This is a genomic window from Chryseobacterium sp. NG-CE01, from assembly GCF_055695505.1.
On sequence record NZ_CM146369.1, the window covers coordinates 2415143 to 2472813 of the forward strand.

Here is a 57671-nt window from a genome sequence, read left to right on the forward strand (position 1 = left end):
ACAAAGCTCGATCAAGTGTTTTCTTTTGGGATTTATCACCTTTAACACCTTATTGACTTCATCGAAATGTTTCTGATCGGATTCCTGACGAAGTAGATGTTCTTTGTCGTGCAGAGGATCATATCCGATGAGATAATCCTGATAGTTTTCAAAACTTTCAAGTGATGCCGTTAATTGTGCGAATTTATTTTTCGGAGAAGTGAAATAAGATATGCAGTCTCTTTTCAGAACGAACCGTAAAAAGCCAAGAATATGATTAGGAGTTTCAATGGAATCACGGTGAAGCCAGAGTTTAAGAAATGTATCCTGCACTAAGGTTTCTACAACAAAATCATCATCAAGCATTTGTTTTCCGATCCAGAAAAGGAGTCTTTTGTACCGTAAATGGATATATTCTAATGACGTGGGATTACCTTTTTTCAGCAGTTCATATAACTGATGATCACTGAGCATTCGGGGTAAGGAGTTTGTTCTTTTCATAAGCAGTGTATTTGAGCTGATTATTGCTTGAAGAACTGCTTCGATTACTAAGATGAATTCTCTACATCATTGAAAATACTCATTCACTACATCATTTTGCCAAAAGAAAGGCGTGGAACTCAACTTACAGACTAGAGGCACTGGTATACCCGTGTACGATAAGAGAGCCCACGCCGCGGTCGTGAGCTAATTTACTTATCTTCCCGTACACATAAAAATTACCAGTTTTCTAGTCGAGAATCTAAGCAATAGCTTCGATTATTTTTGAAGTATTGCAAAGTTACCTTTATTGTAACTTATTTGGCAAATATAAAACATTTTTCTTAATGTAGGCTAATTAAACTACAAAAATTTATTTAAATCTCATCAATTTGTCTATTCAAAGTTAACTGCAATGAATAAATTAGAATTTAGAATAGCATTTGGTAAGAGAGTGGAGATGTTTAGGAAAAAGCTGAATTTAAGTTATAGAGAGTTGGCTCAAAAATGTGATGTGGATCATAGTAATATTAGTAAAATAGAAAAAGGTGAAGTAGATCTTAGAATCTCAACTGTTCAAGAATTAGCCAAAGGTCTAGATGTGCATCCACAAGAATTGTTTGATTTTAAATTAAAGTAATGTTCACGATTAAAAAAAAGTAGGTATTAATTGTAAAGAATCATCTATTAAGTGTTCTGAACTTAAATAAATTGCTATATTTTTATAAATTCTAAACCAGAATTTTATAAAATTATATTTGTTTGGTTTTTAACAGGTTAAAATGACTCAAAAAGATATTAAACAGCTTGAAGTAGAGCTTTGGGAAGCCGCAGATGAATTAAGAGCTAATTCAAAGTTGACTGCTGCTGAATATAAAGATCCTTTGTTAGGATTAATTTTATTGCGTTTTGCTGAAAATAAATATTTAGAAGCAAAAGATAAACTACAAGAAATACTACCTGTAAATCCTCGTACCGGAAAACGCCGTGACGCTACGAAAGATGATTATGTTGCTCTTGGAGCAATGTTCTTACCGGAAAAAGCACAGTATACTCATCTTGCCAATTTGCCGGAAAGCGAAGATTTGGCAGAAGCGGTAAATTCCGCGATGAAACTTATTGAAAATGAGTATGAAGAGCTGGCAGGTATTCTTCCCAAAAACTATCAGGAACTTACACCTGAAGACGATTCTGATAATAATTTACTGGCCAATTTGATCCGTATTTTTAACAGTGACTCAGTTCAAAAAGCTAAAGGTGATGTCTTTGGAAGAGTATATGAATATTTCCTGATGAAGCTTTCAATGATGGGAGCCGGTGCACAAGAAGGAGGGGAATTCTTCACACCTCCCTCATTGGTGCAACTAATAGTTAATTTTATTCAACCGGATCACGGGATTATTCACGATCCTGCTTGTGGTTCGGGAGGTATGTTTGTACAAACCGCGCATTTTATAAAAGATCATCAGAACAAAAAAGTAAACGAAGCTATTCAAGTTTTCGGTACCGAATATAAAAGCAATACCACACGTTTGGCCAAAATGAACTTAGCGATCCACGGAATCACTGGTAGTATAGCTAATAATAATTCTTTTTACAGCGATCCACACGAACTCTATGGAAAATGTGATTTCCTGATGGCAAATCCGCCTTTTAATGTGGATAAAGTAGATGCTAAGAATAAATTTTTAGCAGAAGATAAACGTTTACCATTTGGCGCACCATTAACAGGTAAGGGAACGATTGGAAATGCCAATTATCTTTGGATTCAGTATTTTATGTCATATCTGAACCCAACTGGAAGGGCTGGTTTTGTAATGGCGTCTTCAGCAACTGATGCTGGAAATGCTGAAAAACGAATCCGTGAAGAATTGGTAAAAACAGGAAATGTAGACTGTATCGTTTCTATAGGAAACAACTTTTTTTATACCCGTTCGCTGCCTTGCCATTTATGGTTTTTTGATAAAGGCAAACGAAAAGAGAATAAAGATAAAATACTGATGATCGATGCCCGTAACGTTTATCGAAAGGTAAGCAGTACGATTAATGACTTTTCTCCTGAACAGTTGGAAGGATTAACAGCTATAATGGCATTATACCGAGATGAAGTTCCTGAAGTAGCAACAGACAATTCTTGGTTTAATGAGCATTTCCCTGAAGGAATATATCGTGATGTAGAAGGTTTGTGCAAAGTTGTGAATTTAGAAGAAGTATCTGAACAAGATTATAGCCTTACACCGGGACGATATGTCGGCATAAACATCGACATTAATATGGATTTTGATTACAAAACCCGAATGAAGGAATTGCATAACGAATTAGCAGAACTGAATACGGAAGCCAACCAATTGATGAACAAAATTCAAGCTTTTAAGTTATGAACGAGGGTTGGAAAGAAGTTGAATTAGAGGAGTTAGGGACTATTGGCAGAGGAAAATCAAGACATCGACCTAGGAATGCAGATTTTCTATATGGTGATAAATATCCATTTGTCCAAACGGCTGATGTTAAAGCAGCAGAATACAAAATCACTTCTTATTCTCAGATGTATTCTGAAGAAGGTCTAGCACAAAGTAAGCTTTGGCCAAAAGATACTTTGTGTATTACTATTGCTGCTAATATTGCTGATTCATCAATATTAGGAATTGATGCTTGCTTTCCAGATAGCGTTGTTGGATTTATTGCAAACCCTTTAAAATCAGATGTTCGATTTGTAAAATATCTTTTTGATTTATTACAAAAACGTATTCAAAAAATATCTCAAGGCGCAGCTCAAGATAATTTAAGTATTGAAAAAATTAGAACTTTAAGATTTAATGTTCCAACAGTTGACATCCAAAAAAAAATCGCCAACATTCTATCAGGATATGATGATTTGATAGAGAATAACCTAAAGCGTATAAAAATTTTAGAAGAACTGGCACAACAAACCTACGAGGAATGGTTTGTGCGAATGCGTTTTCCGGGTTATGAAACTACGGTTTTTGATGAGAATGGTTTGCCGCAGGGTTGGGAGAAAGTGAAGTTGGGTGATTTGGGAGATATTGTTACTGGAAAGACACCTTCTACATTCAACGAAGAATTTTACAATGGAAACATTCCATTCATTAAAACTCCAGATATGAATGGACAGATTTATGTTCTGGAAACTAATCAAAACTTAACAGAGTTAGGAGCGAATACTCAAAAAAATAAATTTCTACCAAAAAATTCTTTAGTAGTTAGTTGTATTGGTTCAGCAGGTGTGTATGCTTTGGTGAGCAAAAATTCACAATTTAATCAACAAATCAATGCAATTAAATTTTCAAAGGAAACTTTTACTTATTACACATATTGTTTTTCAAGAAGTTTAAAAGAAGTTTTGGAAGCATTAGGAAGCAATGGTGCAACTATGACCAATGTAAATAAAGGAAAATTCGAACAAATTGAAATTATAATTCCTGAAGAAAAATTATTATTAGATTTTCATAATTTGGTAAAACCTTGTTTTGAATCAATTCTAAATCTTCAATATCAAAACCAACGCTTACGCGAGGCACGCGATATTTTGTTGCCGAGGTTGATGATGGGGATGATTGATGTTTCGGGAAGCACAGTACAAGTGGGAATTGTAGAAACAAAACCAACTGATGCTAAAGTAATTCCTTTAGCAAAACCTAAAAAAGAAGCCTCTAAAGAATTTAAAGAAGCTGTTTTAATTGCTTGTTTAACAGATAGATTTGGAAGTGGAAAATTTCCTTTAGGAAGAAAAAGATATACCAAGCTTTCTTATCTTTTTCACAGATATTCTGACAACAAAATTCAGGATTATCTGAGAAAAGCTGCAGGACCCTACAACCCAAAAACAAAATACGGCGGTCCTGAAAAGATTGCTCTAAACAGCAAATACATACAGAACTGGAAAGGAGATAAGGGTACGACAGGATTTGTAGTTGACGAAAAGATAGATGATGCTAAAAAGTACTTTTCTAACTATTGGCAAATTGCAGATTTGGATTGGCTATGTACAGAGTTTAAATTCAAGTCAAATGATGAATTGGAGCTTTTGGCAACGGTTGATAATAGTTTGATAGAGCTTTCTAAAAAGAATATTGAGTTTACTTCAACCAATGTTTTGGACATTATAAAATCTGAAAAAGAATGGGAGGCGAAGTTGGAGCGAACGATTTTCAGTGATGCGAATGTAGAGAGGTCAATTAGATTTTTAACTGAAACCTTACAATATGAGAAATAATTAAAAAATAAAAACTAATAACTTATGAAAATAATAAAAACAGAGTTCGACGCAACACTACTATGTGGAATCGATCACATTACAGGATTGGACGGACTGACAATAGAGTCAAGAGGTGGGACAAAGAAATCAAAAAATTATAGAAACCCAGAACATAGTTTATTGTTAGCCTATGTTTTAAAAAAAATCCAGAATGCCAATGTTTCTGATTTAGAAATTTATGTAGCATCTAATTCATCAAATTATAAAAATATTGATGACAGAAAAGTTTTATATGATGGTGATTTCAAAATTAATCTAAACTCCATTACTGATTTCGAATCTTTCTTAAAAAGTATAAAAAAGTCCGTAAAGCAATCGGGACAAAAGAAAGGTTCAAGAGGAGGAAACAGCACAAAGAGAATTACTCTGTATTCAAAAACCGAAAATTTGAAAGATGTGTTTACATCTGATGTAGAGGTTCAGTTAAATAAACAAACCGAATCGGAACTTGAATATACCTATCAAAGAATTAAAAAACGCCTTCGTCAATCCAAATTTAGAAAAGAACTTTTAGAAGCTTATGATAATACTTGTGCAGTTACCGGAAGTAAAGTTATTGAATTATTAGAAGCTGCTCATATTCAACCGTACAAGGGTGTTCATACAAGTGTGGTAAACAATGGAATTTTAGTAAGATCAGATATTCACGATTTGTTTGATTTAGAGAAAAATGGAAAACGACTAATCAATATTTCTGCTGATTATAAGATTGAGGTGCATTTTTCATTGGAAGGTTCTGAGTATTGGGAGTATAATGGAAAGGATATTAGGTTGCCTATAAGTGCAAATAATTATCCTAAATTTTTATAGATGAATTATTGGGTTCTTTCACCGAATGTTGAGCAGGATGCTTCTGTTGAAAAACAATGGAAGGATGCTATTTTGAGATATAAAATAGCTGTTATGGGTTGGGGTATTGATAATTCTTTAGGAGCACGTTTTGTAAACGAAGTTAAAATTGGTGATATAATATTAATTGCTCAAGGAGCAAATTCAAATAAAAGATTGTTTTTATCGGGGATAGTAAAAAGTTTACCAGCGAAAGGACATTTACCTGATATGCCTAATGAGAAATACTTTTGTTATCTTGAATTAACAAGTGATAACACTGAATTAAATCAGATAGGATTAAATTTTCAAGATGCTGCATTTGGTGATGCATCAAGAATACCAGCTTTGTATATTTTAAAACCTTGGGAAAATCCCGCTGATAAAAAAATTTGTGACCAATTACTATTAATCACGCAGAAAAAAAGATTAGAACTAATTATGAAAAACATTATACTCTCTGACATTGAAAAAAAACAGTTAAATCAGCTCTTTAATACTTTTGCTCAGAAATATGATGATAAAAATAAAGTAACGTTAGATAATAATGCTTCTTTAATTATAAATGAGTTTCAAACTTATACTGATAAGATTAAAACTAATGCTTTTACCCTTGATGATTATACTAACCGACAGGCTAATGATACAGGATTGCCTGGTTCTTATTTATGTAATTTTTTAGAAAGAAGATCAAGAGAATTGTTCGGTTCTTCTAAACCTGCAGGTTCGGCTTTGACTTTTGGTATCAAAGCTGACAAAAATGACAACTCATTTACAATCGATAGAAAAGATCCTGATAATTTTAATAAAAACAATAGAGGAGAAGCCGAGTCAGAATTTGAAAAGTATAAAACGTTTTTCAGAAATGTGGTAAATGAATCAGAAATTTTCCAACAAATGAAGTTGATAGAAGATTGTGATTTTATTTCAGCAAAACAGATTTTGAGAAAGTTTTTGGTTCTATCTCATCCCTTTCAGTTTATCTATGCATACAATGATAGGTTGGATGATCTATACCAATATTTCTTTGGTGATGATCAAAGTCTATCTAAAATAGAAAAGAGTTTTCATATCAATTTTGCAGTCAAGCAAATATTAAATGTAAATCAGGACAGCTACGCTAATCAAATAATTGTTTCTCGTTTTCTTTGGAAATTAGCAAGTTCTCAATCACTTTTTTCCAAGAGTAATCCAAATGTTATTTTATACGGTCCCCCTGGGACAGGTAAAACCTATAGAATTAAACAAGACTTGGAATTCTTAACTAAAGGTGATTCTTCACGAGTAAAATATGTTGTTTTCCACCCATCTTATGGTTATGAGGATTTTATAGAAGGAATAAAGCCTTATGGCGTAACAGAAGATGGTAATTTGAAGTTTGAGTTAATTAACGGCTCGTTTAAAGAATTTTGCAAACTGGCAAAAAGCAGACCTAACGAAGAATTTTATTTTGTGGTTGATGAAATTAACAGGGCAAATTTATCCGCTGTTTTTGGAGAAACTCTAGTTAGTTTAGAAAGTTCATACCGAGATATAGTATCAAATAATTTTAATGATCGACATTTATTCAGTACGCAATACTCTTCTTATCAAGAGCATTTGGACGAAAAGAAAAAGGTAGAGTTAGCTTATGAAATTTCAGAAACTGGAAGCGTTCTTTTTGGTGTTCCAGACAATCTATATTTCATTGGAATGATGAATAATGTGGACAAAAATATAGATAGTTTTGACCTTGCTTTACGTCGTAGATTTAAATGGATTTATTTTGGTTGCGATTATGATGTTATAGAAAATGTAAAAAGTAACAAAGGAGAATTATTTACAAATAGATTAGATTATGTTGATGTTTGTAAGAATTTAAATGAATTTATTTCCGACTCGAAATATTTAGGATTAGGAAAGTCCTTCGAATTTGGACACTCTTTATATATGAAAATTTCAACAATTGAAAAGCAAAAACGCATTCAACAAAAAAGTATGGATCAGCTTTTCAGAGAGTTTTTATTACCGACTTTAAATGAATATTTGAGAGCTTATTACGATGAGTCAGAAATAGAAAAGAAGTCAGAGGAAGCTCAAAATTATTTTAAGTTGTAATGTGATGCATATAACTTTGCCAGTAAATTACAACTACGGAAACAATAAGATTGGATGGAATGATTTGGAACTCAAAAATTTCATAAAATCCAATGACAGTTCTTTTAATAAACAGATGATCAAAGATTGCTTTGATAATTTTGAAGAAGTATATCTTAATGATAATCGCTTTAGTGATCTTAATGTAATTTCACTGCGTAAATCAAATAATGTTGATAAAGACCTAGATGCTTTTGTAATTAAATTTTATAAGAAAAAAATTGGTGAAGAAATAATTTACTATATAGAAACTGGTCAATACGCTGGATATATTAATTACAAAGGATTTGTAATTAATATATCGCTAAGTGAGCGGTACAATGTTTCTGTATTGAATCATTTGCTTACTTATGCTAATAACATTTCTTTGGATTCAGAAGCCATTCTGACAAGTTATAAAACACGAACGAATGAACTTGAATATCTTCTATGTTTTATGTTTTTACAAAAACTAGAGAAAGCATCAATATTAGGACTCCCAAAAAGATTTCAAAATGTTAATGAGCGACTGAATACTGTTCGAGGTAAAGTCGAATTTAAGTCATTCATGAAAAGAGACATTCCTTTTCAAGGAAAAGTTTCCGTTCATTACCGTGATAGAAGTGATATACAAGAAATTATTGATGTTTTGTTTTATACTTTATATATCATCAAAAATAAGTACTCATCAAATTCTTTATTTAAAGTAAGAAATGTTTATAATGAACTACTTTCTAAGTATAGCAAAATTAAGCCAAAAAGTGATACAATATTTAAAGCTAAAAGCCATCCTGTTTTAGCAAATCCTCTATTTGTTCAGTTTAAAAAAGTCTTAGAATTAGCGGAAGTAATCATTAAGAGTTTTAGTCCTGATTTTAATCAAGAAAGTAAAAAACAAATATCTGGAAATCTCTATAACACATCAGAATTGTTTGAACTATATATTGAAAAGATTTTAAAATCTAGTCTTACAGGTTGGAATTTAGATGCTCAAAAAGAAATATCTATTTATAGAAATCATTTTTTTAGTCGTAAAATGATTCCAGATTTAATTCTGCATAATGTGAAACAAGATAAATATGCTATTTTAGATGCAAAGTTCAAAACAATGAATTATAATTGTTTGGACGTTGATAGAGAAGATATTTTTCAACTGCATACATATAGCTATTATTATCACTATAAAAATGTATTGTCTGGATTAGTTTATCCACTACAAAAAGAGTTTGATGTTTCAGGAAAACATATATCAAATACTTTAGATCAATATTCAAACAGATTTGGAATCTTTGGGGTTGAATTAAATAAGAATTCAAATATAAAATCCATAAAAGAATCTGAGTCAAAATTCATAAATCAGATAAATGAATTGCTAAATCAAGAATCAGAAAAACTTTAAACTATGTCTTACGAATACTCAGAAGATGCATTGATAGAAAACGCTACCGAAGAAGTTTTAAGAGAACTTGGTTGGGAAGTTACTACAGCTTGGAAGAATGAAAGTTTTGGAACAGAAGGATTATTAGGTCGTGAGAATAAAGGAGAAGTAATCTTAGAACGATATGTTTTAGAGGCTTTACAGCAGTTAAATCCAGACCTTCCGGAATTAGCATATACAAGAGCTTTAGAAAAAATTGTTCAAAAAGAAGCAGATAAAACTATTGCTCAACAAAATAAAGCTAAGTATCAATTATTAAAAAATGGTGTTGAGGTTTCGTTTACAAATGAGGATGGCAAAACCCAAAAGAAAACTTTAAGAATATTTAATTACAAAGATTATCTAAACAATCATTTTCTGGCTGTTCGACAATTCGAAGTGAGTGGTGAGTTACATAATCGTCGTCCTGATGTGATTGGTTTTGTAAATGGTATTCCATTGGTATTCTTCGAACTTAAATCTCATGCCGTTGATCTACGCTCTGCTTATGAAGATAATTTCAAGGATTATAAAGATACAATCCCTCATTTATTTTATCACAATGCCTTTGTAATTTTAAGCAACGGTACAGATGCTAAAGTGGGTACTGTAACCAGTCCGTATAAATACTTTCTTGACTGGAAACGTATAACAGAAGATGCTGAAGGAATTGTAAGTTTAGATACAATGCTTAGAGGAACCTGCGCTCCTAAAAACCTAATGGATATTTTCGAGAACTTTTTACTCTTCGATGAAAGCAATGGAAATATTGTAAAGCTAATGGCAAAGAACCATCAGTTTATTGGGGTAAACAGAGTGTTGGAAAATGTTCAGAATATTAATGATCTCGAAGGGAAATTAGGAGTGTACTGGCATACTCAAGGTTCGGGTAAAACATATTCTATGGTCTTTCTTTGTGAGAAAATACATCGAAAGTTTGGAGGTTCTTACACATTTTTGATTGTTGTAGATCGTACAGAACTGGAAAATCAGGCTTACGATACATTTTCAGGTGTTGGAATTGTTAACAATAAAAATGTAATTGCCGGTAAAAAGAAAGGTATAACGGGTAGAGATCACCTTAGGGAATTATTAAGTGAAAATCATCGGTATGTATTTTCATTGATTCATAAATTTTCTATTGATCCTGAGTTAGAAACAGAATACCCGCTTATCACCGAAAGAAAAAATATAATTGTAATATCTGATGAAGCACACCGTACTCAAGGAGGGAAATATGCAAGAAATATGAGATTTTTTGGATTGCCCAATGCTTCATATTTAGGATTTACCGGAACTCCTATCATTAAAGAGGAGCAGGAAGTCACAAAAAATATCTTTGGAGAATATGTTTCTGTATATGACTTTAAAAGAGCAATTGAAGATGAAGCAACCCTTCCACTAAAATATTTGAATCGTGGAGAGCGACTAAATATTGATAATCCTGCATTGGATGAACAAATGGCTGAGATTCTTGAAAATGAAAATCTTGATGAAGATCAGCAAAAGAAATTAGCTTATCTATTTAAAAAAGAATACCCGATACTTACTGCAGAATCGCGTCTGAGAGAGATCGCTAAAGATTTGGTTTGGCATTTTAATGAAAGAGGTTATCAGGGGAAAGCAATGTTGGTAGCACTTGATAAGCCAACAGCGGTTCGGATGTATGATTACATTATGGAATATTGGCCAGAATATCTGACCGAACTGGAACAAAAAATTGCAGAATCAAAAGACCTTCAGGAAGAGCAGGAATTAAAACGTAAATATAACTTAGTTGTTTCAACAGAGGTTTGTGTTGTCATCAGTTCTGAACAAAATGAAATTGATAAATTCAAAAAAATCAATTTGGATATTGAAACGCATCGTCGCAAAATGGTTGAAAGAAATCTTGAAAAAGAATTTAAAGATGAAGAGCATCCATTCCGATTGGCAATTGTATGTGCGATGTGGATAACTGGATTTGATGCGCCTTCTATTTCAACAGTTTATCTTGATAAGCCGATTAAAGGACATACTTTAATGCAAACCATTGCCAGAGCAAACAGAGTGTATGATGATGAAAAAGAAAATGGGCTTATTGTTGATTATGGTAATGTGTATCAGCAATTAGAAAAAGCTTATGCTGTCTACGGAGAAGGAGATAAAGGTAAAAAAGGAGATGAGAATGATAATCAAAAACCATTCGAGCAGTTAGAAACAATGTCTGACGAAATAAAGGAAGCTATTGATGACGTAGTGAAAATGTTAGAAGAAGAAAACTTTAATTTAGATACTTTAATTGAAGCTACAGCTATGGGAAAAATTGCAGCAGTAAATAACGGAGCCAATGCTGTTTGTAGAAATGACGAATCCCGTGCTAAATTTGAGATAGCGGCTAGAAACGTATTTAGAAAATATAAAGCACTTTTTCCTGAAAAACAGGCAAAAAAATTCACTCCACAATACAATGCTATCGATGCTATTTACAGCAAACTCAATCAAAAAGTAAAAAGTGCTGATGTCACAGAGATTATTTTACGTTTACAGAGTGTGGTCAATGATTCCGTTGTGGTCGATACTGTTCAGGAAAATCCCTATACAATGATAGATTTGTCTAATTTAAATATTGATGCATTAAAAAAAGCATTTGAGAAAATCCCTAGAAAAAATGAATTAGTATATGATCTGAATAAAGCTGTGGAACAAAAATTAGAACAGATGCTTAAAGAGAATCCTTTACGTTTAGAGTTTTATGAACGTTATAAAGAAATTATCCAAGCTTACAATAATGGTAAATCTGAAGTAGAACTTGTACGCAGTTTTGAGCAATTGGCAGCATTTGTTCAATCCCTGTCACAAGAAGAAAAAAGAGCTTATCAAGAAAATTTGGATGAACCTACCTTATCCATTTTTGATCTTTTAATTCAGGATAAAAATTTGGATAAGGAAGAAAGAGAAAAAGTGAAGAAAGTGGCAGCACAGACTTTAGAAATTCTCAAAAATGAAAAGTTAAATATTCCTAATTGGAAAGAAATTCGAGAAGTAAAAGCAGGTGTAAAAACTACTATTTATGAACAGTTATTATGGCTTCCAGAAAATAAATATACTGATGAAGAAGTAAGTTTAAAAAGTATTGCTGTTTATCAGCATGTTTATTCTTATTCATTTTTGTAGAAGATTTTATTAAAATTTTAAAATAAAAAATATGCTGGATCTTGTTGAAGTTCATGAAGAATTATATTTATATCTGCTTGAACAAAGGAAAAGAAATTCTGAACTAAAATTTACTTTTAGAAAAAGTAATCATGCAAATAGATTGGAAGAAGGGTATTGGTTTTACGGAAATGAAAACTATTTAGCAATATCATTTTGGGAAGGGATGGATTGGAAAAATAGAACTCCGAATATATGTTTCATAATTGATAACGAGGGAAAATGCACCTTGGAAATTAATGTTTCAGATTCTACTATCAAGAAAGAATTTATTGAAAGATATTTTTTAGAAAGAACACTAAATTTAGAAAAAATTGGTAAAAAATATATCATCAAGTATGATAATGTTTTTTCTGAATACAGTAATCGCATATATGATCTAAAAGATTACAAGTCTGTTTTTGATTTTTTCCTGCACACAGATAAAGAAAATATTGATGATATTATTAGGAGTAATTCTGATTTTTTTGAGATGATGGGATCAAGTGAAAATGAAATTTCATTTTTAAGTTCAGAAGAATTTCTAAAAAGACATAATAAAATTAGGCAATATAGAAAACGCAAGCAAGAGATTGATAATGAAGATGAATTTGTTATCAAAGAGGATAAGCCTTGGAAATTATTTTCAATTGATATAAAAGATTATGGATTAATAAATGACTTATCGATTGAAATAAAAAACAAAAAAAATCAGTGGATATTTTTAACAGGTGAGAATGGATCTGGTAAAACGAACCTTTTACGAGCAATGGCAACAGCATTGGGAAATAGAATGTTGTCAAAAAATGAATTTGAAGAAAATCCTAATTTTAAAGTTACTGCCAACTTCATTTATAAAAATAAATTACAAGAATACAGTAGAATTGGAAATGGTGAAGTAAAAGGTAAAAGAAAACCATACATTCAAGGGTTGGCAATGTATGGTCCATATAGACTTGATATGGTGGTAGATAAGATGAATAAGGCTAAATTTAAAAAAGAATTAAATAAAGAAGAGTCTTTCAAATCTTTATTTAAGGTAGGAACTCCACTATTAAGTATTGACAAACAGTTTGAGTTTTGGAGGTCTGGATCAAAGCGGGAAAAGAATCTTTTTCAAAAAAGAGAATATTATATTAAGTCTTTAATAATTGATGTTGTTCATAATTTAGTTGATATTAGATTTACCATTGAAAATAACAAAAAAATTACAAAGTACATTTTTACTAATGATCAGAATCAAGAACATTCTTTAGTTTGGGAAAAATTATCAACTGGTACAAAGAGTACTATTGCGATGCTTGGTGATATTCTGATTCGTCTTTTCAATCAACAATCTGACATTCTTGATCCAGCAGAATTACGTGGGATTGTTATTATAGATGAAATTGATTTACACCTTCATCCTAAAGCACAAAAAGAATTAGTAATAAACCTCTCAAGAACATTTCCTAATATTCAATTTATTGTTTCTTCCCATAGTCCAATACCTTTTATTGGTGCACCTGAAGAGAGTGTATTCATTACGGTTGAAAGAGATCAGAATGATAATATTAAAGCGACAATGTTAGATATAGACATTTCAAATCTATTACCTAATACAATTTTAAGCTCACCTATTTTTGGCTTTGATTCCATAATTAATGTTCAACATAATCCAAATGAGAGTTTGATAACAGAAAACGATTATCAAGAAGCCGCATTTTATAAAATTTTGAATAGAAAGATCACGGAACGAACTATACAATTAGGAATAGATAATGATTCAGATAACTAGAAAAGATTACAATGATATTCCCGAACCTTTGACAAGACCTGGGACATTTAGGCAAATTGAGCGTGCAGTTGCAGAAATGAATGGTGATAAGTACAATACTACTTATTATAAAGATGAAGTTGTAGTTAATAAGCTTAAAGCATTTTCTGTGCATAAAGATAATCTTGATGCGGGTGATAAACCAAAATGCTATTATTGTGAATCATATGTTGATCACGTAGCGACTTTACAGGTTGAACATTTTAGACCAAAGGCTAAAGTCGATGAAATTGATAATAATAGTTTATCCCACCCTGGTTATTATTGGTTGGGTTTGGAGTGGAGCAACCTTTTGTTATCTTGTCCAAGTTGTAATGGTAAAAATGCAAAAGGTAATAGATTTCCTTTAGTTGATTTCAACAATAGAGCCAGAGCAATAAACCCAATAGGAAATTCACCACTTTCATTTGACAGAACACATTGTATTGCCAATCAATCTCCCTTATTAGATGAAGAACCATTATTAATTAATCCGGAGTATGAGGATCCGACTCCTTATTTGACATTTAATGACGTAGGACAAATACAGGGTATTGGTGAAAAAGGAGAAAAGACAGTTGATATATTGAAATTATATAGAGATCCTTTGTTGGCAGCCCGTCAGGTTAAATTAAATGAAATTATTAAGAATATTGAATTAGCTTGCGCAGCAAGAGCAATGGGTAAAATTAATGATGATGGTCTAAAAGTTTGGCTAGAAGCAGAGTGTACTAAAGTCTTAGAATTAGATAATGTTAGAAATGAGTACTGTTTGTGGGGTAGACATATTATTGCAAATTTTGAAAGTTGCGTTGTTTCTAAAATTGCGATATATAAAGACGAGTTACGAGATGCTTTCCAAGAAGTTAGATAGATATAAAAACTGAGCTATAATTTGTTGAAATTCTGAACTTATTTTTTTCTAAAATTGATGAAAATTGAAGTGTACAGGCGAAATGTATCAAATATCACTGTCGCATTCGGGAATTGTTAATTGTTTAATTTACAGTAATTTACAAGGTTGAAGGTGTACAGAAGTAGTACAAATGCACTTTTAAATTTATCGTCAGATATTCTAAAGCATTGGTTTACAATTGTTTAATGTGACGAGATTCGTGCGGAAAAGTAGAAAAAAAAGATGTTGCAGCATCTTGATTGTGTACCACTTTTGTACACCTTGTATTGCGTAAAGCACCATCAATAAACACTTCTATAGATACTGTATCGGGGGCATTAGTTATGAGTAAAAACATATAAATAAATTGAATCGTTATAGATTAAATATTTTATGTTGTTTAAGACTAGCTTCATTTATGCAAATTTGCCACAGAAACGAATTCTAAAATTTTTAATTTCATCATAAATTCTCTTATAGCAAATTTATCGATCAAGATAGCGTGTCCAATTCTTTTTCTTCGAAGCTTTATACCAAATACATTCTTGTTTAATTTTTTTTTATGATACAATATATGAAACGACATGTTTTGCCGTTATTGCATTATAGCTTTGCAAAAAATATAGTTATTATGATAAGAATAGTATAACATTTATCAAATTCATAATAATTATATTGTATTCTTTATAGCGTTGTATAGAAGAAGTATTTTTGCAGCAATTTAAATTAATAATCATAACTCGAATTAAACAATAAGAATGAATAAAATCTACTCAGGAGCACTGTTCTTGTGCTTCGTTCTAGGTGTTTCTGCTCAGGAAGTAGTCTGGCAGAAAGACATTAAATCCTCCACGCAGGATTTTCTTTCCCAAGTTACCACCACCATCGACCAGCAGTATTTAATAACAGGGAGCTCTATTCAATCAAATAAATTATCTGCTGAAAGCAAACAAAGCAACGGTTACGATTTCCATCTCATAAAACTTAATCAACAAGGGGAAGAATCCTGGGAAAAATATTTCTCCGGACAAAATCATGATTTTTTATCGGCTACTGTGAATACCCAGGATGGAGGATTCGTTTTGGCAGGAACCTCATTCAGCGGAAAAGGGTTGGATAAAAAAGAAGATTCCAAAGGTGGATCTGATTTTTGGTTAATAAGAATCAATGAGTTCGGCGATGAACTTTGGCAGAAAACCATTGGTAGCGCTTCGGATGAAGAAGCTAGAGCGGTGATCCAGACGACGGATATGGGATTTTTTGTGGCGGGAAATATTCAGAATTCTGCAAAAGGTTACGGATCTAAAGATGTCCTGATTGTTAGAGTCGATAAAAACGGAAAGGAATTATCCCAATTTATTGTTGGCGGAAAAGGTTTGGATGAAGTAGAAAAGATGATTCCGACAAAAGACGGTGGCGCTTTACTCGGCGTGTATTCCAGAAGCGATGTCGGAGGGTCTAAGAAGACCGAAAACTTCGGGGAGGGTGATTACTGGATTATCAAACTGTCGAAAGAGGGAAAAGTGGAATGGGAAAAGAATTTCGGCGGAAAGGGGGACGATCATATAAGAACACTGGCTTTAACTTCCACAGGTTTTTTAATTGGCGGAGAATCAAGATCTGAAAGATCAGGAAACAAAACCGTAGGGATTGGAGAAGGAACGGATCTGTGGCTGCTTTCTTTAAACGAAAGAGGCGAAGATATTTGGCAGAAGTCCTACAATTTCAAGAACCGGGATGTGCTGATGGGAATGAGTGTACTGCATGCTTCAGATAAATCGTCAAAAGGAATTCTTTTAGGAGGTTATACCCAGGCAGAAGGAAGAATAGAAAGTGATGATGAAACTTTCTGGATGTTGTACCTGAATGAACAAGGAGAAGAACAGTGGAGAAAACATGTAAAAGGAGAATCCAGAAAAAAGGAGGAGAGACTTTCTGATATTAAGCTGAACAGGGACGGATCCATAATTCTAGCGGGAACCAGCGCAGAAGAGCTTGGAAAAGAGAATTGGAAGGTTGTAAAGCTGGGAGATAAACAGATTGACCAGCTGATTGAAAAGCAGGATATCAAGATCTACCCGAATCCGGTAATTGATTATGCATACGTAGAAATCGGATTCGAGTTCAGCGAAGCGGATATTGTGATGTACGATATGGGCGGAAGACAGCTTCAGAGTCTCAAAACTAAAAATAAAATAACAAAAATCAATACTCAAAATCTTATTCAAGGAGCATATCTTATTGTTGTAAAAACGGATAGCGAAAAAACCGCTAATGGTAAAATTATTAAAAAATAAAATGATTACAAAAAGTATTATTATCTGCCTGTTGTTTGTTTTTCATGCAACATTTGCTCAAAGCACAAATATCTCAACAGTTATTCCCACAATAGTAAAACCCTCGCCGACTACGCAAAACTTCATGAGGTATGGTGAGATTCCAGTTGATTTTAGCACAGGTGTGCCAAAAATTGAAATACCACTTCACACAATCGGTGGGAAAAAGATTAATCTACCCCTCTCAATTTCTTACCACGCATCAGGAATCAAAGTATCTGATATGTCCTCCGAGGTGGGAATAGGATGGGTTCTTAATGCTGGAGGACTTATAAGCAGGACTATGTTCGATGTTTATGATGAGGATGGAGCTAATATTAAAACTTATTCAAGTGCAGAGCAGTTTTTGGCAACTGTTCCTAATATTGTGACATCCAACTATAATCAGGGGTGTAATTGTTATTTGGGATCACATAACATGGCAATGATGTTATCAACAAAATTTGGTAATGAAGATTTGATGAACGACCGTTATTTCTATAGGTTGCCAGATGGAAGGTCCGGAATATTCCGCTACAATTATCCTACAAAAGATACATTGATAACACTTCCATACCGACCGCACAAAATAAATAAAACATTGGATGATAAATTCAAAATTACAGATGAAAATGGAACTTTATATATTTTTCAAAGATTTCAGGATCCCGGTTATGGTTCTTCAGAATGGTTTTTAAAAGAGATTATTTCCTCAGACGAAACAGAGCATATCACATTAAATTACATTCAACAACAAAGATTTGCAAAAGTGGCTTCTGCAAATACTTTAATCTCTAAACAGCAATTCATTGTTGGTGAAAATTGTGATCCCCAGGGACATAGCCAATATCCTATTGATCAGGCGTCTGGAACCGGGGAGAGTGTTTCTTCCACAATATTATCATCCATAGAAAGTAACGATGAAACCATCACTTTTTCTTACTCCGACCGTGAGGATTTCCAACTAAAAAAAATAGTTGAAATAAGTATTTTTTCAAAAATTAATGGTAATAAATTAGTTAAAAAAGTAAATTTCAATCAATCATATTTTGGAAATATAGGTTACTCCAATGGATATTCTGAAACTATGGATAAAAGATTAAAGTTAAACTCTGTTGATATTTATGGCGAAAGTAATTCACTACCTCAAACTTATTCGTTTATATACGAACAAAGTATAATGTTACCTCCTTATATCTCAAGATCTTTCGATTTTTGGGGGTATTATAATGGAATTAACAATGGTTCAGCTGTTCCGCGGGACCTTCTCCCACCAGAATTACAAATGCAGGGTCTTGGTGGAGATAGAAAAGCTGATAATGGACAATTTTCTAAAGCTTGTATGATCAAGGAAATTAAATATCCGACTGGTGGAAGATCAAAATTCGATTTTGAAAGGGCACATGTGTCAGGACTGTTTAATTCATCTAACAGTGCTGGCTATATTGGGGGGTTTAGGGTTTCAAAAATAACCAATTATTTAAAAGATAATGAGATTTCATCTATAAAATCTTATCAGTATTCGGACCCTAATTATAATTTAATTGACGCTGAGTTCTACGGATACCTTCAAAGATATATTGACAATAGCGGTAATTCAGTCGTTACAGGGAACAATATTACAGGCTGTTGGGAATATTATACCCGTACGATCAACACTTCCATTCCCCTCGTACCGCACGATCTGATGCCTGGACTTCCAATTGCCTATTCAAAAGTTTATGAATATCAGGGAACAGTTGCTGATAATAATGGATGGACAGAATATAGTTATAGTTTTCCGAATAAGATTTCTTACACAAGCACTCTCAGGGAACTTCATTCTTATCAGGAAGATAAAGGGAATTATGAGCCTAAATTAGTATATAAACTAATAAAGTCAAAATCAGGTAAAATGATTTCTGACGAATTACATTTTTATTCCGACCATTATGTTAAAAATTTTAAAACTGGAATAAATGTCACACAAACAATGTCAAATTTAGCATTTCTTAAAAATGCTGATTTAACCAATTATGGATGTGCTAACTGTGTCACTGATTATATTATGTCAATAAAAGCGCATAATACAACTGCAGTTCAAAGTGCATATCTAAAAGATTATTCAGTCTATAAAACGTATGATTCAGAGAATTCCCTGAAATATGTGCGGGATTCCATTTCGTACAAATACAACCAGCACAACCTTATGCTTAAAGAAACTTCCAGATTCAACAGCATCGGACAAAATATTACTCAAGAATATAAATATCCCTACGATTATGCTCCTGTAGAACCATATCAAAGTATGTTGGCTAAAAATATATTGACGCCTCTTTTAGAGGAGATAACAACAAACAATAATATTCAAATTTCCAAAAATCAGGTTGTTTACAAAAACTGGGGAGACAATATCATTGAGCCTGAAATCGTAAAAAGTCAAGGAGGCATATCAACTCCTCTGGAAAATAGGATTAGATACTTGTCTTATGATAAAAAAGGCAATGTTTTAAGCCTTAAAAAGGAGGATGCTACAGCAAACTCATACCTATGGGGATATAACAAAGCACTTCCAATAGCTATGGTTGAAAATTCAACTTTTGTTTCTCAGTCAGGTATTGAAAATCAGGATAAGTCTATGAATACCAGTCTATATATCCCCATGGGTAATACTACTTATGAGCTTGGTACTTTCACCATTACAGAAGAAAAGAATTATAAAATTGAGAGGATATATGAAAAAATTCCTAATAACTACTCCGTGATGTACAATATTAGTTTTAAAAATCTTGACAATCCTGCTTATTCTGTTCTATTTACTGACACTACACCCAGCGGAAGTAATTCTCATACATTTACTACGCCTGCTCAGCTTTTGAAGCCGGGGAATTACCAAGTTAATCTAACTAATGTTGGATATAATGGATATCAGGGAATGATAGAACACCTATTTAATATCATTGTTTACAACCCTGTTAATGTTGAAAGATCCATTCCGTTTCACACCAGCTTTGAAGAAGACCGGGAAAATGTCAGTATAATTCACGCAAAAACGGGAGTCAAATCACATATAGGCCAGTATATTGTCAGACTTCCACAGATATCTGCAGGGTATGGCAAAGTCATTATTTCTTATTGGGGCAAAAGTAATGATAGTTCACCTTGGGAATATGTGGAGGATACCGTCACCGTAAATGGACAGAATGTTAATATAGGGTCCTCCTATTATTTTATAGACGAGGTAAGGGTGTATCCTGTAGGTGCAATGATGAGTACTTATACTTATGATCCTTTTCATAGAGAACAAACCAGTATAATGAGGCCTAATGGACAGACCGAATACTATGATTACGATGCCTTTGGACGACTTAAGGAAGTTTACATTATGGAAGGAAATGTTAAGAAAACGCTTAGAATCACTAATTATCATTATAAGCCATAAAAACCAAATTATGAAAAAAATACTCATTCCGGTCGGTGCATTGTTTGTCGCAGGTGTTTTAACTGCCCAGACATCTCCCACTTCCACAGAAAACTACATTTACAGCAAGACTTATTTATCAGATCCTTCGCTTCCGGGAACAGCAAAAACATCTGAAACCGTTCAATACTTTGATGGACTAGGTAGGCCAAATCAGGTTATAAATATTAAAGCTTCTCCATCCGGAAAAGATATAGTCACTGCAATTCCGTATGATCAGTTCGGAAGGCAGGTGGATTCATGGCTGCCGGCTCCGATGCCGACCCAAAATGGTGGTATTCAACAGAGCGTCACTAGTGCCGCCCAATCTTTTTATGGTGATAATAGTGCTTTTTCCCATAGGGCCCTGGAATCTTCTCCATTAAACAGGGTATTGTCACAAGCGCAGCCCGGAACAGGCTGGCAGGGGCATAATGTAGGATATGAATACGGTGTAAATGATGCGGAAGATGTAAAAAAATATACTGCGACCTTCAATTATACAAATGCTCAATCCAGCTTATCCGTTGTGGGAACGTATGCGGTATCCAAGCTGTATAAAAATACCATCACAGATGAAGATGGGAACCAAACGTTAGAGTTTAAAAATGGAGAAGGACAGGTTGTTTTAGTTAGAAAGATAATTAGTACGATGGAAAAAGCTGACACTTATTATGTTTATAATGAATACAACCAGTTGGCTTTTGTCATTCCTCCTTTAGCCTCAAAAATTCAGGCTCTTTCGCTATCTGATATAAATAATCTTTGTTACCAATACAAATATGATGGCAGAAATCGTTTGATAGAGAAAAAACTTCCGGGTAAAGGTTGGGAATATATGGTATATGATAAGCAGGACCGACTGGTGATGATCCAGGATGCCAATATGGGAGTCTCAAAGCAGTGGTTTTTTACCAAATACGATCAGTTTGGCAGGATCGCATATACGGGACTTTACACCAGCACTCAAAATTACGGAAGTGCTGGACGAGCATTGGAGCAAGCGAATGCTGATTCCAAAGAGAGCAATAATGTGATGCGTACCACGGCGGTAGGTTTTACAAGTGCAGGCATGGATGTATATTATGATAACACGGCTTCCAGCAGTTATCCCAGTACCATTACGAAGCTTTTGAGTATTAATTATTATGACACATACCCTGCTTACAGCTTCAACCCTGCATTCCCAACAACAATTCTGGGAGAAAGTACAATGACTGATGCTCCGACTACAGATGGATTAAGTACCAAAAACCTTCCGGTAATGAGTCTGGTTAAAAATATTGAGAATGATAACTGGACGAAAAACTACACTTACTACGACAAAAAAGGAAGAGTCATAGGAAGCTACTCAATAAACCATTTAGGAGGTCGAACAAAGGTGGAATCTAAGCTCGATTTTGCAGGAGCCGTTCAGCAAAGCATCACCACTCACAAAAGACTGAATGCCGATACGGATAAAATCATTACCGAGAACTTCACCTATGATCAGCAGAACAGGCTTAGCATCCATGCGCATCAGGTGGGTTCTGCGACTGCTGAAATCTTAGCACAGAATACCTATAATGAAATTTCACAGCTTCAAACCAAAAAAGTGGGCGGAACTGTTTTAGGAAGCGGGCTTCAGACGGTTGACTATACGTATAATATACGTGGATGGATGACCCAGATCAATGATCCTGATAATCTTGGAGGCGATCTTTTTGGTTATAAGATCAATTATAACCAGATTGAAGGACTGGCCATTCCGAATTCCGATTTTCCGGATCAGATTGTAAAAGCAAAATACAACGGGAATATTGCTGAGGTATCATGGAAAACAGCAACAGAACAAAATGAACCATTAAAAAAATATGGGTACACTTATGATGCACTTAACAGACTTACTGCCGGATTTTATCAGAAAGCGGGCAATGAATCAGCGAAAGAATATTTTGAAAAACCGGAGTACGATCTCAATGGAAATATTACAAGGTTAAAAAGATCCGAAGGCCTTGTAGCTGGCAGCACTAATGCTTTGATGATTGATAATTTGAGTTATGAATATTCTGGAAACAGGTTGATTAAAATAAGGGACGAACAAATTGGAAACAGCAAAGGATACCCTTCTCTCTCAGCTCACAATACCATTACTTATGATAATAATGGAAACATGATCACCCATCCGGATAAAGGTATCGATGGGATAACTTACAATCTCCTCAACCTTCCTAGCATTATTAAAGTTAATTCTGGGGTTAAGGGAGCAAAAACAACTCAATACACCTATAGGGCAGACGGAGTAAAAGTGGCAAAAACATTTTTACAGAACTCTGTTATGAATACCATTTTATATCTTGATGGATTTCAGTATAATTATTCCGCTTCTTCTGTTGCAGGCTCTGAACTAAAGTTCGTTCCGACTTCTGAGGGATATTACGACTTTATAAATAATTCCTATATTTACAATTATACTGATCATTTAGGAAATGTGAGATTGAGCTTTACGGATACCAACAAAGACGGTATTATACAGCCAAGACAATATTTTGTGCAGGAATGCGACGGGCCAATGGATCCTTTGAATCCGCCCAATTGCATAGATTATTGGAAACCCGGCGAGATCGTAGAGATCAATAATTATTATCCATTCGGGTTATTGCATAACTATACCGTAACTACCGCCAATGCATATCAGTATAAGTACAATGCCAAAGAACTACAAGAAACGGGAATGTATGATTATGGCGCGAGATTTTACATGCCGGATGTTGGTAGATGGGGAGTTATTGATCCGTTGGCGGAGAAATATTTTAATATATCGCCATTTAATTATACCGCAAATAATCCTATTCTTTATATTGATCCCGATGGGATGCAATTAGATTTGAGTAATATAATGAAGAAAGGTAATGAAGAGCAATATAAAGCTTTTGTGTTTTTTGCTAAAACAAAAGAAGGACAAGCCTTTTTATTAAAATATATGGAGAAAGGACAAAAAGTTGAATATGGAGGAAAGACTATTTTTGAAGCCAAGGCTAATGGAGAGTATCATAATAAAGGGATAGATCTATCATATGGAGTAAAAACAGACTCATCCGTAGGAGGGTCTACAACAGGCAAAATTAAGGGAGATGAGAAGAATGTCTCGATTTTGATTTCAAATAAAGCATATGGCGATTCTGGCAGTCAGTTTTTTAATACCTTAAGACAGATAGTTCACGAATCTTTTGTTCACGCTGATTTGGAAGCTAACGATCTTCAAGATGATGGTTATCTTAATTCAAGTAGCATTCCAAAAGAATACAGAAAATATGACACTTGGGAATCTCAACATGGGCAACATTATTATATTCAGAATGAGTATTTAAAAGATCCTACAAACAATAAAGTAAATACATACACTAAGCAGGGGTTTCAAATTCTTAAGCAAGCAAACGAAGCTCTAAAATTAAAGCTAGGTAATTCTCAGATAAAAACTGAAATGTGGAATTTTAACGGGTCTATGATAAAAGTAGATAAAAATGGAAACCTCAAACATAAAGACCAATAGTTGTATGAAATTAATTAGTATTATAATGATTAGTTTACTCTTGCTTTCATGTCATAAAGAAAAGCAAGAGTATATTGAAGTATCATTGGGATTTAGTATGAATCCTAATGAACCAAGGATTGGAATCCTCATAAATGACAAAGACTCTTTGTATGTATGTAAGGAAGATTTAATATCAGTTGACAATGGAGTAAATTATAAATATTTTAAATCAACTCAAAAGATTGATTTTGCTTCTTACAAAAAGAGAATATTAAACTCTTTTTATGATTCAATTCAATTCAAAAGTACTCCTGATGCCCAACCACGACAGGTAAATTATTATTTAAATGGGAAGAATCTCAAATTTAGATTTTATTCACACGAATTATCAAAGAGGCAAGAGGAAATTATTGAGGACTTGATTTTACTAAAAGAAGATAAAAGTCTTAAAGAAATTCCTTATCATAAGTTTTCACGGGATCTGCTAGATTCTAAAATTCCTAACCCGCCACCTCCACCTAAATAACATTAAAACTATAAGTACAACGGCAAGGAACTGCAGGAGACCGGAATGTATGATTACGGCGCAAGGTTCTATATGCCGGATATTGGAAGATGGGGTGTATTAGATAATTATAGTGAGAATTATTTTCCTATTTCTCCTTATACTTATGTAGCAAATAATCCCTCTAAATTTATCGATATAAACTGAGAATGGATATATATTAATGACCAAAATGGAACTCAGTATAGATATCATAACGGTGCCACACTGCATCAGATCAATGGAAAATGGACAAATGTGGATGCAAATACTCAATTATCAAATTTTGTTGTTGATACTGTAGCTGGATTAAGCCATTTAGATAAAAATACCTCTATAGGAAATGAAATGATTGGATATTTTGATCAGGCGCAGGGAAAAGATGGAAAAGTAAGGGACATTTTTTTTTATTATACCAACTGTGGGTCGCAAGTAAAATATGGCATAAGTAATATAATTGAATTAAACCCGTCTTCAACCAGAGGAGTTTGGAGTACTTCAGGTAATGCTTCCTCACATTCAACATTATACACAACAATAGCCCACGAAATGGGGCATGTGTACGAGAATTATGCTTTAGGCGTAACGTCTCAACCTGAAACAAGATTTGGACCTAACAGTACTACAGTAGAAATATATGGTACACACGTAGAAAACATCGTAAGAGCTGAATCTGGTCTACCATTAAGAACACATTATGGAAGTTTATGTATAGGATCGAAATGTAAGCCTAATGATGACGGAAGATTAATAGATAACGCAGGAAGTAGTATTTATTATAATTCAAATGGAGGTCAAATATCTCCTATTCCTAATGTTCAGAGCGTTCTTAATTTAAACAATACAATATTGCAAAATGAATATAATTATATTGGAGCTGCTACATATTATTTTATGCGAAAAATTAAGAATCTTGGTAGATAACCTATAAACTTTTGAAATGAAAAACATTATTTTAATATTCATTCTGATTTTATTCTCTTCTTGTAACTCTCAAGAAAAAATTTCTTTAAGACAAATGAATGAAAACTTATTAAGAGATAAAAATTCATTTGCTTACCATGATTCAGCTGCAATTAAAATACTTACAGAAGGATATGATATTTTTAGGCTATCGGGCGCGAGGACTAACGATATAGATCCAGAAAAAAAATATTCTCATATTTATATAGAAGATGGTTTTCATGATGTAGAAGGTTTTTACAATGGAATTTTTATTGTAAATAATAAAAATATTTTCGAGGTTACTACGGATCCGTATAAATTACAATATGACAGTCTATCTTATAATAAAGTAATAGAGAAAAATGAAATTGTTTTTTATACAAAGAAAATTTCTGTAGAAGATTTTAGGAATAAGTATGTTGATGAATACTTTAGATATGAATTAATTATTCAAGATAAAGTTAATGCTTTTAAAAATTGTTTGGCAATAGATAAGTACACACCCAAATCAATTATTTATACAAGAAACTATTACTTTGCAGGAAAAGGAATTAAAACTTACAATTTACCAATAAAGTACAGTGATATCAAAAATGGTATTAAAGGGCTACCATATTTTAAGGAAGATAAAAAGAAAGAATTTGTAAAATGTATTAATGAATTGAATATATTGAAAATAAATAATTAACCGATTTTATGGATTTGTAATTTGTTAGTAATAATAAAAATCCCGTCGCTTTGCTGTGAGCGGCTCATCCAACGACCAATGTTATTTATTGATTTTAAAAAGATTCAACTGCAACTGGAAAATAAGGTAATAGATAAAAAGTTAGGTGTAGAAGCGAAATGTATCAATTACCATAGTTGCAGCGGTGAAATGTTATTTAATTTAATTCACAGTAATTTATAAAATTAAAGGTATAACGAAGTAGCATAAATGTATTTTTTAAAGTCATTTAATAGGGGTGAGATTCGCGCGGAAAAGTAGAAAAAAAAGATGTAGCAGTATTTTGATTGTGTACTACTTTTGTACACCTTGTATTGTGTCAACCACCATTAATAGAGACTTCTATAGATACTGCATTGGGAAATAATTTAGCTTTTCTTTGATTTCTTTTTCTTTTATTAGTAAGTGTTTATCTAAATTTTCTTCTCTTTTGGAGTTTATTTTTAATATCACTTCCAACTTTTAAAAACTACAAAGTTGTACAAATCCAAGTCCATGAAAATATCACTTTAGTCAAAGAAAATTGAAAGACGGTAGAATAGTCTGTCGATTGAGTTTATCATGGTTCCGAAATATTGAAGCGGGAAAAAGAATACTTGAGGAGTTTTGAGAATTTAGATTCTTTTAGCCTGGGTTCGGTTTAAGCGAAGTTTAAAATAATTGACCATCATTTAATTTATTTTGGAAAGAACGAGTATGCAGAAGGCTTCCAAAAATATCATTATAAAATTGTTCACACTTCGGTGGCGCGTATATTCTGATGAAAGTCAATTGTAATGGTAATGATTTCAGAATCGCCCATTGCTGAAGAGATTCCTCTTTATAAAATCATCAATCTCTACGAAAATATTTGTCTTTAAAATAAGTAATTTGTTGTAAGTATTTGAATATAAATATATTAAATACGTGAATTATTGTTTTTTATTGCAAATTTATTTTTATGCTTATCCCGAACTCAGGTTTTGAAAAAATGATAATCCTCTTTATTCAGAGACATTATATCAACTTTGATATCCCAGCAATTTTCTAATCTGGTAGAAAAACCTTTCAATGAGCCTTAAATCCTGAGTCACGATTTCAGCATTTCCTCTTAACTCTTTGTCGAATTTCAAAGTTTTGTTGTATGATGTTTTCAATCCTTTTGGCAGCACAATATCTACATAATAATTTCCCTTATCATCAGGAATGAGCGAGATGTTCTGTACTTTTCCTTCAATAATTCCATATTCTTGAAAGCGGTAGTTGTCTAATTTAAGCAACACCTTTTCTCCGGGAATAATCTTTCCGGAATTTATTGTTGGGACAGACATTCTACCCACCAATTGATCTGTACGGTCTGGTAAAATAGATAATATAGGATCACCTGCTTTCACGAACTGGTTTTCACCATAAAACTGCTGAAAACTTGCCATTCCATCAGTTGAAGAAATAATGAGATAGCTCTGTTCCCATTGTTTTAGAGATTTTCGAAGCTGCTCGAATAACTGTAGGGTTTGAGATGAATAGGTAATTTTATCTTTCTCTGTATTAATGGCTGTTCCGCTTTTTGTTTTATTGAAATTAGAAATGCTTTCCTGTAATTGAGAAAGAGAAATATTTAAGTTTTCTAAATTTTGCTGAGCCTGAAGATATTTTATTTTTTCATTTTCAAGCTCTACTGAAGCAATCACACCCTGGTTAAATAATTCCTGTGACCGTTGATAGCTTTTTCGGGAAAGTTCTGCCTTTGCAAGTTCAAGATTTTTTTGTTGCTTTAAAGTAGCAATCCTGCTTCTGGATTCTGATATGCTTAGATTGGCAGCAATATTTTCAGGAGCATAAGGTTGCAAACGTGTAAACAAACTCTCATCCTGAAACGCTTTTGCAAAACTATTGTAATCACCCTGAAGTTCACCCAGTTTAAAATGAGAAACTTCTTTAACAGGAAAAGAAAGCAGCTGATCTGAAGCGATAGAATCTACGAGTTTTTTAAGCTTTAAAACATCCTGATAATTTGCTGTAGACTGCAAAACCATCATTACATCACCTTTTTTTACTTTTTGATGATCTTTAATGAATATCTTTTCGATTTTTGAGTTGCTTCTTGCTTCAATTTTTTCAGGCGGGTTTTGAGAAGTTACAACAATGGGAGCCGGAATAAATTCCGGATATTTAATAATATAACTCATCACCAGAATGAGCAGTAGTATGATAAATATAATCGTATTTCCCCATCGGAACATCCAATGTGGTGGCTCCGTGAGTATTTCCTGAACGCTTTCTGAGCGGAGTTCTATGTTGTCAAGTAAATCTTTTTCTTTCATTCGTTCATGAAAATAGTAGTTTTTTTCTTAAGCCTAACTGGTTTTAGACACGCCAGGTCTTATCTGATTGTATGTTTTTATTGTAAACTTTGTAGAAGATTTAACTATTACAAAGCATCAATTTCCCAGTTCCAGTTGATTTTTAACGAGTCTGTAATATTCTCCTTTCAGAGCAACAAGCTCGGTGTGGTTTCCTTCTTCTACCAATTTACCTTTGTCTAAAACAATAATTTTATCGGCATGTTTTACGGTTGATAATCTGTGAGCAATTACAATAGCGGTTTTACCTTTAAAAAACTGTTCCAGGTTTTCCATAATTACTTTTTCATTATTGGCGTCTAAAGCTGAGGTGGCTTCGTCAAAGAAAATGTATTCCGGAGATTTGTAAACGGCTCTTGCAATGAAAAGTCTCTGCTTTTGTCCACCACTTACACCGACACCCTCGTTTCCTATTTTTGTGTTATAACTTAAAGGTAAATCTTCAATAAAGTCTTTAATATTGGCAATTTCTACTGCTTTTCTCAGTTTGGTTTTATCTACATAATCTTCACCTACAGCAATATTATTGGCAATGGTATCATTAAAAACATAACCTTCCTGCATTACCACACCGCACTGATCTCTCCAGAATCTAGGCGAAATATTTTTCATCTGGGTATTCCCGATTCTAATATCACCTTCATTAGGTTCATAAAATTTCATTAATAATTTCAGCAATGTTGTTTTTCCGCTTCCGCTGGCTCCAACGATTGCCGTTGTTTTTTGATAAGGAATATTTAAACTCAAATTTTCAAAAACAAACTGGTCTGAACCGATGTACCTGAAAGACATATTGCTGATTTCTATATCTTTTTCAGGGATGTCTGTGGAATATTGCTCGTCTTTACTCTCTTCATCTTCTTTATCATGTATTTCACTTAATCTTTCCAGAGAGATTTTGGCATCCTGAGTTTGCTTGATAAAATCGATCAGTTGCAACAAAGGGCTATTCAATTGACCAATGATGTATTGAACCGAAAGCATCATTCCTAAAGTAAGACTTCCGTCTAATACCAATTTGGCAGAAAGAAAACTCACCAGAATATCTTTTATTTGGTTAATGAAATTTCCACCGACTGACTGCCATTGTTCTAATGACAATGATTTTATTCTTATCTTAAAAAGTTTCACCTGCAAAAACTCCCAATCCCAGCGTTTTTGTTTTTCGGCGTTGTGCATTTTGATTTCCTGCATCCCGTTAATGAGTTCAATTACTTTGCTCTGTTCCTCTGAAACTTGTGAAAATCTTTTATAATCAAGCTCTTTCCTTTTGTTAAGAAAAAAGCTTATCCATCCTATGTATGAAATGGCTCCGATTATGTAGACGACAAATAACCTGTAATCATAGAATAATAGTACAATACTGAAAATAATGAGATTAACCAATGAGAACAGGGTATTTAATGAAGAATTGGTCAGAAGCTGCTCGATTCTGTGATGGTCATTAATTCTTTGCATTATATCACCGGTCATTCTCGTGTCAAAGAAACTGATCGGAAGTTTCATCAGCTTAATAAAAAAATCAGAGATGATTGAAATATTAATTCTTGTTGAAAGATGAAGTAAAATCCAGCTTCGGATAACTTCAATTCCCATTCTGCCAAGAAAAAGCATAACCTGAGCTAACAAGACAAGATAAATGAAATTAATATCCTGATTCTGAATTCCTACATCTACAATACTTTGTGTAAGAAAAGGCATAATAAGCGACAGTAAACTTCCCGCCAGTAAACCAACGGCCAACTGAATGATGAGCGATTTATATTTAAATAAATATTTATACAAAAATGAAAAGCTGGCTTTGCTTTCATGATCATCAAATTCAGTTTGGAAAAAAGCAGGCGTCGTTTCAAGAATCAAAGCAATACCTTCTTCTGTTTTTTCATTGGCATTTTCACCGATCCATCTCTTAATAAATTCTTCTCTGGAATAAGTGATCAATCCGTAACTAGGATCGGAGATGTAAACAATATTGTTTTTATCGATCTTGTAAACGACTACAAAGTGATTTTTATTCCAATGGACGATACATGGAAAAGGAACTTCTTCGGCAAGCGTATTAAAATCGATCTGAACACCAATAGAACGGAAACCAAGGTTTTCAGCTGCATCACTTAATCCCCACAGGCTACTTCCTTGTCGTGTAGTTTCTGAAAGGTTACGAATCTGTTGCAACGAAATACTTTTTCCGTAGTGTTTACTGATTATTCTGAGACAAGTGGGACCACAGTCTTTTACATCAGGTTGTTTATAAAATGGAAATTTCGTCATACTGAGAAGTTAGGCGTTCAACGACGTCATATAAAATGCTGTAATTAAATTCATGAGAAAAAGAATGATTGTTAATCAAAATAAATGGGGCATAATAAATTTTATTTTGATTAGACCACTGGTTGCTTTCTGCAAAATAATTTGAAATTTTTATTTTTTCTTCTTCGGTAGGATTAAAATTATACTGATTGATGTTTTCATAATACTCTTTATATACCTCTCCTAAGACATGATGAAACTCTTTAAAGTTGTCTCTGATTAACATTAATGCTAATTTTTTATAAATTAGAATTAACTCTTGTTCAGAGTCTTCAAAATCAACAAAAAAGGAAAATTTAATCTCTAAACTGTCACCAAAATCATCAATTATCTGTGATAAATAACTGTGTAAATCTCTACAGTGTTTACATGTAATACTTGTATAAATGAATAGAGTATTTTTATTATTGTTTAATGGTGTATTAAATAATTTTGGGGGAAATATTTCTGGACTATTAAATACTATTTTGCTGATATATTCTGGATTATTGCTAATTTTCCGAGCACTAATAGCTTGTTTTTTATAAAAACTTATATCAAAAAAATATTTTTTTATTAATAATATACTATAAAATAAAAAAAGAAAAGTCCCGGAAAAAAATATAAATTTTGAGATAATATTCCAATTTATATAAAATTTATTGAAATTATAAATTAAAATAGATTGTAACACGAGCACTATGGATGTAAAAACACATATTTTACATATTTTCTTTAAATAAATCTGATAACAGATAGAAATTATAATAAAAAAATATGATAGATAGCTTATTTGAGCTAAGACAGGATAAATACTGGTTTTAAATAGTAAAATAACAACAATTTGTGAGATAAAATACGTTAAAGAAAGAACTCCGAAATCAAGAAATTTAAAAATCTTCCAATCTTTTGAGTTTTGAACGGCAGAGCATTTTTTACTGCAAAAATTATTGAATACAGAATTGTTCTCAAATAAATCTTTATTTGAAAGCATTGCTAAAAATGTTCCTGTAAAAGATAATATCATAAATACTTTTTGATTTATTGATATTAAATTAAACCAAAGAAACAAAATCAAAAGAATTGTTCCTGAAAAAGCGACCAGGAGAGAGGTATGTTTTTTTAGAAAATATTTTATTAAATTATTCCTTTTGGTTGAGGCAATAATATAAGGTTCGATTGCGGCTGCTGATATTTCGGTATTGTCAACAAATAATCTATTATCTTTTTTGTAAATAAGTACTGGCACATTAAGTTTGTTGGTTGCAATAAACGTTTTTGGCAATTCTTTTAAAGTGCTTTCTGAAATATCATAAATATCAATATCTGTAACATATTTTGCAAGAGTCTTAAATAGATTGTAAATATTAATACTTCCTAGCGAAAGTAAATCCAATTCCAGATTTTTATCTTTATTAAAAATGCGATTACTATTAAGAAACTTATCAATCAGTAAAAAAATATTTTCTCTCATAATTAAAACATAAAATCACTCCAATCATTATTTTTATACTCTATAGTCAACAAGGTTAAAACAGCTCCAACTAAGCCGTTTAGCATTTCCTGATTATCCAATGTATAGGTGTAATTTTCATCTTGCCTTTCTTTAGGAAAATAAATGGTTTTTCCTTTAAATAGTAACTGTTGATTGAGATGAATAAATAACTGCTCTTCCCAATATTTTAAATTATTACTAACATCTGCATATTTATTAATCTTATATAAGCTCATATAGATTCCAGAAATACCATGACAGAAGGAAGTGTTTAGAAAATTGTAGTCTTCAAAATTTATTAATCCAATATTTTGAGTATTTCTATTTTTTAATTTATTTACAGAATGAATAATTTCTTCATTATCTATCCCAACTGCATCGGCAGCGTATAGTAATGAGTATATAATTGTAAGATCACCATAACACCATGCAAACTGTGAGGCATTATCCATCGTTCTATTTTGTGGATCATACATTCTTCCATATGAATAATCTGGATGTAAAGACTGAATATTCAGATAAAAAGTAATAATATCTTGTATAGTTTCTTTAATACGTTCTTCTTTTGCAATCTTTAAATAAATTTTACTCATTACTAAAAGAATGCTTGACAAACCATGCGCGAAGCCTAAATTCAGTTCGTTTTCATTATTGTCTGAGGTAGCATTTTTGAAAAATTTAGCTATTCCGTCAATGTAGGCAAAATATATAGATCGTGGAAGAAAATTAGCATCCTCGCTATTGAGTATCAGATTTAATTTTCCTGTTGCTCCATACAAAAAATCAAAATCATTATCAGTAATACTATTTTCTACAGATTCTATTAGATAATCTTTTATCGAATCATAATCTTCCGAGGTATCTTTAACGCCACATTTTTTTATATATTGAATTGTCCATGCAACGCCATCAAAACCTTCTAACATTGAGAAAGAATAATCAAACTCAGGAATGACTTGTATTAGCTTTTCATATAAAACCAATGCAAGCTCTTTATATCTTTTGTTTTGGGAGAGCCTATAATTTGTGGCAAGTAGAATAAGCGTTCCAAGATCCTGCTCAATGAATGGTTTCTGCATTTCTTTAGTGTCATTAAATAAAGAAATGCATATTTCGTCGAGATTAATATTTTGTAGCATAATTTGTTTTTCCTAGCAGATTTTTATAGTATTTATAAAGTAAGTTATAAGTAACACATTCACTTAGTCTGTTATGATTTGGAAAGAGCCTTATAAAATTCATGTGAAGGTAACTTTCAAGCGCATAAAACTGGAAATCATTCCTAAAGAACATTGGGTTTTCTTTCAGAAATACTATTTCCCGTATATTATAAGTATTTAGCTCTGAACTTTTCTTACTGAGAATTTCAAATACATCTGTTTTATAAGAAGTGTATTGTATGTTTAATTCTTTATTAATGCTTTTGTTATAATTGAATTCGGAATTGAATCTGTCTTTCAGATTATTGATATAGTTTAATTTTTGATTTAAAGAAAGTCCGTAATGATCCAAAAGCTCATCTACGTATTTTAGATTAATAAGCCATTTTTCATAATCTCCCATAGAAGAAGCATGTAATGCTGCGTTAAACTCGCTGTTGAGATAAAACACGGTTTCGCTTTGTTCAATTTCAGGGTATCTTTCAATCTCTCTTTTGTATGAGTCGATGATTATGTTTTTAATAAAAATCCGGTCAGTATATTTTTCGATAGCACCAATAAATAATTGGTTAAGGGATGTTAAATCAATTCCTTCAGGATGATAAAATCTAATTCTTAAATGATATGCCGGATCATAATACCGGATAAAAAACCATTTGGTGAATAAAAAATTTTCATTTAGTTCATTGATAATTGATTGTAGATTTTTTATCAGTTCTTCACCTGTTTTTTCACTCAAATAAATTTTATAAGACAACCATTCTTCTCCAGGCCAAAATATTCTTTTATTCATACTATTGATTTTTCAGGAAGAAAAGAACTTCATTATTATAATTATTTCCTGTAGTATCTTTTAAAATACTCTCATTTTGTTGATTAAAAAAGCTTTCTTTAATGGTTATCGAGTGTTTTTTTTGAATTTCATTAATGAAAAAGCTCATTTGTAAGGGGTTTGATATATTGATTCTAAAACCATTTTCACCAATAGAATTATCAAACAAATAAAATATAGGATCAATCTTATGTTCATTAAAAAAAGTTAATATTTGTTCTGGGGATTTTAATTGATTAACATTTGTTTTATTTATATGCCATTGCCTTTGTGACAGAATAATATTTTTATAACGAAGTCTTGGAAGAGAGACAAAATGATCTGTGAAAAATGAACTCCACGTAAAGCCTATTGAAGTAATATCCTTATAAGCAGAAAGATCGCATAAAAACTGATAAATAGGGACTACATTATTCTGGTAATGATCTGCATTCGAATTGATTATTTTAATATATTTTCCACTTTGGGCATGTTTCAATTTCAAACTGCCATTTTCTATGCCCAATAAAATATCTTCCATTAAAATAGCATTCTCAGAAGATGATCTCCCTAAGTATTCTACTTCATATTTTCTGGATTTTTCTCTAGAATTTATGTTATGAGATTTTAAATATGACAGATGCAGCAATTCTACAATAATCTCGTCTTCATAGCTCTGATCTTCGATGTGATAAATTTCTTCTATAATTTCTTTTACTTCAGGAACTGAGGAATACCTATTGATAAGTTTGGCAGCCGTTGTTCCTCCATAAAAATCAAGATTAATGAGTTTTGTACCTAATTGAGTTAAGGCAAAAAAAGTTGCAGGAAGTGTTTTTTGTGAATTCCCGTGATTAATATTTTCAAATTTTTCTAGATCTATTTCTTCTAAGGATGGATTATTAATAATCTCGGTCAGAATTTGATTTTCAATGTAGGAGAGAGAAAAAGTGTTTGCATTTTTACTCGTTTCAGCCTTATTATACATTGAAAATAAGTTGTTTATAATGCTATTGGGGATACTGCTACTATTTCCATATCCGTAATTAATTCCTACATCAGGATCTAAAGCAATATTTATGGGGATAAATTGCTCTTCAAATCTTTCAGAAAATTCTTTTATGAAAGCATCAAGTTTAAAATGAGAATCGGTTGGAGAAAAATATTTTTTGAAAAAAGGCACAGCATTTTTTATATCATCATAGTATTTTCCGGATAGTAAGGAAGATGATGTTTTAAGCTTTGCATCAATATGTATATAATTAGTTTGGCGTTCTATATCCTTATCCAAGAATTTATCTATCTTTCGATTACTTTCTAACATTGTGTCGAAATTTAAATTTAAAAACTCGCTTTCAACTCCTAATACCAGAGAATGTAAGTTTTCTCTATATGTTTTTAATGATCCTGATAATGGAAGCTCGCTGTTAGTTGTTAATATTTGGTTCGTCGTTAATTGATTAATAAACTCTGCAATTTCTTCTACTTCCAGAGTATTGTCTTTTGATAATAATAAATCCTGAATTTCGCGTAAGCTTTTGAATTCTTTCGCTGCTTCTAATATAATATCCAAATATTCGTTGGCTTCAAGGTTAACTTTATTAAAAATTCGATTATTCAGAGATGCATCATGATATTCAAAATAGCGATATTCATTTAACAGTTTGTACAGAGAGCTGTTGGTTTTGTATAACTTTTCATCCTCATCAGTTTTAGAATCAGAAAGTAATTTATATAAAGTTCCGTTTTCTATTCTTTGATATTCTTCGATATCGCCTTGTTTCCATGTAAGATCTGTGTTTTCCGAAGAATGACTCACAAAGAATCCCGAAAACAAGCCAAAAGGAGGGCAAATAGAAGAGGATCTTAAGACATATTTTAATAAAGTATTTGTTTTCTCGCTTTCTATCTCTTTATTTTGAAAAGCATTTTCTAGCAAAGAATAAAAAGTAGGAGAGGCCAAATAAATACCTTTTCTGAACAGAGCATTCTCATTATAGAAACGGTGAATATCTTCAACGCTTATAAAAGAATCTGCTGTTTGAAGAGGCAGCAAAGGAACTCTGAAAAATTGCTTAGATGAAAGAGGCATTATAATGTAGAGTTAAAATGATTATAAGATTTTAGAGATGTATCAAAAGTTTTTGTCCTGTACAGTTTGTTCTATCTCAATTATTTTATTTTCTCTTTCGAGCTTAATTTTAATAGGGATGCCGAAAAATTTTTTAAGAAAAGAATACATATCACAGTTGTTTTCTGGAGGTGTTTCTCTATTAATACTTATCAAATTATCTCCCAATTTCAACTTGTCATTTTTAGTAGAAAGTGTTACGATCGTGTTTTTCTTTGTTCCCGTATCATATCTGATATAGAATCCTAAATTTTTTAAGCTGGTTTCGCCAAAATAATTTTTGCTGATTTGTTTTAAATAGAGGTTTTTCCCTTTAAGATCTAGATAGGAAATGAATTGACTGATGAAAGAAAAGCCCATATTATTAAAATCATTTCTGGAGGTTTCAACAGTTTGATCTTCTATATTGAGTTTTCCTATTTGTATTTCTGCATTATATATCGTGTGATTTATATCTTCATCATTATTGACACCGTGTATTCCGTAACTGCTTCCTTTACTTTTATATGTAGTGTGTTGAGTTGTTTCTATATATCTTTCAAGTTTATAATCTGATATGCTTAATTTACCATGACTTCCTGTATCAAATAACACGTATCTGTCCTGTTTTCCAATTCTTACCGGAACACGTGGATCTATAGATTTTCGTAGTTTTATTTTTGTGAAATCTTGAATTTTATCTTCGTTAAAGCTTAAGGGATTATAAAAAAGAATTTTTCCTTTCTGGGGATTAATCTCAATAATATAATCTTCCATAATATCCCGTCCAATGATTCCGCTAAGAACCAAATTGTCACAACCAGCATTTGTAAATATGCTTAAGTCACTATAAATAACTTCTTTATCTTCAATCCGTTTGCTTGATAAATTAAAAGAAAACTTAACTTGATTCATCGATTTTACGGCACTGCTAATTCCTCCCACATTATCTACTTTACTTGTAATCGGAAGATTAAGGAAAACATTTGAATTAACTACTGTCTTAAAAGCTCCGGTATCAAATGCAAACCGATAGTCTTTATTATTAACAGACACTTTTACAATAGGGATTCCATCTAAAACCTCATAAGGAATAGTTAGTTCTTGAGCTTTACTTTTGGCAAAAAATAAAATAGATATAAGAAATAGGCTGATTTTGTACATAGCTGATTTTTTTTGTAAAAGAGGTTATCTACTTTGAGATAACCTCTATTGCTTTATAATACTAATGTTTATTATGGTTTTGGAAAAGGAGGTTGAGCACCGCCATCGCCTCCAAATATAAACTTGATATTAATATCAACCTGACTTCCGGGGGTACAGCATTCTTTACCCTTTCTTGATCCCGAAGCGCAGCTTATAAGACAAAGACCACCGTCAATTTGTTGCATTTGCTTTTTGTCGAGAGTTTGAATTGTCTTCTTATTAAGTTGTAATTTTTTCATGATTTACTATTGAAATTAAACTTGAAAAATTGGTTTGTCAATAGGTAGCTCTAAATCTCCGAGACAACAAGACTTACCTTTTCTGGAGCCAGAAGCACAGCTTATAAGGCAAAGACCACCTTCAACTTGCAACATCTTCTCCTTATCAAGAGTCTGAATTGTTTTCTTGTTAAGATGTAGCTTTTTCATAATAAATGAATATTACAGTTTTATTGTTCCTTTTGGCCCATCTGTACCCCATTCACCACCAATTTCTATATCTTGTGATGGTCTGTCGCAACAAGCTTTACCTTTTCTGGAGCCAGAAGCGCAGCTAATAAGGCATAGTCCTCCGTCAATTTGTTGCATTTGTTGTTTGTTAAGAGTTTGAATCGCTTTTTTGTTTAGTTGTAATTTTTTCATGTTTTAAAATTCTTAAAATTAATTATTGTTTTTGCCATATAATCCCTGACATTGGGAGGTTTGCTGATCAGCGGTTTTGATATTTATATTTTTGTACTGTACACATACAAAAAAAATAAACATTCGTACTTTATTTCTGAAGCAAACTTATTGAAGAATTTTTACTGAAAAAACTAAACGAAATCTAGATTTATAAATTTATAGCCATAGATTTATAAAAATAGAATATTTATAGTGTTGAAAATAAGCTATTTATGAGTTGTCTGAGAATTGATATGTTTTTTCAATCTCCTTAATGTAAATAGATAATGTCGTTCCCGTTTTTTTCTTAAAAGCTAATGAAAAAGCCTGTTCATTATTGTATCCTAGCTCTTCTGCTATTACATATAATTTATAAGAACGAAATTTTTTATCTATTACTAATTTGTTAATTGCATAGTTTATACGCAGATCATTAAGATATGCAGCAAAATTTTTCCCTTTATAAGTATTGATTATTTCTGATAAGTAAGCAGTATTCGTTTTTGTACTCTTTGCTAAACTTGCTAATGTGATACCTTTCCTTAAAAAAAATTCTTTGGCTTCAAAGTTCTCCAATTCTTTGAGGATAAATGATACAACTTCCTCTGGAATTGTTTTACCTGTTTTATTTTCTGTTTCAGTTAAATTATCTTTATTTTCCTTAATGGACTCGGTTTCTAAATTACTTGAAGGAACATCATCTACAGTTGAGGATTTAGCTGTTTCATTTGGCAGCGCGGGTATATTTGTATTTAAATAAGAACCTTCAATATTTTTTATTTCAATAGAATTAATCAAATCCTGAGCAATTTTTCTGTGCTTTTTTTCTGTCTTTTTAGATTTGCTATAGAAAAAGGACAATAGTACAATTACTATTAAAAGAAAACCAATAGAAACATATAAAATTATTTTCCGGTTTTTTAAATCACTGATAACCTGCTCTTTTTCTTGTAATAAATTAGGGGTGTCATATTTTTTTGGCAATTCTGTGGATAAATATTTGAATTGCTCATCCAGTTTTTTATCAACTTCTAAAAACCTTTCAATATAATAAAGCTGTTTTTCTTTATTGTTTTTACTTTTATAATAATCTATAAGATAAGTATACACGTCTCGTAGTTCCGGAAAGCTATTGTTGGTTTTTACAATCATAGTATCTATTTCTGTAAAACTCTCAACGGCTTTATCAGTTTTTTGTAATCCTATGTAAGCTTTACCTAAAACAAATAGTGTGTAATACATATTTAGGTCAGTAATATCTTTTGAAAAATATTTTTTGCATAGCATCAGGTCGTATTCTGCTTTCTTATAGTTTCCCAGTTTTACATCACTATAACCTGATAAGGATAGATATTTATGGTAATTATATTTGTCGTTGTTTTTTAGAGAAAATCGAATGCCATCATTGATTAGTATTTTTGCAGAATCAATTTTATTCATTTCAATATATGCGTCTATTAAGCTTTGTTTTATTTGATGACGCTCAGTATCGTATAATGTTTTTGTATTACTTAAGTAATATCTGAATATTTTTGCGGCTTCTGTATGTTTTCCAATTGTGTTTTTTAGAAAGGCAATATTAATTTCTGCAAAAGCAATTTGCCGCTCGTTCTTATTTTCCTTTGCGTACTTTAATGCTAAAATATAATCATCTAATGCTTTTTTTAAATGATCAAATTTAAAATGTAGATTACCCCGCATTAAATAAATTTTAGCAGGATATATCTTTTTATCTAAGCTTTTTGAAATGGCCTGTACACTGTCAATGTATTTTATTGCATTTGGAAAAGATGAATTAAGCTGCATCAACATATAACCTTCTGCAATTTGACGTTGATTTTTCTCTAATTTTGACTTTTGAAGAAAATATTGAGCTATTTTGTCGCTTTCTTTAATTTGGTCTCTATAATAGTAATCATCAAATTTAGTTTTAAGATCCAGGTAGGTGTAGTTTTTTAAGGAATCATTTTCTGACTTGATTTGAGCATTGAAAGTATTAATTTTGAATAATAGCAAGAACAAGAAAAAGAATTTCGTTTTTATCATTTCGATTTAATGTAAGACAAAAATATCACTTTTAATTGAATAAGTTGTTGTTTTAAAAGGTTTGTTAATTTTAAAGAAAAAAAATAATGTGTTGTTAATCAGTATTTTCGCTATATAAATTTATAAATCTATAAACCAAATGGATTGCGGATTAGAAAAATATCTTTTTATTTGCATCGATTAAAATATAATAAATATGAAAAAGCAATCTCAAAACGAAAAAAAATTGTCTTTAAAAAAGCTGCAAATGACAAAAATTAATAACATGAAAGCGGTTTACGGGGGTCTAGGCAATACTGATTATGGTAACAGCTTTACCAGAACAAAAGCCAACAGTACGCAACCACAGTTTAGTTTCGGTGATAATGATGATACCATTGCAACCAAACCGAAAACTTTGGGAAGCGGACTATAGATTATAAAGAATGAAAATTTTAATATTTATAGTTACAATTTTTTCAAGCTTACTTTTTGATGCTCAAAAAGTAAGCTTAGCTCCGTCAATGCCAGTTACCGAAACGTATTTTGGTACTAAAATAATTGATGAATATAGAAATTTAGAAAAGGTTGAGGATTTATCTACGAGTAACTGGATGAAGCTCCAGACTAATTACAGTACTTCTGTACTTAATAAAATTTCTAAAAAAAACTATTATTTACAAAAAAGACTGGAACTTGATGAGAGACAAAGTTATGCAGTATTTGATCTGAAGATAACGGATAATGATAAATATTTTTATTTAAAAAAGAATGCAAATGAAAAAGTAGCGAAGCTTTATTATAGAGAAACATTCTTAGGAAAAGAAGAATTGCTTTATGATCCATCAGATTTTATCTCTACTTATAAAAATGTAAATTCTAAACACGAGTATATAATCAATTTTATAAGTCCAAGTTGGGATGGTAGTAAAGTAGCTATATCGCTATCTGAACAAGGAAAAGAAACGTCAGAAATAATAATCATTCAAGTTAAGACAAAGCTTGTATTAAAGGATATTATTACCAATACAGATCCCGCAACTATAGGTGGAATAAAATGGCTAGATGATAATAGTGGTTTCTTCTATGTTTATTTTCCTACAATAGATCCGAAGTCGTCCCAGTTTAATAAGAATACTCAGACTTTACTATATAAAATTGGAGATGATAAAGGCGAGAAAAATGATGTGTTTTCATCTAAAAATAATCCATCACTAAAAATAACAGAAGATCAGTACCCGATTATACTAACATACAATCAAAATGAGAATTATTATGTCGGGATACTAGCTGATATGGATAAATATCGTAATACATTTATCATAAAAAAAGAGAGTTTACTTCAGAAGAAAAAAGATTGGGTTCCATTGTACAGTAAAAATGATAAGGTGTATTCTATGAAATTAGTTGGTGACGAAATCATCTTTCTGTCAGGATATGAATCACCAAATTTCAAATTGTGTAAGACCAGTATTAAAAATTCAAACTTTAAAAATCCAACAGTTTTAGTCTCGGAAAAGAAAGACGAAGTTTTTGTAAATTATACAATAACAAGTGACGGTATATACTATTCCACCTCAAAAAATGGTGTTGAGGCTAAATTATATCTATACAAAAACGGGAAGAGTATTCCTATAAAACTTCCTTATACTTCAGGCAGTGTAGAATTACAAAGTAAAGGGGTAAATTTTTCAGATTTATGGGTAAGTTGTTCCGGTTGGGCTAATGATGAACAGCGCTTCAGGTATGATTTAAAAACAAATACGTTTAAGACCGAAAATCTTGCTTTGGTAATTGAATATCCTGAATTTAAAGATATTATTGTTGAAGAAGTTATTGTTAAGGCAAGAGATGGTGAAGATATTCCTTTATCTTTAATTTATAATAAGAATATTAAGAGAAACAGCGAAAATCCGGTTTTAATAGATGGTTACGGCTCTTACGGATTGTCGCGTACACCTTTTTTTGCCAAAAGTTACTTGCTTTGGGCAAGTGAAGGAGGAATTATGGCCATTGCTCACGTAAGAGGAGGTGGTGAAAAAGGTGAAAAATGGCGCTTAGGAGGGTTCAAAGAAACAAAACCAAATACATGGAAAGATTTGATTGATTGTACAGAATTCTTAATTAAGCAAGGATATACATCAAAAAATAAAGTTGCAGTTTGGGGAACAAGCGCAGGAGGAATTACGGTTGGAAGAGCTATAACCGAAAGACCTGATTTATTTAAAGCTGCTATCGTTGAAGTAGGAATGACTAATGCACTTCGGGATGAGACGACAGCCAATAGTAATGCTAAAGAATTTGGTAGTGTAAAAAACCCAGATGAATTTAAAGCTCTATTAGAAATGGATGCTTATAATCACATTAAAAAAGGTGAAAAATATCCATCTACTTTAGTTACAGGAGGAATAAATGATGAAAGAGTAGCGGTGTGGCAGCCTGTGAAATTTGCAGCCAAATTAATGGCAAATAGTGCCTCAGATAATCCGGTACTTCTTAAAATTGATTATGAGGGAGGGCATGGCGGAAATGTTCCGATTGCTCAAAGATATGCTAATTTAGCAGATATATTTAATTTCGCATTTTGGCAATTAGGTCATCCTGATTATCAACCAGAAAATACACGCAAAAAATAAATGTCTCAATTTCCGTATCATTTCTTTCAAGAGTATATAGTACGTACTTCAGTATATTCATGCAAAAACTTTAAGGAAAAAGCTGATAAGGAGTTTTTTTCTGCTGAAGAATTAAAAAAGATTTGTGCAGATCCTGTTTTTCAGGAAGCAATCTATTTGGCTTCTCCCGATTTGTATAAAGAACTCAGTCAATGGTCATCTTCAGAAAAAGAATGCCCCCCCAAACTTAAAAATACTATTCTAAAATACTATACCAGAATGAGTACGCGATGTACTCCTTTCGGATTATTTTCAGGGGTTAGTTTAGGGAAATTCATTAAAGAAACCGAAAATCATAGAGTTTTAAATTATAAGCAAGCACAAATAAGAGACACGAAGTTTGATATGCACTTCCTTGTTTCGCTTGCAAAAACGTTAGAGAAAAATCCTTACATCAGAAGCCGGCTTCTATATTTACCGAATAATAGTATTTATAAAGTAGGAAAGAGAATCCGCTATGTTGAGTACGAATATAATGAAGGAAAAAGAGAGTATATTATCTCTTCTGCTCCATATTCTGACGAGCTGTCTAAGATTTTGGATTTTTCCAAACGCGGAGTACCTGTAGACAAATTGGCTGACATCCTGACAGATAATGACATAAGTAGAGAAGAGGCCCAGGAATTCGTAGAAGAATTAATTGACAACCAGGTTTTGGTAAGTGAGTTAGAACCTAATGTTTCAGGATACGATTATTTAGATGCGATTATTTCTGTGCTGCATAAAATTGAAGCTAAAAACGAAGTTGAAATTCTCTTAAGAATTAAAGAAAAGCTCAATCAATTAGATTCAAATATTGTAAACCCTATCTCTTCCTATTCAGAAATTGAAGAATTGATTAAGCCTTTCATTGCAGAATATGAACAAAAGTATCTTTTCCAAACAGATCTTTATTTTAAAGATGAATTTACAATATCAAGTCATTGGAAAAAAGAAATTAAAAAAGGATTGTATTTTCTGAATAAAATCACTTCGTTAAGTAAAGACACCCCTATTGAGCAATTTAAAAAAGCATTTTATGAAAGATTCGAGACCCAGGAAATGCCCTTGTCTTATGTATTAGATACAGAAATAGGGATCGGCTACCTTCAAAATACAACTGCTAGAGGAATTCATCCTTACTTGGAAGATTTAAAAATTCCTAATTATCAAAAAAAGCAAGATCTTCATATTAAGTTAAGCCCATTTCAAAGAATACTTAACGAAAAATTACACGAAGCTTTATTAGAAAATCAATTTGTAATCTCTCTAAATGATGATGATCTTAAAGATTTTGAGGAGCAATGGTATGATATTCCGGATACTTTATCTGTTATGGGAGAGATCATCTCTGAAAATAAAAATCTGAAATTATGCATTGGAAGTATTGGTGGTAGTGCAGCAAATCTTTTAGGAAGATTCTGCTCAGACAAATCCGATGTTCGAAAATTAACAGAAGAGATTGCAAAAAAAGAAAAAGAATTAAATTCTGACCATATTTTAGCAGAAATTATTCACTTGCCTGAAGCTAGAATAGGAAACATCATCAGAAGACCAACATTGCGTGAATATGAGATCCCGTATTTAACGACATCTATTTTACCTGAAGAAAAACAAATTTGTATAGATGATCTTTATATTTCTTTAAAAAATGACAAATTAATATTGCGATCAAAGAAACTTAATAAGGAAGTAAAACCTTATTTAACCAATGCGCATAATTATCACCATAATGCTTTGCCCGTTTATCATTTTTTATGTGATTTACATTCGCAGAATCTACGCAAAGGATTGTATTTTAATTGGGGAGGGTTATCTAGCATATATAAATTTTTACCAAGAGTTGAATATCAAAATATTATTATATCAAAAGCTCAATGGAATATCTCAGAAAAAGATGTTGCTTTTCTAGAATCGATTATAAACAATGAGAATAAATTTCTTTTAGAGATAGAAACATGGCGAAGTAAAATAAAAATCCCTCAATGGATACAATGGACTAAGTCAGACAATATTTTACCGTTTAACTTAAAAAATTATGATCTAGCAAAACTTTTTATCCAGACAATAAAAAGTGAAAAGTCAATCACAATTGAAGAGTTTTTGTATAATGAAAATGATGATTTCAAGCGCGAGTATATTTTTCCGATGTATAAAGAAAAAAAATATAAATGATAATGGAAAAGAGAAAATTTACTCCAGGAGCAGAATGGCTATATCTGAAAATCTATACAGGGGTTAAAACTTCAGACCTTATTTTAGAAGAAACAATAAAGCCCCTGGTAGAATATTTTTTGACGAATGATTTTATATTAAAATGGTTCTTCATCCGCTACCATGATCCTAAACCACATCTAAGAATAAGATTTTGCTTAAATAATATTCAAAATCAGGTGGATGTTCTTAATAAAATAAACGAAGAATTTCAAGAATTTATTGAAAGTGGAGAAATTTCAAACTTTTCAATTGAAACTTATAGCAGAGAAATCGAGCGTTATGGGCAAAATACTATAAAAGAAGCCGAAACATTATTTTATAAAAACAGCGAATTTACTTTGTTATGTTTACCTTACGATGATGAAGACAAGATAATATTCAGTCTTTTTTATATTGATAATATGCTAAATAATTTAGGTCTTGAAATTCAGGAAAAATTAAAATGGATCAAGGATTTTAATGGAGCCTTTAAAGAAGAATTTAATGCGGATAAAAATCTCAACAGACAATTAGACAAAAAATACCGACAGTTTAAGATAAAGCTGATCAACTTTATTGATTCAGATAAATTTTTAGATGAAAGAAATGCTATTCTTTCTCATATTGAGGAATGCAGTTTTGCTATTCAAAATATTCTCTTGAATCATCAAAATCAATCAGTGGAAGATTCATTACAAAGCTTTTTTCAAAGTATTTTCCATATGAATATCAACCGTCTTTTTGTATCTGATCAAAGACTTTTCGAGATGATAATTTATGATTATTTGTTCAGGTATTATAAGTCAGTAATGTTTTTCGAACCTCAAAGAAACGTATTGTAATGATTACGTTAAGATCTTTTTATTGGTGCTTTTTATACCGTTTACCACTTTTATACACCTTGTACTGTGTAAGCCACCATTCATAAACACTTTTTAGATACTGCATTGGGGAAATAAATCTATTTTCTCTGCTTTCATTTGTTTGATGACAATATTGTATCTCAATATATTCCTTTGTCAGTATGTTTGCAAGTCTTTGTTCGTCTCAGTCTCATAAAGTTGTACAAAAGTAAAAATTTGTATTTTAGAAGGTAAATACAATTTCACTTCTCTTAATTTTCATGTTGATAATCAGTGATTGTAAACAGAAATAATTTCATGAATTTTATGTTTTGTTTATGCTCAGTCTTTTGAGATTTTTGATATATTAATCTCTAAAAATCTGCCTTTTTGGATTCCGTATCATTGGCGGCTAAGTTAAAATGAAAGTTCATTCGTTATTGCTAAAAGTTTGTTATGAGTAAAATCATATAAAAATCAAAATACCAATTTTTATATGAGAGGATTTCCATAAATTTGCCCGGGTAGAAGAATCTTCTGTTCATGTTCAGGAAAGGATATAGACTTGTTTATCTAATATATACAATTATCAAACAGTGAGATAATTGTTAGCAGATTAGGGAATCTATCTTTTACATTACCGTTAAACTAATTTCAATGCCGAAAAAAATTATAAGAAATCTTCGAATTGGGGTAGTGCTTTCTTTAGTACTGCTGATTGCCGGTTCCATAGCCTCCTACATTAGCATACAAAAGCAGATGGAGAACAGGGAAAGCCTCTTAAAAAGTAAGGAATCTATAAGTTTAGTAAAAGATGTTTTAAATTCTTTGTTAAATGCTGAAACTGGCAATCGGGGATATCAGCTTACAGGTCAGGAAAGTTTTCTGGAGCCCTTTAATAAAAGTGCGAAGAACTATCCGGTGCTTATTTCCACCATAAATGCATTGAATATTAAAGACAAACATCAGACTGACCTTCTCAATGACCTGCTGAATACTTCACAGAGAATGATGAAAGGAGATGTTTTGCTCATTGAGAACCGTAGAAAAGGAATATTAATGACTCCACAGGAACTTGTGCAAAACAAAACAGCAATGGACAGATGCCGTAAGCTGGTTCAGGAGTTTGTAAAATATGAGGAAATTCAGCTTTCAATAAAAAATAAAGATCTCGACCGGTCTTCCCAGTCGACCGTTCTATTTATTATTTTCTCTGCCATTGCGGCTATTGTTGTTACAGTTACCTTTTACATACAATTGAAATCAGACCTTATCAGAAGGGATAAATTAGAAAAAGATCTGTTGTATACCAAAGAAATTCTTGAAGAGACCGGCTCTGTTGCTCAGGTGGGCGGCTGGGAAGTAAACATGAGGACCGGCGATCTCTTGTGGTCTCAGAGTACTAAAGAAATTCATAAGATCAAAAATAATTTCCAGCCGGATCTTGAAAGTTCCATGAAATTCTATAAAGAGGAGAGCCGGGAGAGAATGAAAAACCTATTCGACAATGCTGTAAAAGAAGGAGTTCCCTTTGATGAAGAATTCCAGCTGGTCCGCAATGACGGTGTTACGATCTGGGTAAGGGTAAAAGGAATCCCCGAATTTGACGGCGATGTCTGCAAAAGGGTTTTTGGAATCATTCAGGATATTGATGCGTTTAAAAATATGTTTCTGGAAGTTGCCAGAAAAGAAGCCATGATGCAGTCATTCGTAACCGACGTGCCGATTCCTCTGGCTATGTTTGATAAAGACCTGAACTATGTTTCGGTAAGTACCCGCTGGAAAGAAGAATTCAATATGAATGATCTGGATATTATCGGGAAAAATCTGTTCACCATATCTCCTGATATTCCCGAAGAAAGAAAGGAAATCTACAAAAATGCTTTATTAGGAGAAACGTATACAAAAGAAGATTTTGCTATTAATATTGATGGTAAAGAACAACTTCAGCATTACGACCTGAAAGTAGGACCTTGGTATCTGACGGAAGATGAAGTGGGTGGTATAATTATTTCCGTACGGAATATTACAGATGCCATCCTGGTAAATGAGGAACTGAAAACCGCTAAGGAATTGGCAGATAGTGCCAGCAAGGCAAAATCAGAATTTTTAGCCAATATGAGCCATGAGATCCGTACCCCGTTAAATGGTGTGATCGGATTTTCAGATCTTCTCCTCAGAACACCGCTGAACGAGATACAGACCCAATACCTGAATTACATTAATGAATCAGGTGAAAACCTGCTTAATATCATCAATGATATTCTGGATTTCTCTAAAATAGAATCCGGGAAAATGGAGCTTTTAATCGAAAAAAGCGATGTTTATGATATGGTAAGCCAGGTTATCAATGTCATTTTATATCAGTCCCAGAAAAAGAATATTGAGCTTCTTTTGAATATCGAGCCGGGACTTCCTACAACACTTTTGATCGACGAATCCCGATTAAAACAGATCCTGATCAACCTTTTGGGTAATGCTGTGAAATTCACAGAAAAAGGGGAGATCGAGCTGAAGGTGGAGAAGTTACGCATGGATGATAAAAATATTGCCCTGCGGTTCTCTGTACGGGATACAGGAATCGGTATTCCTGTTGAAAAGCAGAAATATATTTTTAATGCGTTTACCCAGGAAAACAGCTCCATCAGTAAACGATATGGCGGAACAGGTCTCGGGCTTACCATCTCGAACAATATTCTGAAATATATGGGAAGCCATCTGTCGCTGGTCAGCACACAGGAAGAAGGTTCGGTGTTTTTCTTTGATATCGAGATTCCTTACGAAATATCAGAACTACGGGAAGATGATGACATGACCATCCAGAGAGCCTTGGTTGTGGATGATAATGAAACCAACAGGATCATTCTTCAGCATATGCTTGCTCATAAAAATATCGAATCCACACTGGCTGCCAATGGAATGGAGGCTTTAGAGATCCTGCTGAAAGGCGAGCGCTTCGATGTGATCCTCATGGATTATCATATGCCTATCATGTCCGGATTGGAAACCATAGATAAAATCAGGGAGTTATTTAATCAGCGGAAAGAAATTTCCCCGTTTATCATACTTTCTTCTTCTTCGGAAGAATTAAACATAATGTCTTCGATTCGGGAAAGAAAAAACTCTTATTTACTGTTGAAGCCGGTAAAGTCGGATGATCTGTATAAAACCTTGCGCAGAGTTACCCAGAATAATGTTGTAGAAATTGTTCAGGATCAGTCCCAAAAAGAATCTTATTCTTTTGCTCCGGAACTGGAAGTTCTTCTGGTAGACGATAATCCTGTAAATATGGTACTGAACAACAGGATGATGAAATCTCTTACTCCGGATGCACATTTAACCGAAGCCGTTAACGGGCTGGAAGCTCTGGAAGAATGCAGAAAAAAACAGTTTTCTATTATCCTTATGGATGTACAGATGCCGGTAATGAACGGTATCGAGGCTACACAGCAGATACGCCTGCTTCCGGAATACGAAAATGTACCGATCATCGGCGTTACGGCAGGAAATGTATTGGGTGAGAAAGAAAAATGTCTCGCTGCGGGAATGAATGATTTCCTTCCTAAACCTCTAAGACAGGCTGATCTGCAGGAGATGCTCGAAAAATACATTAGTGTAAAAGGCAGTAATGATAAAAAACCGGAGGCAGAGCATGCTGAAGATCAACCGGAAATGAAGCAGGAAGAATATATCAATATGAATATGTTAAATGAACAGATTGATGGAGATGATGATTTTAAAGAAATATTTCTCAATTTACTGATCAGTGAGCTTAGCCAGGCAGAAAAAAATATTGAAAAGGCAGCTGAAGAGAAAGACATTGCGGAAACCAGAATGATTCTTCATAAACTTAAAGGTACCGCAGGCAGCGCCGGGCTTTTCAGACTGTCGGAATGTGCTCTGAAATGGGAAAAAATGACGGAAGATAAAATGGAGTTTTCTTTGATGAATAGTGAAATAACACAGGAAATAAAAATAGGTCTGGAGACTGTTAAAAATTTGATGAAATAGTCATGTCAATTAATTTTTTTTTCTGAAACTATATGTAGCATAAAATTTTTAAGTCACATTAAAATACTAGGAACAGATTGAATTGAATACTTCGTACATTCTCAATAATTACCTTCCAACTTTGACTCTAAACTCACTCGGAGACACCTTCACCATCTTTTTAAAGAAAGAGCTGAAATGTGCCGGACCTTCGAAACCTAAGCTGTAGGCAATCTCTGAAACGGCCCAGGAACTGTGCTGGAGCATTATTTTAGCTTCTTTCAGAATTCTCTCTGATATCAGTTCCGATGTTGTTTTCAGGGTGGTTTCCTTAACAGATTTATTAAGATGATTAACATGTAACGACATCTGCAGCGCAAAATCGGAAGCACTTCTTAAAGAAATTCCAGTAACGGTATTGCTGATAGGAAACTGGCTTTCCAGTAAATTCATGAAAAGAGCGGTAATTCTTGCCGCAGCATTTGGCCTCTCGGAGATAAGATGGGTAGAAGGACGGATTTTCAGGGCTGCCAGAATGAGCTGAAAAATGAGGTTTTTCAGAATGTCATCTTTGAAGTCAAAAGTTGAAGAATATTCTTTCTTCATCTGTATAAAAATGTCTTCCAATAGTGTTTTTTCTTCTTTGCTCAGTTCAAAAACCGGATATCCTCCCGGCTGGAAAAAAGGATATTTTTTGATATTCCCGAATCCCTCCGTAAAAGATTCGTCGAAAATACAGCTGTATCCTGTTTGCTGACCGGAAATTGCCTCCCAATCATAAGGAATGAGCGGATGGGCAAAAAGAAGACCGTGCTCCATAATTTCAAAACTTTTGTCGGCATAATGAATGTTGCTGTTACCGGAAATCAGGCAGATTTTAAAGTAATTTTTCCTTCCGAAAGAAACAGCCGCATTATCTTTCAATTGCTGTTCTTTATTGATCTCAAAAATATTGAAATGATTTTGGTTCTCTGTAAGATCAGCACTTTTGAGAAATGGCCGGTTGGCATAAAATTCTTCGATGGTTTCAGGTTTTGTCATGACCAGCTGTTTAAGATACTGTGTGATTTTTTTGAACATAACAAAGATAGTGTAAATTAATGTTTGTTTAAAATTGATAACCTTTAAAGAAACAGCCACGATCTTATATGAAATCGTGGCTGTGGGTTTTAATCATTTACGAAATTGCTGAGCGGTGCATTAATCGCTTCCAATGCAACCATCGGGTTCCAAAAGTCCACATATTTTAGAATCTTACCCTGATCATCAGTGGTTACCACTGAAATATACTGCTGATTGTAAGGTTTGCCCGTACTGATGGCTTTTCCGTTGCTCGTAAATTCGGCAATCACTAGATTCGGACTTTCAGTTGCGTGGAAATGAAGGTTTTCAAAACTTACAAGGAAATGTTTCGGGAAATTTTTCATGTATTCATACAGTTCCTTTTTTCCCTTCACCAGTTTTGGAAAATCGGCCGGACCGTAAGGGAATTCAAGAATCCCGTTTTCGTCAAAAAGATCTACCCATTTTTCGATCTGTCCGGATGAAAGGAATTCCAAATGATTCTTAAAGGCAGTCTGTGCAGCATTTCTGATAATTTCTTGTGTACTCATAATAAATAAATTTTGTATTGTTTTTACTTTAATTTTCTGATACAAAATTAGGATAGGCACAAGCCCTGCGGTTATAAAAAATCAAACCATCATTTTCAAAAATCAATCAATACGTAATACGATCAGATTACCGGATGAAATGATTATACAAAACCGTTTTATTATCAAACTAAAATTATCTTGGAGGAATATATTAACTTAGCAAAACAATAAATCTGAAGTGAGCAATACATTGCAATATTATTTTAAAGAGCCTGAGGAACTGCTTACTGATTTTGTACATGGATTTTCTTCTTTAAAAAACGTTTCCGAATGTAAAGAGGGGGTTATTATCCCTAATGGCAAAATCGACCTTCTTCTGTGCAAAACGACTGACAACAGATTCTTCGTGGTGTTGATGGGTCTTGAGACAAAACCTAAAACAATGCCGCAGCAGAATATTTCCATGTTCTTTTCCATAAGCTTTAATCCGCTCGCTTTGGAGTATATTTTAGATATTTCTATTGCTGAATATGTAAACAGCGGAAAAGAGCTCCCTGAAAATTTTTGGGGTTTCTGTGAAGATGATCTCAATGATTTTGAAGATTTCTGCAACAAAGCTTCCCAAGCAATAAAAAAGCACCTCAACGATACAATTGATGAACGAAAACGGAATTTATTCCGTCTGATTTTTGAAGCGAACGGAGAGGTCAGCATTAAAGAGCTGTCTCAAACCATACATTGGAGCGAACGGCAGATCAACCGTTATTTCACAAAATATTTAGGAGTAACCTTAAAAATGTACTGTACAATACTCCGTTTTCAGAAGTCATTAGAATATATAAAAGATGGAATTTTTTTTCCGCAACTCAATTTTTCAGATCAGTCCCATTTTATAAAAGACATTAAGAAACTTTCAGGAGTTTCGCCACGGGAACTTTTTAAAAATGATAATGACCGTTTTTTACAATTTTTAGTCTACTCTAAGAAATAACTTTGCGCCATAATATTAATATATGCTTATCAAAAATAAATCCGTTGCCATTGTCGGTGGCGGTCCCGGAGGATTAACTCTGGCAAGGCTTTTACAGATCAAAGGAGTAGAGGTAAAAGTTTATGAAAGAGATCTTAATGAAAATGCCCGTGTTCAGGGCTCACTTCTTGATCTGCATCAGGATTCCGGCCTGGCTGCAATTCGTGCTGCAGGATTATTGGAAGTATTCAAAGAAAATTTTATGATCGGGGCAGATAAAACGCTGATCATGGACGAAAATGCGAAAGTCTGGTTCAGTGACCATGAATCAGATCCTAACGAAGATTTCGGGGAAGAACATTTCCGTCCGGAAATTGACCGCGGAACGTTAAGAAAAATCCTGCTCAACTCCCTTCAGGAAAATACCGTTGACTGGGATAGCCATTTTTTGTCTATGAAAAAAGAAAATGAAGGCTGGCTGCTGCATTTTGAAAACCAGGATCCCGTATATGCCGATATAGTTATCGGCTGTGATGGTGCGCGTTCAAAAGTGCGGCCTTATATTACGGAAATCAAACCTTTTTATACGGGAATTACAATGCTTGAAGGAAATATTCCGGATGCTTTTGTTAATGCTCCCGAAATTGATAAAATCTTAATGGGTGGAAAAATTATGGCATTCGGGAATCATAAAAATCTGCTGATCGGACAAAAAGGAAAAGGCGAAATTGGTTTTTATGCCAGCTTTAAAGCTGAAGAAAAATGGGCTTCGACAAACGGAATGGATTATTCTGATAAAAATGAAATAATACAATGGTATAAAAAAGTATATCCCGAATGGAACGGCATCTGGCTGGAATTATTTGAAAATGCAGAAATTCCTTTTATTCCCCGTCCTATTTACTGCATGCCTTTTGATCAGGATTGGAAAACGCTACACAATGCTACGATTATGGGAGATGCCGCACACGTTATGCCTCCTTTTGCCGGCGAAGGAGCTAATATGGCAATGAAAGATGCGCTGGATCTGAGCGAATGCTTGACATCCGGAACATATTCAACCGTACAGGGTGCCATTGCCGGTTATGAATCGGAGATGTTCAGGAGAGCGTCTTCGGCTGCTGAGGAATCCGTTAAAAACGGTGAAACCATGCATTCGGAGACAGCTTTACAATCGATGCTGGATTTCTTTGGCGGTTTTAAAGAATCATAGGAGAAATAAAGAAAATAAATAAATTAGCTTAAGTTTCCGAAAAAGTCTGAAAATTTTCTCTCTTTGTGAGATTCATCAGTGGAAATTTTTTCATTTTTACTGTCAATTTTTCAGTTTTAAAGTGACAGAATTTCAGGATTTAATGATGGTATGTAGTTTGTAATTAATATGTTACGATCATTAATATATTGTTTAACCTTTAAAAACTCGTAAGTTATGTCAATCGTTAAAAGAAACAACGGCAGTTTGCTCCCTGCAAATCCACGTACACTGTTCGATGACTTTTTCAGCCGCGAACTTTTTAATTGGGGCAACAACAATTTTTCATCAACCCTTACCACGCTTCCTTCGGTAAATATCCGTGAAAATACCGAGAATTTTGAAGTGGAAGTGGCTGCTCCGGGAATGGAAAAACAGGATTTTCAGATTACGCTGGAAGGAAATATGCTTACTATTTCTTCCTCCCGAAAAAATCAGAAGGAAGAGAAAGATGAGAATTATATCCGAAGAGAGTTCAGTTACCAGTCTTTCAAAAGAAGTATCGAGCTGGCAGAAAATGTAGTCGATGAAGAACACATTGAAGCAAGATACGAAAACGGTGTTCTGAAACTCACCATTCCGAAATCGGAAAAAGCCAAAAAACAGGCACCTCGACTTATTGAGGTTCAGTAACACGTTATTTTCAGTTAATATATATTGGTTTTCCCAAAAGGAAAACCAATTTTTGTCTTACCTGATTCATTTTATTCTTAAAACAATAAGCTATGAACGGATTACTTTGGTCGGTTTCTATCTTATGTCTTACCACGTTGGGAATGATGTTTCTGCTGAAAAAGTTTAATCAGCCTTATCTTATTGCGTATATTATGGTCGGGATTATTCTCGGACCTCATATTTCGGGAGTTTTCACAAACCCGGAACAGACCGAAACGATAGGGGAAATAGGAATTCTGCTGCTGATGTTTTTCCTGGGCATGGAAATCAATGTGCCGGACAACAAAAGTATGCTTATAAAGCCGGTTGTAGCGCAGCTCATCAAAATTGTTCTGAGTATAGGCTGTGCATTCTTTGTAGGATATTTTGCGGGACTTTCCCTGAACAGTGTTGTTCTTATTGCTATTTTGTTTGTATTCAACAGTACAGCGGTTGTGAGTGAGTTTCTAAACAAACATCAGATTCTGAAAACAACATTCGGGATTATGGTTTAAATATGTTGATATTTCAGGATCTGCTTCTGGCGCCGGTGCTTACTTTACTGAAAGCCTGGAACAAACAGGAGTTCCACATTTCCAACATCCTGTTTCCGGTCCTGCTTTGCGGTATTATTTTTTTTATTCTTAAAAGAATAAGAAATGTTCAGGAAATCAGGCTTCCGGAATTTTTTACCTCAATAGAAAAAGATCATGACCTGCAGGTGTTTTTCGGACTATTCATCTGTCTTATTTCCGGATTGGTGGCTGAAGCAGCGGGAATGAGCAGCGCGCTTGGAAGCTTTATGGCTGGCGTCGTGGTGGGAAGGGTAAAAACATTCAACTGGCTGGAGCATTCGCTGGTACCTTTTAAGGTGTTTTTCGTTACACTCATTTTTGTTTCTATTGGATTAAGGCTTGATATTCCTTATCTTTTCTCTAATTTCAGTATTATTCTGCTGGGAACATTTTTTGTTCTTCTGAGCAACAGCGTGATGTCTGCCGTGAGCTTCCGCGTACTAAAGTTCGGATGGAAAGAAAGCTGGTATGGCGGAGCATTGCTTTCTCAGACTGGGGAATTTGGAATTCTGGCATTATCTTTAGCTTATAAATCCGGAATAATAGAATATAGCCTGTATAAATACGGACTGGGTATCACCTGCTTGTCTATTTTACTTTCAACGATTTGGATTGCTGTTCTAAATAGCCTGATGAAGAAAGAGGCTCCATAAATGGATAATTGTAGAATTAGTATTACAAAATGTAGTATTAGTATGAACGCAGAAGCAATAAAATTTTACACATTTTTTTTTATAGCTGCAATAACTTTGTTCTGCGATTTTATTGCAATAACCATCATTACAATTTATTTCAAGTAGTAATTATCAATAGGGTATGCACAGTTTACATCTTTACTCAGATTTATGCTGTAAGAATTGATGCTTATTAGATATATACGTATTGTGATTAACGCAAATACAACCTGAAATGAAAAAGAGGTTTAAGCAAAGTGAAGAAAATTTTTTTATTCCTAATCTCCAGCATATGAGTAAGGAAGAAGTGTTGAATATATTGAAGCCCTATACCAGAGTTTTCGATAACGGGGATGCCTTGATATTTCAGCTCAAAAAAACCTGGTATGGAGAGAAAACGTTATTATATGTCTTTTTTAACGAGAATAAAGTAGAATGGTATACTAAGAGATTCCGTCTTTGGTACCAAAAGTTATCTCTTTACCGGCTGTAGAAATTGATTATTAGACATTAAGTGATGTAATGTTATACATAAGCCTTTCAGAGCAGCAGGAATAAACTAACTATCAACCAAAATTATTCCCGGTAAAATAAGTAATTATTTTACATTTTTACTGTTTTGTGTACATCGCTGAAACTCTGATCGTACTGAAACATTTATTTGATAGTAAAAATCTGCTCCGCAAAGGCAATTGCTGTATATAGTTTGGATAATCAGTTAAAATAACCCGGTTAGACGAAGTTATTTATTTGGGTACCAGAAAATGTTTTTTTCCATTTGCTAATCGTGCTCCGGCTTAAATTAAAATGTCTGGATACTTCCACATTGCTGAGTTTGTTTTCTTTCTGATAGTTCAGTATTTTATTAATCGTTTCACTGTCATAGCTTTTGTGTTTTTGATTTGTGCTTTCAGATTCACTGTTCTTGTCAAAAACAATAGCATTCAGTGTTAATACGTCCATTGCTGAGATTTCACTTTTATTCAGCAGATGTACGCACAAGTGGTATTTTTCAGGACATTTTTTTTGAATAATGTCTTCAAATATTCTTTTGTAATTAGGTACTGATCTTTCCATAATAATTTTTTTATACTGATTCCGTAACTGGGGAGATGATAGTTACAGTTGTTAATATTATCTTTATTGTGCTGCGTATTCTATTTCGGATGATGATTAAAAATTAATAGATTATTTCTCTTTTTGAATTGCGGAACGAATAGAAGCACGGCTAATGTCGTTTCGCAAAATGAATTGCTTTACTTTAAAATCATCTGAAATTTATTTATACTCAAAACCTTTCAAAGAAAACCTTCGGCGTATGTGGGATTATTTTTTTCATCATGCATACCAATTGTTTAGCTTGTACTTTTTTAATCTAAGTTTCAGAACTGCAGAGCATGAATCTCTGCAATATCTGAATACTTAATCAATCATTATGTGTTTTAGAATCTTATATGGGAATTTATTTTAATGCTAAGTTCCGGGTTCCGGGTCTTCTTTTTTTAGATTGCATCATTTTCCTTTTTAATTTCAAAAGACCATTATGCTGTTTTCCGTATGGCTGTGATAATGACACGGTAAAAATCATAATGTTTCTTTTTAAATCGTATAATACTTTCATAAGACTTTGTTGTATAATTGTCTTTATTATTCAACTCCTTACCGATACTTATGTTTCATTTGTGTACCGTTTCCAAAGATGACCTGTGAGTGCTTTTGTCATTAC

At 32.9% G+C, this 57671-nt stretch carries 39 protein-coding genes and 2 pseudogenes (1 of these 41 cut by a window edge); 26 read left to right on the forward strand and 15 right to left on the reverse strand.

Features of this window, described 5'->3' with window-relative positions; translation table 11 throughout:
• Positions 1 to 480 carry the 5' portion of an RNA polymerase sigma factor gene (locus ACYT6F_RS11460; RefSeq protein ID WP_472597807.1) on the reverse strand. Its footprint begins 336 nt before the window's first position, so the window shows 480 of its 816 coding nt (coding positions 1-480); it begins with the start codon at positions 478 to 480; the stop codon falls past the left edge of the window.
• A 394-nt stretch (positions 481 to 874) separates the two neighbouring features.
• Between ACYT6F_RS11460 and ACYT6F_RS11465 the strand changes: the two genes are divergently transcribed.
• The 16 genes and pseudogenes from ACYT6F_RS11465 to ACYT6F_RS11540 all read left to right on the forward strand — a co-directional run bounded on the left by ACYT6F_RS11465 (position 875) and on the right by ACYT6F_RS11540 (position 26404).
• Positions 875 to 1099 (forward strand): helix-turn-helix domain-containing protein, encoded by a 225-nt coding sequence (locus ACYT6F_RS11465; protein WP_214590357.1) that lies wholly within the window; start codon positions 875 to 877, stop codon positions 1097 to 1099.
• A 142-nt stretch (positions 1100 to 1241) separates the two neighbouring features.
• Complete coding sequence (locus tag ACYT6F_RS11470) at positions 1242 to 2840, forward strand: type I restriction-modification system subunit M (protein WP_472597808.1); 1599 nt, start codon at positions 1242 to 1244, stop codon at positions 2838 to 2840.
• Complete coding sequence (locus ACYT6F_RS11475) at positions 2837 to 4693, forward strand: restriction endonuclease subunit S (protein WP_472597809.1); 1857 nt, start codon at positions 2837 to 2839, stop codon at positions 4691 to 4693. The genes ACYT6F_RS11470 and ACYT6F_RS11475 overlap by 4 nt, the downstream gene beginning before the upstream one ends.
• 24 nt (positions 4694 to 4717) lie before the next feature.
• The gene (locus tag ACYT6F_RS11480) at positions 4718 to 5545 is read left to right on the forward strand and encodes an HNH endonuclease (protein ID WP_472597810.1); all 828 of its coding nucleotides are present in this window, start codon (positions 4718 to 4720) and stop codon (positions 5543 to 5545) included.
• Positions 5546 to 7660: an McrB family protein gene (locus tag ACYT6F_RS11485; RefSeq protein WP_472597811.1), complete on the forward strand. Its 2115-nt coding sequence runs from the start codon at positions 5546 to 5548 to the stop codon at positions 7658 to 7660.
• Positions 7661 to 7664: 4 nt separating this feature from the next.
• On the forward strand, positions 7665 to 9077 hold the full coding sequence (locus ACYT6F_RS11490) for a 5-methylcytosine restriction system specificity protein McrC (RefSeq protein WP_472597812.1): 1413 nt from the start codon (positions 7665 to 7667) through the stop codon (positions 9075 to 9077).
• 3 nt (positions 9078 to 9080) lie between these two features.
• Positions 9081 to 12251, forward strand: coding sequence for a type I restriction endonuclease subunit R (locus tag ACYT6F_RS11495; RefSeq protein WP_472597813.1), 3171 nt, complete (start codon positions 9081 to 9083; stop codon positions 12249 to 12251).
• Between the two features lie 31 nt (positions 12252 to 12282).
• A complete protein-coding gene (locus ACYT6F_RS11500; RefSeq protein WP_472597814.1) occupies positions 12283 to 14046 on the forward strand; it encodes an AAA family ATPase in 1764 nt (587 codons plus the stop codon).
• Positions 14030 to 14938 (forward strand): HNH endonuclease family protein, encoded by a 909-nt coding sequence (locus ACYT6F_RS11505; protein ID WP_248877315.1) that lies wholly within the window; start codon positions 14030 to 14032, stop codon positions 14936 to 14938. Before ACYT6F_RS11500 ends, ACYT6F_RS11505 begins: the two co-directional genes overlap by 17 nt.
• Positions 14939 to 15717: 779 nt before the next feature.
• Positions 15718 to 17256: a T9SS type A sorting domain-containing protein gene (locus ACYT6F_RS11510; RefSeq protein WP_472597815.1), complete on the forward strand. Its 1539-nt coding sequence runs from the start codon at positions 15718 to 15720 to the stop codon at positions 17254 to 17256.
• Positions 17234 to 20695: a hypothetical protein gene (locus ACYT6F_RS11515; protein ID WP_472597816.1), complete on the forward strand. Its 3462-nt coding sequence runs from the start codon at positions 17234 to 17236 to the stop codon at positions 20693 to 20695. Before ACYT6F_RS11510 ends, ACYT6F_RS11515 begins: the two co-directional genes overlap by 23 nt.
• 10 nt (positions 20696 to 20705) lie before the next feature.
• A complete protein-coding gene (locus ACYT6F_RS11520) occupies positions 20706 to 24245 on the forward strand; it encodes a DUF6443 domain-containing protein (RefSeq protein WP_472597817.1) in 3540 nt (1179 codons plus the stop codon).
• 25 nt (positions 24246 to 24270) lie between these two features.
• On the forward strand, positions 24271 to 24753 hold the full coding sequence (locus ACYT6F_RS11525; RefSeq protein WP_472597818.1) for a hypothetical protein: 483 nt from the start codon (positions 24271 to 24273) through the stop codon (positions 24751 to 24753).
• Positions 24754 to 24762: 9 nt separating this feature from the next.
• Positions 24763 to 24930, forward strand: a pseudogene (locus tag ACYT6F_RS11530) (RHS repeat-associated core domain-containing protein); the annotation flags it as partial.
• A gap of 99 nt (positions 24931 to 25029) precedes the next feature.
• Positions 25030 to 25695, forward strand: a complete 666-nt coding sequence (locus ACYT6F_RS11535; RefSeq protein WP_472597819.1) for a hypothetical protein — start codon at positions 25030 to 25032, stop codon at positions 25693 to 25695.
• Between the two features lie 16 nt (positions 25696 to 25711).
• Complete coding sequence (locus tag ACYT6F_RS11540) at positions 25712 to 26404, forward strand: hypothetical protein (RefSeq protein WP_472597820.1); 693 nt, start codon at positions 25712 to 25714, stop codon at positions 26402 to 26404.
• A 1040-nt stretch (positions 26405 to 27444) separates the two neighbouring features.
• Here the strand turns inward: ACYT6F_RS11540 and ACYT6F_RS11545 are convergent.
• From ACYT6F_RS11545 to ACYT6F_RS11595, 11 genes are all read right to left on the reverse strand, one after another.
• Positions 27445 to 28746 (reverse strand): HlyD family secretion protein, encoded by a 1302-nt coding sequence (locus tag ACYT6F_RS11545; RefSeq protein WP_472597821.1) that lies wholly within the window; start codon positions 28744 to 28746, stop codon positions 27445 to 27447.
• 117 nt (positions 28747 to 28863) lie between these two features.
• Positions 28864 to 31056, reverse strand: coding sequence for a peptidase domain-containing ABC transporter (locus ACYT6F_RS11550; RefSeq protein ID WP_472597822.1), 2193 nt, complete (start codon positions 31054 to 31056; stop codon positions 28864 to 28866).
• A complete protein-coding gene (locus ACYT6F_RS11555; protein ID WP_472597823.1) occupies positions 31034 to 32548 on the reverse strand; it encodes a vitamin K epoxide reductase family protein in 1515 nt (504 codons plus the stop codon). Before ACYT6F_RS11555 ends, ACYT6F_RS11550 begins: the two co-directional genes overlap by 23 nt.
• 2 nt (positions 32549 to 32550) lie before the next feature.
• Positions 32551 to 33708, reverse strand: a complete 1158-nt coding sequence (locus tag ACYT6F_RS11560) for a lanthionine synthetase LanC family protein (RefSeq protein WP_472597824.1) — start codon at positions 33706 to 33708, stop codon at positions 32551 to 32553.
• The gene (locus tag ACYT6F_RS11565) at positions 33692 to 34522 is read right to left on the reverse strand and encodes a thiopeptide-type bacteriocin biosynthesis protein (protein WP_472597825.1); all 831 of its coding nucleotides are present in this window, start codon (positions 34520 to 34522) and stop codon (positions 33692 to 33694) included. Before ACYT6F_RS11565 ends, ACYT6F_RS11560 begins: the two co-directional genes overlap by 17 nt.
• A gap of 1 nt (position 34523) precedes the next feature.
• Positions 34524 to 36632: a lantibiotic dehydratase gene (locus ACYT6F_RS11570; protein ID WP_472597826.1), complete on the reverse strand. Its 2109-nt coding sequence runs from the start codon at positions 36630 to 36632 to the stop codon at positions 34524 to 34526.
• Positions 36633 to 36674: 42 nt separating this feature from the next.
• Positions 36675 to 37814, reverse strand: coding sequence for a pepsin/retropepsin-like aspartic protease family protein (locus ACYT6F_RS11575; protein ID WP_472597827.1), 1140 nt, complete (start codon positions 37812 to 37814; stop codon positions 36675 to 36677).
• 71 nt (positions 37815 to 37885) lie between these two features.
• Positions 37886 to 38095 (reverse strand): class I lanthipeptide, encoded by a 210-nt coding sequence (locus tag ACYT6F_RS11580; protein ID WP_472597828.1) that lies wholly within the window; start codon positions 38093 to 38095, stop codon positions 37886 to 37888.
• A 15-nt stretch (positions 38096 to 38110) separates the two neighbouring features.
• Positions 38111 to 38284 carry a hypothetical protein gene (locus tag ACYT6F_RS11585; protein ID WP_472597829.1) on the reverse strand — a complete coding sequence of 58 codons (174 nt, stop codon included), beginning with the start codon at positions 38282 to 38284 and terminating at the stop codon, positions 38111 to 38113.
• A 12-nt stretch (positions 38285 to 38296) separates the two neighbouring features.
• Positions 38297 to 38497, reverse strand: coding sequence for a class I lanthipeptide (locus ACYT6F_RS11590; protein WP_472597830.1), 201 nt, complete (start codon positions 38495 to 38497; stop codon positions 38297 to 38299).
• 252 nt (positions 38498 to 38749) lie between these two features.
• Positions 38750 to 40564, reverse strand: a complete 1815-nt coding sequence (locus ACYT6F_RS11595) for a helix-turn-helix domain-containing protein (protein ID WP_472597831.1) — start codon at positions 40562 to 40564, stop codon at positions 38750 to 38752.
• 247 nt (positions 40565 to 40811) lie between these two features.
• Here ACYT6F_RS11595 and ACYT6F_RS11600 point away from each other — a divergent pair, with 247 nt between their 5' ends.
• From ACYT6F_RS11600 to ACYT6F_RS11620, 5 genes are all read left to right on the forward strand, one after another.
• On the forward strand, positions 40812 to 40979 hold the full coding sequence (locus ACYT6F_RS11600; protein WP_472597832.1) for a hypothetical protein: 168 nt from the start codon (positions 40812 to 40814) through the stop codon (positions 40977 to 40979).
• Between the two features lie 10 nt (positions 40980 to 40989).
• Positions 40990 to 43179, forward strand: coding sequence for a prolyl oligopeptidase family serine peptidase (locus tag ACYT6F_RS11605; RefSeq protein ID WP_472597833.1), 2190 nt, complete (start codon positions 40990 to 40992; stop codon positions 43177 to 43179).
• Entirely contained in the window at positions 43180 to 45372 is a 2193-nt protein-coding gene (locus tag ACYT6F_RS11610; RefSeq protein ID WP_472597834.1) for a lantibiotic dehydratase family protein, read from the forward strand. It begins immediately after the preceding gene.
• A gap of 2 nt (positions 45373 to 45374) precedes the next feature.
• The gene (locus tag ACYT6F_RS11615; RefSeq protein ID WP_472597835.1) at positions 45375 to 46235 is read left to right on the forward strand and encodes a thiopeptide-type bacteriocin biosynthesis protein; all 861 of its coding nucleotides are present in this window, start codon (positions 45375 to 45377) and stop codon (positions 46233 to 46235) included.
• Between the two features lie 657 nt (positions 46236 to 46892).
• Complete coding sequence (locus tag ACYT6F_RS11620; RefSeq protein ID WP_472597836.1) at positions 46893 to 50246, forward strand: response regulator; 3354 nt, start codon at positions 46893 to 46895, stop codon at positions 50244 to 50246.
• Positions 50247 to 50354: 108 nt separating this feature from the next.
• Here ACYT6F_RS11620 and ACYT6F_RS11625 read toward each other — a convergent pair whose 3' ends face one another.
• Both ACYT6F_RS11625 and ACYT6F_RS11630 read right to left on the reverse strand, forming a co-directional pair.
• Positions 50355 to 51305 (reverse strand): helix-turn-helix domain-containing protein, encoded by a 951-nt coding sequence (locus ACYT6F_RS11625; protein WP_472597837.1) that lies wholly within the window; start codon positions 51303 to 51305, stop codon positions 50355 to 50357.
• Between the two features lie 89 nt (positions 51306 to 51394).
• On the reverse strand, positions 51395 to 51838 hold the full coding sequence (locus ACYT6F_RS11630; RefSeq protein WP_472597838.1) for a nuclear transport factor 2 family protein: 444 nt from the start codon (positions 51836 to 51838) through the stop codon (positions 51395 to 51397).
• A gap of 220 nt (positions 51839 to 52058) precedes the next feature.
• Here ACYT6F_RS11630 and ACYT6F_RS11635 point away from each other — a divergent pair, with 220 nt between their 5' ends.
• The 5 genes and pseudogenes from ACYT6F_RS11635 (at position 52059) to ACYT6F_RS11655 (ending at position 56438) form a co-directional block, all read left to right on the forward strand.
• The gene (locus tag ACYT6F_RS11635; RefSeq protein WP_472597839.1) at positions 52059 to 52811 is read left to right on the forward strand and encodes a helix-turn-helix domain-containing protein; all 753 of its coding nucleotides are present in this window, start codon (positions 52059 to 52061) and stop codon (positions 52809 to 52811) included.
• Between the two features lie 22 nt (positions 52812 to 52833).
• Complete coding sequence (locus ACYT6F_RS11640) at positions 52834 to 54003, forward strand: FAD-dependent oxidoreductase (RefSeq protein WP_472597840.1); 1170 nt, start codon at positions 52834 to 52836, stop codon at positions 54001 to 54003.
• A gap of 216 nt (positions 54004 to 54219) precedes the next feature.
• Entirely contained in the window at positions 54220 to 54675 is a 456-nt protein-coding gene (locus tag ACYT6F_RS11645; RefSeq protein ID WP_472597841.1) for an Hsp20/alpha crystallin family protein, read from the forward strand.
• Between the two features lie 146 nt (positions 54676 to 54821).
• Positions 54822 to 55924, forward strand: a pseudogene (locus tag ACYT6F_RS11650) (cation:proton antiporter domain-containing protein).
• A gap of 256 nt (positions 55925 to 56180) precedes the next feature.
• A complete protein-coding gene (locus ACYT6F_RS11655; protein WP_472597842.1) occupies positions 56181 to 56438 on the forward strand; it encodes a hypothetical protein in 258 nt (85 codons plus the stop codon).
• Between the two features lie 239 nt (positions 56439 to 56677).
• Here ACYT6F_RS11655 and ACYT6F_RS11660 read toward each other — a convergent pair whose 3' ends face one another.
• On the reverse strand, positions 56678 to 57022 hold the full coding sequence (locus ACYT6F_RS11660) for a helix-turn-helix domain-containing protein (RefSeq protein WP_472597843.1): 345 nt from the start codon (positions 57020 to 57022) through the stop codon (positions 56678 to 56680).
• Positions 57023 to 57671: the final 649 nt, after the last annotated feature.

Excerpts from the sequence above, each read along its gene's own strand:
- ACYT6F_RS11495 (WP_472597813.1), top strand. The coding sequence starts at position 9,081 with ATGTCTTACGAATACTCAGAAGATGCATTGATAGAAAACGCTACCGAA.
- ACYT6F_RS11485 (WP_472597811.1), top strand. The coding sequence starts at position 5,546 with ATGAATTATTGGGTTCTTTCACCGAATGTTGAGCAGGATGCTTCTGTT.
- ACYT6F_RS11525 (WP_472597818.1), top strand. The coding sequence starts at position 24,271 with ATGATTAGTTTACTCTTGCTTTCATGTCATAAAGAAAAGCAAGAGTAT.
- ACYT6F_RS11615 (WP_472597835.1), top strand. The coding sequence starts at position 45,375 with ATGGAAAAGAGAAAATTTACTCCAGGAGCAGAATGGCTATATCTGAAA.
- ACYT6F_RS11520 (WP_472597817.1), top strand. The coding sequence starts at position 20,706 with ATGAAAAAAATACTCATTCCGGTCGGTGCATTGTTTGTCGCAGGTGTT.
- ACYT6F_RS11465 (WP_214590357.1), top strand. The coding sequence starts at position 875 with ATGAATAAATTAGAATTTAGAATAGCATTTGGTAAGAGAGTGGAGATG.
- ACYT6F_RS11590 (WP_472597830.1), bottom strand. The coding sequence starts at position 38,497 with ATGAAAAAATTACAACTAAACAAAAAAGCGATTCAAACTCTTAACAAA.
- ACYT6F_RS11570 (WP_472597826.1), bottom strand. The coding sequence starts at position 36,632 with ATGCCTCTTTCATCTAAGCAATTTTTCAGAGTTCCTTTGCTGCCTCTT.
- ACYT6F_RS11505 (WP_248877315.1), top strand. The coding sequence starts at position 14,030 with ATGATTCAGATAACTAGAAAAGATTACAATGATATTCCCGAACCTTTG.
- ACYT6F_RS11605 (WP_472597833.1), top strand. The coding sequence starts at position 40,990 with ATGAAAATTTTAATATTTATAGTTACAATTTTTTCAAGCTTACTTTTT.
- ACYT6F_RS11585 (WP_472597829.1), bottom strand. The coding sequence starts at position 38,284 with ATGAAAAAGCTACATCTTAACAAGAAAACAATTCAGACTCTTGATAAG.
- ACYT6F_RS11600 (WP_472597832.1), top strand. The coding sequence starts at position 40,812 with ATGACAAAAATTAATAACATGAAAGCGGTTTACGGGGGTCTAGGCAAT.
- ACYT6F_RS11645 (WP_472597841.1), top strand. The coding sequence starts at position 54,220 with ATGTCAATCGTTAAAAGAAACAACGGCAGTTTGCTCCCTGCAAATCCA.
- ACYT6F_RS11620 (WP_472597836.1), top strand. The coding sequence starts at position 46,893 with ATGCCGAAAAAAATTATAAGAAATCTTCGAATTGGGGTAGTGCTTTCT.
- ACYT6F_RS11545 (WP_472597821.1), bottom strand. The coding sequence starts at position 28,746 with ATGAAAGAAAAAGATTTACTTGACAACATAGAACTCCGCTCAGAAAGC.
- ACYT6F_RS11500 (WP_472597814.1), top strand. The coding sequence starts at position 12,283 with ATGCTGGATCTTGTTGAAGTTCATGAAGAATTATATTTATATCTGCTT.
- ACYT6F_RS11580 (WP_472597828.1), bottom strand. The coding sequence starts at position 38,095 with ATGAAAAAATTACAACTTAATAAGAAGACAATTCAAACTCTCGACAAA.
- ACYT6F_RS11630 (WP_472597838.1), bottom strand. The coding sequence starts at position 51,838 with ATGAGTACACAAGAAATTATCAGAAATGCTGCACAGACTGCCTTTAAG.
- ACYT6F_RS11510 (WP_472597815.1), top strand. The coding sequence starts at position 15,718 with ATGAATAAAATCTACTCAGGAGCACTGTTCTTGTGCTTCGTTCTAGGT.
- ACYT6F_RS11565 (WP_472597825.1), bottom strand. The coding sequence starts at position 34,522 with ATGAATAAAAGAATATTTTGGCCTGGAGAAGAATGGTTGTCTTATAAA.
- ACYT6F_RS11640 (WP_472597840.1), top strand. The coding sequence starts at position 52,834 with ATGCTTATCAAAAATAAATCCGTTGCCATTGTCGGTGGCGGTCCCGGA.
- ACYT6F_RS11560 (WP_472597824.1), bottom strand. The coding sequence starts at position 33,708 with ATGCTACAAAATATTAATCTCGACGAAATATGCATTTCTTTATTTAAT.
- ACYT6F_RS11475 (WP_472597809.1), top strand. The coding sequence starts at position 2,837 with ATGAACGAGGGTTGGAAAGAAGTTGAATTAGAGGAGTTAGGGACTATT.
- ACYT6F_RS11550 (WP_472597822.1), bottom strand. The coding sequence starts at position 31,056 with ATGACGAAATTTCCATTTTATAAACAACCTGATGTAAAAGACTGTGGT.
- ACYT6F_RS11575 (WP_472597827.1), bottom strand. The coding sequence starts at position 37,814 with ATGTACAAAATCAGCCTATTTCTTATATCTATTTTATTTTTTGCCAAA.
- ACYT6F_RS11660 (WP_472597843.1), bottom strand. The coding sequence starts at position 57,022 with ATGGAAAGATCAGTACCTAATTACAAAAGAATATTTGAAGACATTATT.
- ACYT6F_RS11625 (WP_472597837.1), bottom strand. The coding sequence starts at position 51,305 with ATGTTCAAAAAAATCACACAGTATCTTAAACAGCTGGTCATGACAAAA.
- ACYT6F_RS11610 (WP_472597834.1), top strand. The coding sequence starts at position 43,180 with ATGTCTCAATTTCCGTATCATTTCTTTCAAGAGTATATAGTACGTACT.
- ACYT6F_RS11595 (WP_472597831.1), bottom strand. The coding sequence starts at position 40,564 with ATGATAAAAACGAAATTCTTTTTCTTGTTCTTGCTATTATTCAAAATT.
- ACYT6F_RS11480 (WP_472597810.1), top strand. The coding sequence starts at position 4,718 with ATGAAAATAATAAAAACAGAGTTCGACGCAACACTACTATGTGGAATC.
- ACYT6F_RS11540 (WP_472597820.1), top strand. The coding sequence starts at position 25,712 with ATGAAAAACATTATTTTAATATTCATTCTGATTTTATTCTCTTCTTGT.
- ACYT6F_RS11515 (WP_472597816.1), top strand. The coding sequence starts at position 17,234 with ATGGTAAAATTATTAAAAAATAAAATGATTACAAAAAGTATTATTATC.
- ACYT6F_RS11470 (WP_472597808.1), top strand. The coding sequence starts at position 1,242 with ATGACTCAAAAAGATATTAAACAGCTTGAAGTAGAGCTTTGGGAAGCC.
- ACYT6F_RS11555 (WP_472597823.1), bottom strand. The coding sequence starts at position 32,548 with ATGAGAGAAAATATTTTTTTACTGATTGATAAGTTTCTTAATAGTAAT.
- ACYT6F_RS11490 (WP_472597812.1), top strand. The coding sequence starts at position 7,665 with ATGCATATAACTTTGCCAGTAAATTACAACTACGGAAACAATAAGATT.
- ACYT6F_RS11655 (WP_472597842.1), top strand. The coding sequence starts at position 56,181 with ATGAAAAAGAGGTTTAAGCAAAGTGAAGAAAATTTTTTTATTCCTAAT.